The organism is Spirosoma liriopis (assembly GCF_023196085.1).
GTDB classification, from domain to species: Bacteria; Bacteroidota; Bacteroidia; order Cytophagales; family Spirosomataceae; genus Spirosoma; species Spirosoma oryzicola.
Map to the genome: position 1 here is coordinate 1,441,378 of NZ_JALPRF010000001.1, position 57,671 is coordinate 1,499,048.

At 51.7% G+C, this 57,671-nt stretch carries 50 protein-coding genes (2 of these 50 only partly in view); 31 read left to right on the plus strand and 19 right to left on the minus strand.

Translation table 11 applies throughout. The annotated features are described in order from the left end of the window. The 3 genes from M0L20_RS05945 to M0L20_RS05955 form a co-directional block, all read left to right on the plus strand. Positions 1-610, plus strand: the 3' portion of a protein-coding gene (locus M0L20_RS05945; protein WP_248476089.1) for an N-acetylmuramoyl-L-alanine amidase family protein. 239 nt of this gene lie to the left of the window's left edge; the window shows 610 of its 849 coding nt (coding positions 240-849); its start codon lies beyond the left edge, outside the window; its stop codon occupies positions 608-610. Positions 611-779: 169 nt separating this feature from the next. After that, the gene (locus tag M0L20_RS05950; RefSeq protein ID WP_248476091.1) at positions 780-1,781 is read left to right on the plus strand and encodes an MlaD family protein; all 1,002 of its coding nucleotides are present in this window, start codon (positions 780-782) and stop codon (positions 1,779-1,781) included. Between the two features lie 27 nt (positions 1,782-1,808). Continuing rightward, on the plus strand, positions 1,809-3,434 hold the full coding sequence (locus M0L20_RS05955) for an acyl-CoA carboxylase subunit beta (RefSeq protein WP_248476092.1): 1,626 nt from the start codon (positions 1,809-1,811) through the stop codon (positions 3,432-3,434). A gap of 89 nt (positions 3,435-3,523) precedes the next feature. On the opposite strand, the gene M0L20_RS05960 is transcribed toward M0L20_RS05955, so the two are convergent. From M0L20_RS05960 to M0L20_RS05990, 7 genes are all read right to left on the minus strand, one after another. After that, positions 3,524-3,952, minus strand: a complete 429-nt coding sequence (locus M0L20_RS05960) for a c-type cytochrome (RefSeq protein ID WP_248476093.1) — start codon at positions 3,950-3,952, stop codon at positions 3,524-3,526. Positions 3,953-3,968: 16 nt separating this feature from the next. Continuing rightward, positions 3,969-4,529 (minus strand): gliding motility lipoprotein GldD, encoded by a 561-nt coding sequence (gene gldD, locus M0L20_RS05965; RefSeq protein ID WP_248476094.1) that lies wholly within the window; start codon positions 4,527-4,529, stop codon positions 3,969-3,971. 143 nt (positions 4,530-4,672) lie between these two features. Continuing rightward, positions 4,673-4,963 carry a hypothetical protein gene (locus M0L20_RS05970; protein WP_232559943.1) on the minus strand — a complete coding sequence of 97 codons (291 nt, stop codon included), beginning with the start codon at positions 4,961-4,963 and terminating at the stop codon, positions 4,673-4,675. A gap of 93 nt (positions 4,964-5,056) precedes the next feature. Then, positions 5,057-5,836, minus strand: a complete 780-nt coding sequence (locus M0L20_RS05975; RefSeq protein ID WP_232559944.1) for a TIGR00266 family protein — start codon at positions 5,834-5,836, stop codon at positions 5,057-5,059. A 154-nt stretch (positions 5,837-5,990) separates the two neighbouring features. Further along, entirely contained in the window at positions 5,991-6,281 is a 291-nt protein-coding gene (locus M0L20_RS05980; RefSeq protein WP_248476095.1) for a hypothetical protein, read from the minus strand. Positions 6,282-6,335: 54 nt separating this feature from the next. Beyond that, entirely contained in the window at positions 6,336-7,892 is a 1,557-nt protein-coding gene (gltX, locus tag M0L20_RS05985) for a glutamate--tRNA ligase (RefSeq protein ID WP_248476096.1), read from the minus strand. A gap of 79 nt (positions 7,893-7,971) precedes the next feature. Beyond that, a complete protein-coding gene (locus M0L20_RS05990) occupies positions 7,972-8,352 on the minus strand; it encodes a Rid family detoxifying hydrolase (RefSeq protein ID WP_232559947.1) in 381 nt (126 codons plus the stop codon). A gap of 202 nt (positions 8,353-8,554) precedes the next feature. On the opposite strand from M0L20_RS05990, the gene M0L20_RS05995 reads away from it, so the two are divergent. Further along, positions 8,555-9,682, plus strand: a complete 1,128-nt coding sequence (locus M0L20_RS05995; RefSeq protein WP_232559948.1) for an App1 family protein phosphatidate phosphatase — start codon at positions 8,555-8,557, stop codon at positions 9,680-9,682. Here the strand turns inward: M0L20_RS05995 and M0L20_RS06000 are convergent, their stop codons facing one another. From M0L20_RS06000 to M0L20_RS06010, 3 genes are all read right to left on the minus strand, one after another. Further along, complete coding sequence (locus M0L20_RS06000) at positions 9,683-10,645, minus strand: sugar phosphate isomerase/epimerase family protein (protein WP_248476097.1); 963 nt, start codon at positions 10,643-10,645, stop codon at positions 9,683-9,685. It abuts the gene before it with no gap. Between the two features lie 82 nt (positions 10,646-10,727). Then, a complete protein-coding gene (locus tag M0L20_RS06005; protein ID WP_248476098.1) occupies positions 10,728-12,425 on the minus strand; it encodes a DUF8832 domain-containing protein in 1,698 nt (565 codons plus the stop codon). Positions 12,426-12,453: 28 nt separating this feature from the next. Beyond that, positions 12,454-13,704, minus strand: a complete 1,251-nt coding sequence (locus M0L20_RS06010; protein WP_248476099.1) for a hypothetical protein — start codon at positions 13,702-13,704, stop codon at positions 12,454-12,456. Between the two features lie 265 nt (positions 13,705-13,969). Between M0L20_RS06010 and M0L20_RS06015 the strand changes: the two genes are divergently transcribed. The 6 genes from M0L20_RS06015 to M0L20_RS06040 all read left to right on the plus strand — a co-directional run bounded on the left by M0L20_RS06015 (position 13,970) and on the right by M0L20_RS06040 (position 18,857). Next, a complete protein-coding gene (locus M0L20_RS06015) occupies positions 13,970-14,590 on the plus strand; it encodes a hypothetical protein (protein ID WP_232559952.1) in 621 nt (206 codons plus the stop codon). Positions 14,591-14,596: 6 nt separating this feature from the next. Further along, positions 14,597-15,748: a helix-turn-helix domain-containing protein gene (locus tag M0L20_RS06020; RefSeq protein WP_248476102.1), complete on the plus strand. Its 1,152-nt coding sequence runs from the start codon at positions 14,597-14,599 to the stop codon at positions 15,746-15,748. 50 nt (positions 15,749-15,798) lie between these two features. Continuing rightward, positions 15,799-17,322 carry a S41 family peptidase gene (locus tag M0L20_RS06025; protein ID WP_248476103.1) on the plus strand — a complete coding sequence of 508 codons (1,524 nt, stop codon included), beginning with the start codon at positions 15,799-15,801 and terminating at the stop codon, positions 17,320-17,322. Positions 17,323-17,376: 54 nt separating this feature from the next. Continuing rightward, on the plus strand, positions 17,377-17,598 hold the full coding sequence (locus tag M0L20_RS06030; protein ID WP_232559955.1) for a DUF8507 family protein: 222 nt from the start codon (positions 17,377-17,379) through the stop codon (positions 17,596-17,598). Then, the gene (locus M0L20_RS06035; protein WP_248476105.1) at positions 17,595-18,011 is read left to right on the plus strand and encodes a putative toxin-antitoxin system toxin component, PIN family; all 417 of its coding nucleotides are present in this window, start codon (positions 17,595-17,597) and stop codon (positions 18,009-18,011) included. The genes M0L20_RS06030 and M0L20_RS06035 overlap by 4 nt, the downstream gene beginning before the upstream one ends. A 120-nt stretch (positions 18,012-18,131) precedes the next feature. Beyond that, positions 18,132-18,857: an endonuclease V gene (locus tag M0L20_RS06040; RefSeq protein WP_248476106.1), complete on the plus strand. Its 726-nt coding sequence runs from the start codon at positions 18,132-18,134 to the stop codon at positions 18,855-18,857. A gap of 171 nt (positions 18,858-19,028) precedes the next feature. On the opposite strand, the gene cydB is transcribed toward M0L20_RS06040, so the two are convergent. Together cydB and M0L20_RS06050 are read right to left on the minus strand one after the other, a co-directional pair. Beyond that, entirely contained in the window at positions 19,029-20,063 is a 1,035-nt protein-coding gene (gene cydB, locus M0L20_RS06045; protein ID WP_232559958.1) for a cytochrome d ubiquinol oxidase subunit II, read from the minus strand. A gap of 112 nt (positions 20,064-20,175) precedes the next feature. Next, on the minus strand, positions 20,176-21,546 hold the full coding sequence (locus M0L20_RS06050) for a cytochrome ubiquinol oxidase subunit I (protein ID WP_248476108.1): 1,371 nt from the start codon (positions 21,544-21,546) through the stop codon (positions 20,176-20,178). A gap of 215 nt (positions 21,547-21,761) precedes the next feature. Between M0L20_RS06050 and M0L20_RS06055 the strand changes: the two genes are divergently transcribed. From M0L20_RS06055 to M0L20_RS06065, 3 genes are all read left to right on the plus strand, one after another. After that, positions 21,762-23,780 (plus strand): hypothetical protein, encoded by a 2,019-nt coding sequence (locus M0L20_RS06055; RefSeq protein WP_248476109.1) that lies wholly within the window; start codon positions 21,762-21,764, stop codon positions 23,778-23,780. 359 nt (positions 23,781-24,139) lie between these two features. Then, a complete protein-coding gene (locus tag M0L20_RS06060; protein ID WP_232559961.1) occupies positions 24,140-24,487 on the plus strand; it encodes a winged helix-turn-helix domain-containing protein in 348 nt (115 codons plus the stop codon). Between the two features lie 104 nt (positions 24,488-24,591). After that, entirely contained in the window at positions 24,592-27,162 is a 2,571-nt protein-coding gene (locus M0L20_RS06065; protein ID WP_248476111.1) for a TonB-dependent receptor, read from the plus strand. Between the two features lie 76 nt (positions 27,163-27,238). On the opposite strand, the gene M0L20_RS06070 is transcribed toward M0L20_RS06065, so the two are convergent. After that, positions 27,239-28,600 (minus strand): PQQ-dependent sugar dehydrogenase, encoded by a 1,362-nt coding sequence (locus M0L20_RS06070; protein ID WP_248476113.1) that lies wholly within the window; start codon positions 28,598-28,600, stop codon positions 27,239-27,241. Positions 28,601-28,699: 99 nt separating this feature from the next. Between M0L20_RS06070 and M0L20_RS06075 the strand changes: the two genes are divergently transcribed. From M0L20_RS06075 to M0L20_RS06085, 3 genes are all read left to right on the plus strand, one after another. After that, complete coding sequence (locus tag M0L20_RS06075; RefSeq protein WP_248476114.1) at positions 28,700-29,041, plus strand: tRNA-binding protein; 342 nt, start codon at positions 28,700-28,702, stop codon at positions 29,039-29,041. A 77-nt stretch (positions 29,042-29,118) separates the two neighbouring features. Beyond that, the gene (locus tag M0L20_RS06080; RefSeq protein ID WP_232559965.1) at positions 29,119-29,643 is read left to right on the plus strand and encodes a hypothetical protein; all 525 of its coding nucleotides are present in this window, start codon (positions 29,119-29,121) and stop codon (positions 29,641-29,643) included. Between the two features lie 93 nt (positions 29,644-29,736). Then, positions 29,737-31,041 (plus strand): adenylate/guanylate cyclase domain-containing protein, encoded by a 1,305-nt coding sequence (locus M0L20_RS06085; protein WP_232559966.1) that lies wholly within the window; start codon positions 29,737-29,739, stop codon positions 31,039-31,041. Between the two features lie 68 nt (positions 31,042-31,109). On the opposite strand, the gene M0L20_RS06090 is transcribed toward M0L20_RS06085, so the two are convergent. Next, entirely contained in the window at positions 31,110-34,769 is a 3,660-nt protein-coding gene (locus tag M0L20_RS06090; protein ID WP_248476116.1) for a BamA/TamA family outer membrane protein, read from the minus strand. Positions 34,770-34,964: 195 nt separating this feature from the next. Between M0L20_RS06090 and M0L20_RS06095 the strand changes: the two genes are divergently transcribed. The 12 genes from M0L20_RS06095 (at position 34,965) to M0L20_RS06150 (ending at position 51,404) form a co-directional block, all read left to right on the plus strand. Next, positions 34,965-36,209 carry a Pycsar system effector family protein gene (locus tag M0L20_RS06095; RefSeq protein ID WP_248476117.1) on the plus strand — a complete coding sequence of 415 codons (1,245 nt, stop codon included), beginning with the start codon at positions 34,965-34,967 and terminating at the stop codon, positions 36,207-36,209. 125 nt (positions 36,210-36,334) lie between these two features. Continuing rightward, positions 36,335-37,720, plus strand: coding sequence for a M28 family metallopeptidase (locus M0L20_RS06100; RefSeq protein WP_248476118.1), 1,386 nt, complete (start codon positions 36,335-36,337; stop codon positions 37,718-37,720). 374 nt (positions 37,721-38,094) lie between these two features. Then, on the plus strand, positions 38,095-39,363 hold the full coding sequence (locus tag M0L20_RS06105) for an aminotransferase class V-fold PLP-dependent enzyme (protein WP_248476119.1): 1,269 nt from the start codon (positions 38,095-38,097) through the stop codon (positions 39,361-39,363). A gap of 166 nt (positions 39,364-39,529) precedes the next feature. Beyond that, positions 39,530-39,994 (plus strand): lipocalin family protein, encoded by a 465-nt coding sequence (locus M0L20_RS06110; RefSeq protein WP_248476126.1) that lies wholly within the window; start codon positions 39,530-39,532, stop codon positions 39,992-39,994. 104 nt (positions 39,995-40,098) lie between these two features. Then, the gene (locus M0L20_RS06115) at positions 40,099-42,096 is read left to right on the plus strand and encodes an alpha/beta hydrolase family protein (protein WP_248476128.1); all 1,998 of its coding nucleotides are present in this window, start codon (positions 40,099-40,101) and stop codon (positions 42,094-42,096) included. 537 nt (positions 42,097-42,633) lie between these two features. Continuing rightward, entirely contained in the window at positions 42,634-43,803 is a 1,170-nt protein-coding gene (locus tag M0L20_RS06120; RefSeq protein ID WP_232559973.1) for a pyridoxal phosphate-dependent aminotransferase, read from the plus strand. Positions 43,804-43,898: 95 nt separating this feature from the next. Then, on the plus strand, positions 43,899-45,470 hold the full coding sequence (locus tag M0L20_RS06125; protein WP_248476130.1) for a flavin monoamine oxidase family protein: 1,572 nt from the start codon (positions 43,899-43,901) through the stop codon (positions 45,468-45,470). 53 nt (positions 45,471-45,523) lie between these two features. Beyond that, positions 45,524-46,525, plus strand: coding sequence for a Hint domain-containing protein (locus M0L20_RS06130; RefSeq protein WP_248476615.1), 1,002 nt, complete (start codon positions 45,524-45,526; stop codon positions 46,523-46,525). A 330-nt stretch (positions 46,526-46,855) separates the two neighbouring features. Further along, on the plus strand, positions 46,856-47,560 hold the full coding sequence (locus tag M0L20_RS06135; protein WP_248476132.1) for a DUF3078 domain-containing protein: 705 nt from the start codon (positions 46,856-46,858) through the stop codon (positions 47,558-47,560). Positions 47,561-47,686: 126 nt separating this feature from the next. Continuing rightward, on the plus strand, positions 47,687-47,830 hold the full coding sequence (locus tag M0L20_RS06140; RefSeq protein WP_248476134.1) for a hypothetical protein: 144 nt from the start codon (positions 47,687-47,689) through the stop codon (positions 47,828-47,830). A 152-nt stretch (positions 47,831-47,982) separates the two neighbouring features. Further along, positions 47,983-49,191 carry an acetyl-CoA C-acetyltransferase gene (locus M0L20_RS06145; protein WP_248476143.1) on the plus strand — a complete coding sequence of 403 codons (1,209 nt, stop codon included), beginning with the start codon at positions 47,983-47,985 and terminating at the stop codon, positions 49,189-49,191. Between the two features lie 44 nt (positions 49,192-49,235). Further along, on the plus strand, positions 49,236-51,404 hold the full coding sequence (locus M0L20_RS06150; RefSeq protein ID WP_248476145.1) for a 3-hydroxyacyl-CoA dehydrogenase NAD-binding domain-containing protein: 2,169 nt from the start codon (positions 49,236-49,238) through the stop codon (positions 51,402-51,404). 116 nt (positions 51,405-51,520) lie between these two features. Here M0L20_RS06150 and M0L20_RS06155 read toward each other — a convergent pair whose 3' ends face one another. The 5 genes from M0L20_RS06155 to M0L20_RS06175 form a co-directional block, all read right to left on the minus strand. After that, positions 51,521-51,763: a hypothetical protein gene (locus M0L20_RS06155; RefSeq protein ID WP_232559978.1), complete on the minus strand. Its 243-nt coding sequence runs from the start codon at positions 51,761-51,763 to the stop codon at positions 51,521-51,523. A 219-nt stretch (positions 51,764-51,982) separates the two neighbouring features. Beyond that, positions 51,983-52,558, minus strand: a complete 576-nt coding sequence (rnhB, locus tag M0L20_RS06160) for a ribonuclease HII (RefSeq protein WP_232559979.1) — start codon at positions 52,556-52,558, stop codon at positions 51,983-51,985. A 23-nt stretch (positions 52,559-52,581) separates the two neighbouring features. Next, positions 52,582-53,655, minus strand: a complete 1,074-nt coding sequence (locus M0L20_RS06165) for a VWA domain-containing protein (RefSeq protein WP_232559980.1) — start codon at positions 53,653-53,655, stop codon at positions 52,582-52,584. Between the two features lies 1 nt (position 53,656). Next, entirely contained in the window at positions 53,657-54,643 is a 987-nt protein-coding gene (locus M0L20_RS06170) for a hypothetical protein (RefSeq protein WP_248476153.1), read from the minus strand. Between the two features lie 17 nt (positions 54,644-54,660). Then, positions 54,661-55,527 (minus strand): DUF58 domain-containing protein, encoded by an 867-nt coding sequence (locus M0L20_RS06175; protein WP_248476160.1) that lies wholly within the window; start codon positions 55,525-55,527, stop codon positions 54,661-54,663. 84 nt (positions 55,528-55,611) lie between these two features. Between M0L20_RS06175 and M0L20_RS06180 the strand changes: the two genes are divergently transcribed. From M0L20_RS06180 to M0L20_RS06190, 3 genes are all read left to right on the plus strand, one after another. Then, the gene (locus M0L20_RS06180; protein ID WP_248476161.1) at positions 55,612-55,992 is read left to right on the plus strand and encodes a DUF4296 domain-containing protein; all 381 of its coding nucleotides are present in this window, start codon (positions 55,612-55,614) and stop codon (positions 55,990-55,992) included. Further along, a complete protein-coding gene (gene hemG, locus M0L20_RS06185; RefSeq protein ID WP_248476162.1) occupies positions 55,989-57,335 on the plus strand; it encodes a protoporphyrinogen oxidase in 1,347 nt (448 codons plus the stop codon). Before M0L20_RS06180 ends, hemG begins: the two co-directional genes overlap by 4 nt. A gap of 81 nt (positions 57,336-57,416) precedes the next feature. Further along, a protein-coding gene (locus tag M0L20_RS06190; protein ID WP_232559985.1) for a polyprenol monophosphomannose synthase crosses the window boundary here: on the plus strand, positions 57,417-57,671 show its start. Its footprint extends 546 nt past the window's final position; 255 of the gene's 801 nt are visible here — the first part of the coding sequence; its start codon is at positions 57,417-57,419; the stop codon falls past the right edge of the window.

The window sequence follows — 57,671 nt, forward strand, 5'->3', positions numbered from 1 at the left end:
CGTTCTGGAACTGGGACGTAAAATTAAGCAAGAGATGCCGAAGATACGGGTTATTTATACGCGTTCTTCGGACCATTTCGTCGAATTAGCCGAACGGTCAGCTATCGCGAACCGCAACCGGGCCGATCTGTTCATTTCGATTCATTGCAACGCCAGCCCGTCATCGAGCCGGGTGTATGGTACCGAAACGTACACGATGGGTCTTCACAAAACCCAGGGCAATCTGGACGTTGCCAAACGCGAAAACTCGGTTATTCTGAAAGAGGACAATTACCAGCAGACTTACAAAGGATTTAATCCGAATTCTCCGCTGGCGCATATCATGCTCGCAAACTACCAACATGCCTTCATGGGGAGCAGCATCAACTTCGCTGAAAAGGTCGAACGTAGTTTCCGCAGCAGTGCCGACCGGAAAAGTAACGGTGTAAAGCAGGCAGGTTTCGTTGTGCTCTGGCGTACTACCATGCCCAGCGTTTTGATCGAAGCGGGTTATCTGACGAATCCAACGGAAGAAGTTTATTTGATGTCGGAAGAAGGACAGGAAGAAATTGCCAGTGCTATCTACAAAGCCTTTGCACAGTATAAGCAGGAGATTGAAGCGGGTGGTTAGCGAGCACAGGATGCCTGATTAATTTACGGAGAGCAACCGTTTACTAACTGTCCGCTAGGTACCGTTCAGCGAAAATCCCATCTTCGCGGGACAAACGGATGCCGAAATTGGTTATATCCTTAATCAATTGATTGGCGAGGCCCGTTGGGTTGTTCACCTTCACACACGCATGAAAATTTCTCAGGAAGTAAAAGTTGGTTTGCTTGCCGTCATCTCCTTGATGATGTTGTATTTCGGGTTCGAATTTTTGAAAGGTTCAGACTTTTTTTCCTCGACACGCAAGTACCAGGTTGTCTACGATAACATTGATGGTTTGACAGCCTCCAATCCAGTGCGCATTAATGGCTTATCCGTCGGACAGGTCAAAGGCATTGAGATCTTACAGGATCAGGGCAACAAATTACTCGTTACGCTGGAACTCCGTAACGATCTTCTTATCACCCAAGGAACGAAAGCGGTTTTAGCCGACGATGGCCTGCTGGGTGGAAAAACCATTCTCCTGACGATCAACCCTGGTGCGCCTGCTCTGGAAGACGGTGGCAAACTGGTTGCGGCCAAAGAATCCGGCCTGTCCGCCTTGATTCGGGAAAAAACGCTGCCCGTTTTGAACAACGTCGATTCATTGACCTTTCAGCTAAACCGCATCGTCGCCCAGTTTGATCAGACGGGTGTCGTGCTCAATCAAACCCTCAAAAGCGCCAATGCTGCCGTTGGTGCGCTTGGGACGACAGTTGCTGAGAACCGCGCGGGGTTGCAGGCAACGCTGGCCAACGTCAATAAGCTATCGGCGTCGCTCATCGAAACCGAAAAGCAGCTCAAACCGATTCTGGCTAAGGCCGATACCTTCGCCGATTCGCTACAAGGTCTTCAACTGAAACAAACACTCGGTAGCGTCAACAAAACCGTCGATAATCTGCAACGTCTTTTGGCCGATATCAACCAGGGTCGCGGCTCATTGGGTAAGCTGGCGTCGGACGGAGCGCTGTACAGTAATGTCAACAAAACCACGGCCAGCCTCGAAAAGCTGTTGACCGATCTGCGCGAGAACCCAAAACGGTACGTACACTTCTCGCTTTTTGGTCGGAAAGACAAAGGCAAACCGGATCAACCTGCCAGTACGACGGTAACTACGTCTATCGCTGTTCCCGCACCAGCCGATTCGACCCGGTAGAGACGGCCCTCTACAACTGACTATTCCATGCAATCCTTCATCGACGAACTCAATCAGCGCACGGCTCAGACGCAGTTGGGCGGTGGTCCAAAAAAAATTGACGATCAGCACCGCAAAGGTAAGCTGACCGCCCGCGAACGCATCGCGTACCTCACCGACATCGACCGTCGTTTTGTGGAGATCGGTTTGTTTACGGGCGAAGGTATGTACGCTGACCACGGCGGTTGCCCGTCAGGTGGCGTCGTTGTTGGCGTCGGCTATGTGTCGGGGCGACAATGCGTTATCGTCGCGAACGATGCGACCGTAAAAGCCGGGGCATGGTTTCCAATCACGGCGAAAAAGAACCTCCGGGCGCAGGAGATCGCGATGGAAAACCACCTGCCGATTATTTATCTGGTCGATAGCGCGGGCGTGTATCTGCCTTTACAGGACGAAGTCTTTGCCGACAAAGAGCATTTTGGCCGGACCTTCCGGAATAATGCCCAGCTTTCGGCGATGGGGATTTTGCAGGTAGCAGCCATCATGGGAAGCTGCGTAGCGGGTGGCGCTTATCTACCCATCATGTCCGACGAAGCACTCATTGTTGAAGGAACGGGCTCCATTTTCCTAGCGGGTCCTTACCTTGTCAAAGCGTCCATCGGTGAAGATGTCGATGCCGAAACACTCGGCGGAGCGACTACCCATACCGACATTTCGGGCGTTGTGGATAACAAATATCCGGATGACCAAAGCTGTCTGGATGCAATCAAACGCATTTTCGACAAAATCGGCCATCGGGAAACGGCTGGTTTCGACCGCGTAACTCCCGCCCTTCCGACCAAGAATCCCGAAGAAATCTACCAGATCCTGCCTACCGACCGGGTCAAACCGTACGACATGCAGGAAATTGTGGATAGACTTGTGGATAACTCGGTGTTTGATGCGTATAAACCTGGTTATGGACAGTCGCTGATCTGCGGTTACGCCCGTATTGATGGTTGGGCGGTAGGCATTGTCGCCAACCAACGCAAGGTCGTCAAAGCCAAAGGGCGCACCGGCCCCGGAATGTCGGATCGGGCTACTGAAATGCAGATGGGTGGCGTCATCTACGGCGATGCTGCCGACAAAGCCGCCCGCTTCATCATGAACTGCAACCAGAAACGAATTCCGCTGGTGTTCTTGCAGGATGTTTCGGGCTTTATGGTGGGCAGTCGGGCCGAGCAGGGCGGCATCATCAAAGACGGGGCTAAAATGGTCAGTGCGATGGCGAACTCGGTGGTACCAAAATTCACGGTCGTCGTTGGCAACTCCTACGGCGCGGGCAACTACGCCATGTGCGGGAAAGCCTACGATCCCCGCCTGATGCTGGCCTGGCCAACGGCGCAAATGGCGGTGATGAGCGGGGCTTCGGCGGCCAAAACCCTCCTGCAAATTCAGGTAGCGGCTCAGAAAGCAAAAGGCCAACCCATGACACCCGAGGAGGAAAAGGCACAGTTGACCAAGATCACGGATCAGTACAACGCTCAGCTTTCGCCGTATTACGCAGCAGCCCGGCTGTGGGTCGATGCGGTCATCGACCCGCTCCAAACCCGGCAGATTCTATCTGAAGGCATTGCAGCCGCTAACCACGCTCCCATTACCAAACCGTTTTCGGTTGGTGTGATTCAAACGTAAAAACTTAGCGGGGTGTATTTTATTGCACACGCCATATCTTGGAGATATGGCGTGTGCAATAAAATACACCCCGCTAATCACCTTCCTACTCACTTACCGGAGCGAACGGCCTTTACTTCGTCGGCGGTGACGGCACTGGCTTTGTTGCCGAAGTTGCTCCGCACGTACGTCAGCACATCGGCAATCTGCTGATCGTTCAGAAAATCATGCGCGGGCATGGCATTGTCGTACATATCCCCTTCGATTTCCTGACCCTGCAATCCTTTCAGCAACACATTGATCAGTCGAGTTTTGTCGCCCAAAACCCAATCCGTTTCGCGCAGGGGCGGGTTCAGATTCGGTACGCCGGAACCGTTGCTCTGGTGGCAGGTCAGGCAGTTTTGTTCGTAGATCACCTGACCCGGCAGTTTGGCCGTTGCCGTAGCGGACTTAGGGGCAGCTTTAGCCGCTGGCTTCTTGTTTTGCGCAACCGCGATGGATGCTGACAGACAAGCGAAAAGAATAAACAGTTGTTTCATGCTGTTGATAAAAGAGTTATTTACGCCATTTCAGAGTATTCAGCAAATGGATTATATCCTTGCGAATGTACTGAATAACGGGCTGTAGCGAATCGTTTTCTGTGGCGGTGTTGAAGTACAATGCACCACGCAGGAAATGCCTTGTCGAATCGGTCGTTATGAACTGAACCTGGCTCGGTACGTCGCCGGACAAATCGATGATGCTGGCTTCCAGACCCGATTTGAGCCGGACTTTTTTTTCCTCGATGGCGTACGCCTTGATATTATGACGGGCAGCCAACTTGTAGGAATCTTCCAGCATCGCTCTCAACCGACTGATATTATTGTTGACGGGTTTATAAGTCAATTGAACGCTGGCATGGTAAGCCGGATAGTTGATAAAAATCCAGTCTGGCTCCGAGCGAGCAAAGGTATCGGGCAGGATACGGGCAACTTTGTTGTATTCAAACTGATACGGGTGCGTCGGCTCCAGAAGCGTATACTGCGTCGCGGGCAAATCAAAGCGCGGGTACCCTTTCGGTTTGGGTGTATAATTCTCGGAATCCTTGCTACCACAGGCCGCAGCAAGCAGACCCATAAGCCCTATTAAAAGATATCTAGCCAACGTATAAATCAGGTAAACCGGACACCGACATCCGAGTTGAAACTATGCGTACGCAAACAACGAAAAAGCCCGGCTGTTTGGTGCAGGGCTTTCCGACTATGTATGCTAACGCGCAATCAGGCATTTGCGTTTTCCAATTCTTCCTGCCGCACAGGTTGCCCCAGCAGCGTAGCAAAACGGTTGATGTTGAACGTAGGCTCAAACCACACTTCGCCCATGACGGGATGCTTGACGGGCACATCGGGGTTCTGGATTTCGTTCAGCAATACACCGGTTTCACCCGTTGTGTGGCGCTTAACCTGCCGAATCGTATACAGTTGGTCCCGCTTTGGGGTCTGAACGCCAAATTCAGCGTAGAAAGCCAGTACAGGCGCGGGAAAATTGTCGTTTGTGCAGATGACTTCCATAAAACTTTGAACGATAATCGGTCTGATTTTAGTGATAACGCTGGCAATTAAGCAAGGTTTATCAGCCAATTTGTATCACAACTCAAAGACAAATTAATCTTCAAACAAATTCCCTAACTGACCCAACACGGAGCCGCTTTCTTTATTGGCCAGTCCGCCATTCGGTGCTAACCGTTGTACCAGTTTAGAAATCGGCATTGACTGAATCCACACTTTACCCGTACCACGGAGCGTGGCCAGAAATAACCCTTCGCCCCCGAAGATCATGCTTTTCAAACCACCCGCCCGCTGAATATCGAAGCTGATGCTCGGTTCAAAACCAACGACGCAACCTGTATCAACACGCAGCGTTTCGTTGTTCAGCGTCCGCTCAACGACTACCCCACCGGCATGAATAAAAGCCAAGCCATCACCCTGGATTTTTTGCAGAATAAAGCCTTCTCCCCCAAAAAAACCGGCTCCCAGCCGTTGGTTAAACTGAACACTTAAGCGGGTTCCTAACGCGGCACAGAGAAACGAATCTTTCTGAACGATCAGCGTATTGCCGAACGCATTGGCCAGATTGATCGGCATAACCGTACCCGGATAAGGAGCCGAGAAAGCCACTTTTCGTTTGCCCACGCCCCGGTTGGTGAAGTGCGTCATGAACAACGACTCCCCGGTAACCATGCGCGATCCGGCTTGCATCAGCCTGCCCAGAAAACCTTGGTCTGGCTGCGAGCCGTCGCCCATTTTTGTTTCGAACGTAATACCGTCTTCCATGAACAGCATGGAACCGGCTTCGGCGATAACGGTTTCGTTTGGATCTAACTCGATTTCAACGATCTGAATGTCTTCCCCAATAATTTTGTAATCAATCTCGTGAGAGTTCATGCGACGAGTGGTTCGTGGTTAATCTGACGGGTACGTCAGTGGGTTATTGATAGGCGAAAACTACAAAAAGAGCCGGATTCTACGGACGGTTATTCGTACAAACGGCATAAAAAAAGCCCGACCGGGCTTTTTGGCGGGTCGGGCTCGTTGGCTTTTAGCGTTGATTTATATCATCCGGCAGATCGTTGTCGGTTTCGTCGAAGAGCCGCTCCTCATCCGAATCCTCATCCTTTTCGTCAGGTCCTTTATCCCCTTTGAGGTTCAGATCCGTCCGATGGCGCAGCTTCTTGTCGTCAACCGTCTTATTCAGAAACTGGTTGATCTTGTCGATATCAAAACTCGTCGTGATTTCGCCAAACGAGTTAATCTGAATATCAAACCCTTCGAGTTCTTTATGAACGCGTGGTTTATCATTTTCGTCAGGATTGGTTTTCTTCTTTGCCATGAGCGTCTGTAATGAGCGTGCTATTCGTTTACAACTCGAAAACACTATCGACGGTTAACGAGTGGACGTATTCAATGTACCAAGCGCTTGCTCCAGTCGTTTTACCGTTTCGTCCTTGCCGATAATTTCCATCGTCAACATGAGGTCCGGTCCTGCACCCAGTCCGGTCAGGGCTAAGCGCATAGCCTGCATAATTTTTCCTTGTTTGATGCCAGCCTGCTGCATAGCGTCGCCCAGCTTGTGCTTGATGGCATCCGCCACAAACGCACCGTCGAATGTCTGTAACGCATCCCGAAAAGCAGTCACGGCCCGAACGGCATCGTCGTTCCATTTGGCAGTAGCAATTGCTTCGTCGTAGGTCGTTGGTGCGTTGAAGATGGTTCCCGCTTCGTCAAAGATCTCGCGCGCAAAATTGACCCGCCCCTTCAGGAGTGCCACAATTTTTTCGGCTTTCTCCAACGAGCAGTCAAAACCAGCGGCTTCGGCCTGTTGCTGAACGGTTGGAGCCAGTTCCGCGTCGGGGCGCTGACGAACGTATTGGTGATTGAACCACTGCGCTTTCTGAATGTCGAAACGCGCTCCGGCTTTATGCACCTGTGTCAGATCGAAGCTGGCAATCAGTTCGTCCATCGTAAACAACTCCTGCTCGGTACCGGGGTTCCATCCCAGCAAAGCCAGGAAATTGACCGTCGCTTCGGGCAGATAGCCATCCTCCCGGAACCCGCGTGCCACCTGTCCTGTGAACGGATCGGTCCATTGCAGCGGAAAAATCGGGAAACCGCCCAGATCGGCATCGCGCTTGCTGAGCTTACCATTTCCTTCGGGCTTGAGCAGCAACGGCAAATGGGCAAATTGCGGCATGGTGTCTTCCCAGCCCAGATAGCGGTACAACAAAACGTGCAACGGTGCCGACGGTAGCCACTCTTCACCCCGAATGACGTGCGTAATTCCCATCAGGTGATCGTCTACAATGTTAGCGAGGTGATAGGTCGGCAGACCATCTGACTTGAGCAGTACTTTATCGTCAATAGCCGACGAATGTACGTTGACCCATCCCCGAATCAAATCATTCAGACGCACTTCTTCCTTGCGCGGGGTTTTCAACCGGATTACATACGGCTCTCCGGCGTCCATCCGCGCCCGAACGTCGTCGGGTTTCATGGTCAGCGAATTTCGCATCTGCATCCGGGTAATGGCATTGTATTGCGCAGCAGGTGCGTTGGCTTCTTCCAGCCGTTTCCGCATAGCGTCCAGTTCTTCCGCCGTATCGAACGCGTAATAGGCTTTCCCTTCGTCAACCAGCCGCTGCGCTTCTTTCTGGTAAATGTCGCGTCGTTCCGACTGCCGGTATGGCGCGTGTGGTCCCGGTCCGTCGCCGTGGTCGACACCCTGGCCTTCGTCGATCTCGATACCCACCCACCGAAGCGATTCGAGAATGTAATCTTCAGCGCCGGGCACAAAGCGATTCTGGTCGGTATCTTCGATACGAAGAAGCATTTTTCCGCCCATTTTTCGGGCGAACAAGTAATTATAAAGTGCCGTTCGTACCCCACCAATGTGCAGGGGGCCAGTCGGACTTGGTGCGAAACGAACGCGGACAGGTGTTTGCATTTTGTATAGTGAGCGAATGCGTGATTGAGTGATGCTTCTTAAACTAATCGGCTCAACCACCCGCTTCCTCGGTCAGTCGTTAAATAGCGATTACTGAAATTTCAACATTCACGTCTTTGGGCAACCGGGCCACTTCGACGGTTTCGCGGGCGGGCGGTTCGCTGGTGAAATAGCGGCCATACACTTCATTGATAGCCGCAAAATTGTTCATGTCTTTTACGAAAATGCTCGACTTGACAATGTTGGTGTAATCTTTACCAGCCGCTTTCAGGATGGCTCCGATATTTTCCATGACCTGCTTCGTCTCGGCCTGAATGTCGCCCAGCGGAGCCAATTCAATAGCTACCTGACCTGAAACGAACAGCATGCTCGCTGCCGAAGCCAAATCAACTTTTACCGCCTGACTATAAGGCCCGATGGGTGCTGGAGCCTGCTCCGTATAAACAATTTGTTTGCTCATAGTTTTATCAATAATGAGCGACGTTGGATCGGGGCGTGTTAAACGCATCCCGTATTGCGAATCGCTCTTTTGGTCCGCAAGTTACCACCAAACCAGCGGATGGCCGAAAAACCGCTCACGATCTTCGATAAAAACCCTATCGTGGATGGTGATGCGATCAGCCTGATGCGAACCTGTAGAAAAATTACCAACCAACTTCTCGATGACTACCTGGAAAGATTTTTTTACGAGTGTATCGGACGATACAGAAACCCAGTTCGACCGGCTCAAGAACCGACTTTTCGGACGGTTGGACGCAAAAAAGCCGTACAAAATCGTCTACTACCGAGGCTTTGGCAGTCCAACAGCCGTTTGGCTTAAAGGGCGCGTACTGCGCGAACGGGATCTAAGTACACCAAGCGACAACGATACGTTCTGGCAAAATCTTTTAGCGACCTACCAGCGTTTTAATAGCGATGAAGTTCCCGGCGTAACGGTGCGGATTGACGCCTTCGATCAGTCATACACCACCACTACGGACAAAGAAGGGTATTTCGACATAACGATCAACCCGCCCGATGATTTACCGCCGGGCCGGGCCTGGTTTCCGGTTCGGTATTCGCTGGACGGCGTCACGCAACCGACCGGAGAAGCGGTAGAGAAGGATGGCTACCTGATGATTTCACCGTTATACAGTCAGTTTGGCGTTATCTCCGACATTGACGACACCGTACTCGTAACGGGGGCAACGAGTCTTTTACAAACGGCCCGGCTGACGTTTCTAGGCAATGCGTATACCCGCCTTCCCTTCGCCGGAGTAGCGGCTTTTTACCGGGCGTTGCAGAGCGGTCCGGTCACGACCTTGTTTAACCCAATTTATTTTGTGTCGAGCAGCCCGTGGAATTTGTACGATCTGCTGGTGGATTTCTTCCGTATTCAGGGCGTACCTAAAGGACCGATTTTGCTCCGCGATCTGGGCTTCAACCCCGAGCTGTTGTCGTCTCAATCGCATCACACGCACAAGCTGGCGATGATCAAAAAGATTCTTGATGTCAATCCGCAGCTTCCGTTCGTGCTGATTGGCGACAGCGGCCAGCAGGACCCCGAAATCTATGCGCAGGTTGTCCGCGACAATCCGGGGCGGATTCGGGCCATTTATATTCGCGACGTTTCCGTCGATATGCGCGATGAAGCAGTCCGCGAGCTAATCCGAACGACCGAAGCCTATCAGGTGCCGATGCTTCTGGTTCCCGACACGGTCGAAGCTGCCGAACACGCAGCTTCGTTGGGTCTGATCGACCCGGATACCATTCCGGAAATCCGGGCCGACCGACGCGCCGACGAAGAATAGTTAAACGCCAGCGATCATTTTTTTCATCTTTTCCATCGACGTTTTCGCCACCGTCATGGCGTCCTGCGCGTAGTAGTTTTTGTTGAAAACTTCTAATGACAAAATAATCGACTTGCTGGGATCTTTGATTTTGGTCAGTGTTTCCTTGATGGGGGCTACCCCATCGCCGGGGTACACCCGATCCGCATCGACAATAGCCTGCCGGGTCATGTTGGCCGGGTAATCGTTGACGTGAAAAACCTCGATGCCGGGTTTACCGATCAACGGCAAACTGTCGATGCTGGAACCGCCTTTGAAGATGTGGTAAATATCGAGCAGAAGCCGTGCTGACGGGTGACCGCTTTCGATGGCTACGTACATTACGTCGCTCAGACGGCTCAGGTTTTTGGAAAAACCCCACATCTCCAGCTGCGGTACTACGCCCGTTTGGTCACCCAGCTCCAGGATAGCGCGGTACCGTTCGGCGGCTTTACGCAGATCGATAACCGGCGCGTCGGGTGCTTGTGCACCAACCGACGGGGTAGCTACGCGTTTGCAGCCAACCTGCGCTAACAGTTCCATCTCGCGCTTCATCTGGTCGACTCCTTTAGCCCGAACCGTTTCGTCATCGACAATCCAGGGCGCGAAGCCAATGGCATTTTCGATGCGAATACCCAGATCAGACAGGCGCTTGCGAGCGTCGGCTACGGTTCCGCCCGATTTAACGTATTCCTGTAAGCTATCGATCCAGACCTCAACGGAGCGAAAACCGGCTTTGGAAGCTGTTTCCAGCTCCTTGACAAAACCTAGCTTGTGCCCCCGCAGGGTACTCATATTCAGGCAAGGTGTAAACGGTGGCGGACCAGCCATTGGAGCCGTTTGTGAAAAGGCAGACTGCGTGGTTGCCGAAGCAGGTGTAACCGATGCGCCAACGGCAGCAGTCAACGTCGTCAGTAGTTGGCGACGAGTCACGGATTGGGCCATAAACGTAAGATCGTGCAGGTTGTTTTGGATTATGATACCGAATTCTAGTAATCCAAAACAGAAAACCCGCCTAACCTACTGTTTACAGCAGCGGTTCGTTCACCTGCGTATCAAATACACCCGTCAGAACCCGACCGTTCCGCTTGACCTGCACCCAGATGCGGTAGTGACCCGCTCGCGGGAATGCATACGGAAACTCGACCATGTTGTTGGTCTTCATGGTATGATTCATCGCAGGTATACCGGCCATCAGCAACTTGTTTTTTTCGGCTTCAGGCAAAGTTTTCAACTTGGCAATGTAGGTATCAATGCTGTCCCGAAATTTCACCGCGTCTGGGTACTGGAACGTGCGGGCAGTATCGCTAATCCGTCCGACCAGTGATCCTTCGGCAGCCATCGAGTACGTTCCAACCGGATGTAAGTGGATGTACACCGTTCCGTCCGAACGCAGAATAGCGGCATGTCCGCCCATACCGAGGTAAGGTTCCAGCGGAGCCGCTTTTCCCTGCGCATCCGCAACGGCAAATTTCAGGTTGTACAACTTACCAGCCTCCAACACCTGGCTCTTCTTATCCATCCAGACAATACTTGAACCGTCTTCGAGTTTTGTGCTGGCACCGGGCTTGCCACAAACGACCATATCGTTGTCCAGATGCGGCACATTCACGGAAGCGGCTTTTACACCCATTGGCTCCGTTACCAGCCAGCTATCATCCGGGTCGGACGGTTTGACTGCGGCAGCCGCTTCGGCGCTGATTTTTAAAGACGGTACATCGACGGTGTCGGTCAGGGTTTCGGCAAAACCATTTCGATAGACGACATCGGCGTAAAGCAGGTATTTACCGCCCGGCAGCGCTGGCAAAGCCGCATCGTAGTGCAGCGTATCGCGTCGGTTCGGATGCAGGTGGGCGAAAGCATCCAGATTCGGTGTCCGGATCAGAAACAAATGCATTAGTTTCCCGTGATCAGGCAATACGTAGCTTAGGTTACGCCGTTTTTGCCAGTCGTTTGCAAAACCGGTTGTATCCACCTGGATCGTCAATTGCCGCTGTGCGTCAGCAACACGCACCGAGGCATTAATTGGTAAAGCCCGGTAAAGCTGCTCCGTTCGATAAGCCTCGGCGGTACTGTTCCACCACGAGCGCCAGCCTGTCAGCATCAACGCAACGACAACCAGCCCAACGCCCATACCCGTCACCCGACGTCGACGAAGACCGGCTACAGCGGATTGACCGGGCACAACGACACCATCGGCATTGCTGGCTCCAATAATGGTAATCAGCATAACAATGAGCAACAAGCCCATAGCCGCCAGCCCCCAACCCGTCCCGGCAGGCATCTCACGCAACGCTGTAGCTACAGCCGCTACCGGAACAACGACTTGCTGTTTGCCATCGGGACCATCGATGCTAATTTCTACACTCGATGAACCGGAACTCATCAGCCACACGTCGGCCTCGTACTGATTCGTACCTACCGGTACAAGTACATCATGCGTGGGTGCTCCTTTGTCACCGGAGTTGAAATAAATAGGCCGCGCTCCCAGGCTGCTAACGCGCCCCTGCTCGACGAATACCGTTACTTTGGCCGTTCCGGGCACTACATCGGGCGGGTTTACCTGAATCAGCAATTGGTATTTGCCCGCTTTTTTCTGCACGATCACCCCCGAACTACCGACGTGGGCGTTGGCTGTAATCGTTAAACAGACCAATAAAAAGATTGTGTATAGTTGTATGATCCAGCCTGATCTGCTTTTCTGCTGGCGTTGATTACGCTTCATAATGATTGGTTTCGTCTGTCTGACTTCTCTACCGTACCACTCGTTTCATCCAATTTCCCCAAAGCAGACCGACACGGGCCGAAAGCGTAGCATAGAGCAAAGCCTTGCCGAAACCCATCCAGAAAGCAGCGGACGACTGCATGTTCCAGGGAGCATAATCGTAGCGGTATTTCCAGTCAGGAGAATTATCATAACTCCAGGAATACGACAGAAAGAAGCCATTACGAGCGTACGGCGACTTCAACAAAAATTCTCCAAAGGGCCACTGAACCGCTAGCAATACAAGTAGAAACACTACAGCATACAAGGCGGCCAGCACCCAATCATTAAGTTTACGTTTCCCGTTGTTGACTGTATCGAAGCGATGCATTAGCCAGTCGAGTACCAGGGCGGGTACAACTAGCAGTACCGGAAAGATAAACGGCTGGTAATGCGTAATGGGGTTGTTGATCGGTCCCAGCCGGGGAGTGGCCGAAAAATTCTGTAGCACCCAGCTGGGCGCTAGCATACCTAGGGTGTAAATCGCGGTGATGATCGTGAGCGGCCAGCGCAAGAGCGACGCCCGCGCAACAGCCAGCAAAAAGAACGGGAAAATAATCGCCCCCGTGACGTAGTACCCTGACGAATGAGTCTCGTGCCTCCCCATCGATTCAGTCGTGAGTGTATTGAGCATCATCAGCAACAGACCTGCCGAAATCGCGAACAACCATTTCAGGCGTGTAGCCTGCCGTTCACTATCCGAATTATGGATTAGGGATTTACCCCGATACTGATTCTGCAAAGACAGCACCCCAACCAGTGCGCCAAACTGAACGGTCATAATACCGATGGCTAAAATCGTGTGGGGCGGGGTCAGAATCTGAACGTCGAGTCCGTAGGCGTTATGCCACCAGTCGTCGAAAGGAGCCGATGTCAGCATAGCCAGCGCTCCCCATACGCTGAACATAGCCCCCAGCGGTCCGTAGAAAACACCCCAGAAGGGAACAGCAGCCGAACGACCGGGATGGTTTTTGGTCAGCGTAAGGTTAAGAATCTGGTAGGCCGAAAACAGCCCTGACACAATCGCTCCAACGTAGATAACTACGTGCGGAGGAGCCAGCAGGCCATCACGCCCGATGCTCATGTGCCACATAATGTCCCACAGCAGTCCCATTACGACGCAGAAGGACGAAAAAACAACCGCGTAAATGTAAACGGGTATGCCTAGCCGCCAACCCGCAAGCCGGGTTGATGAAGACGCCCGCACAGATGGTATTGATGACGATATTGCGGATTCCATAAAAGGATTCGTAAAGGTTTGGCTAACAAGGCTGAAAATTACGAAAACGTCGTCAGCTAGCCTAAAAATAATCCTACCAATTGCTAAGTCTCAGGGGCACTAGCAATCTTGTCTTTCAGGTAAGTAACGATCAGCAACCGATCGGCCACGCCTGCTAATCTTACTTTCTTCATAATACCCCTTTTGACTAGACTGAGTGAATGGGATACAGATCCGTTTATTTATGACGTTATTTGCACAACCGTACGCATTCCTCTTCATCCCTATGCTTCGCTTCCCTTCACCGGTACGTTCGTCAGCGCTTGTCGCAAAAGCCTTTTTTGTCCTGCTTAGTCTGTGCATGAGTGCTTGTGTACCTGATTTTCTGCTGTCCAATCCCGATTGGGTGGTTATCGAAGAGGGCGAACACGAGCCTATGCCGAAGCGAAAGGTAGGGTTGTTGATAAGCCCCGGCCAGATAACCGCCGAAGTGACCTTCGACAGTAGCTGTGTGTACGATATTGGCGCGGTCGATGCCGACGACTGGAACAAAGTAATTGGATTAGGTTTCGTGGGATCGAAAGATCAGCCGCTGGACGGTGTTCCTCCGCATCAGGTCGACGGCGCACGGGTCGGCTGGCGTTATAATCCAAAGACCAAACGTATCGACCTGGGAGCCTATGCCTATGTAGCGGGCAAACGCGTTGACTTCAAAGTAGCCGAAACAGCTATCAATCAGCCCACTCGGCTGACAATAAAAATCGACTATGACCGCAAAGTATACCAGATATTGGGTGGTCAGCCAATTGCATTCACGCACGATAAATCGTTTGCTTACGCCACCGGGCTTTACTTCGGCGGTAGCCAGCCAGCACCACACCGGATCAAGGTAAAAATTGTGGATTAGGGCCGTATGACAATCGCTCCCTTTGACCTGCTTCTGCTGCTGGGTACGTTGCAAGGATTCATTCTGGCTACGCTGCTGTGGGTCAACGGCAAAGGGAACCGATTATCGAACCGACTCTTGGCTACGCTTATTGGGTTGCTGGCCATGATGAGTCTGGCCGTGGGCGTTCCCATACCGAACCCGTGGGTAGGGCTTCTACTGGATTTGCTGCCACTCTTCGTCATCATGCCGCTCGGCCCCCTGATGTACTTCTACAGCAAATCTATGCTGGATCCAGCGTTTCAACTAGGGCGGCAAGAACGACGTCATTTTTACCCGGCAGTGCTGGATCTGGGGTCTCCACTAATCATCTGGACATTTTTCATCGGAAAGTTTCTGGGATTGGTTGACGGAAAAAGCGGTCCTGCCTGGGGGCACGCCATGCAGGAGTACAACACCTACGCCGACATTCCGCGCTGGATTTCGCTGACGGTTTATCTCGTATTGACGGGTCGCTTGCTCAACAGTTATCGAGCCACCCGGACCAAACAGCCGGACGAAAAAAACCTTCGCTTGCTCCGACAGTTTTTCACCGCATTTCTGATTTTTCAGGTTATCTGGTTTATCCACTTGGTGCCGTACATCATCCCGGCTACCCGTGGACCGCTACTGGATCGCGTTGGCTGGTATCCGATCTACGTTCCTATTGCCGTGCTAATTTATTGGCTGGGATTGAAAGGTTATCTGCACGCCCGATCAACAACCCCTGTCGTCCAGTCTCTCAAACCTGCGGGTGCCGAACTACCCGAAGCAACCGTGAAGCCGGTTGTCGATGCGCTCTTGAACGCTATGTCGGCGAAGCAGTTGTTTTTAGATCCTGAACTGACGGTTGAAAAACTAGGTCAGCATACGCAATTAAGTCCTAAACTGATCTCCGCCGTTCTGAACCAGCACGTACGCAAAAACTTCAATGGCTTCGTCAACGAATACCGCGTTGATGCGGTGAAGCAGCGGCTAACTGATCCTGCTTACGGGTACCTAACCCTAACGGGCATTGCCTTCGACTGTGGCTTCAACTCACAGGCTACTTTTCAGCGAACATTCAAGCAGCTGACAGGCGTGTCGCCGGGCGAATACCAGGCGCAACAAAAGAAAAACACTGCTCAAATCCGGATTTGAGCGGATCCGCTCATTGGTTTTAGCCTGTTTTGGGCCAAAATCAGCGAATTATGAGCAACCTCTACCGTCTTCTCTTTTTTCTTCTATCCTGCTCCCTACACGCCCAATCGGTTCGTGACACCTTGCAAACCACTATGCTGCAACCCGCCGATATGCAGGCTGACTTTCGGTATTTCCGCCGTTTGCTGGAAGAAACCCATCCCGGTCTGTACCGCTACACACCCAAAGCAATCATGCAGGCCAAGCTGGACAGTATCGACGGTACGTTGACGAAATTAATGCCGTTCTATGCCTTTTACCAAACCATTGAAGCCCTTATCATTGACATTCGCTGTGCGCACACCCACGCATTCCCGACTAAAGAATGGCGACGGGGTTTCGACACCTGGAAAACGTTTCCGCTGTTTATCCTGCCCATTCAGAACCGTTCGTATGTTCTCTTCAACGGCACTGCCAACCCGCTTATCAAGCCGGGCTTCGAACTACTGCGTATCAACGGGCGGGATATGGCCAGTATTCAACAGATTCTGTATCGCTACCACTGGTCCGATGGCTACATCCAGACCTCGAAGGAGGCTAGCATGAAAGGCGCACTTTTCGCCTTGTTCTACTATTGGTTCGTCGAGCAACCGGATACGTTTCAACTATCGTTCAGGACGCTGGCGGGTGATACAATTCAGGTCGATGTGCCGGCTCAGCCTTTCCCTACGTCGCTAAAGGGGTACATCAAGAATTCCGTCAACAAGCAAATGATCGCGTGGTATTATCAAAAGAACCAGAAGCATCCCTGGCGGCTCTCCTTTCCGAAAGACGTTGCCCAAACGGCCTACCTGCGCATCGACGGCTTCAGTGGCGAAGGGGCTACCAGCAACGAAACTGCCGTGGCCCGCTTCCGGGTATTCATGGATAAGACGATGGCGAAGATTGAGAAACAAAAAGCCCGTAACCTAATTATTGACCTCCGGGATAATCCGGGCGGCTGGGATAGCCAGGGCATCGAACTGTTCACGTACCTGATGAAGTCCGATTCTGCGGCTCCATATTATGCCCGGCAACATAGTGTTACGGATAGTTCGGAATTTATCCAGTTTTCGGATTTGTCGGAGGCTGATCGGAAGAACATAAAAAACGAACTAATACCCGAACCGGATGGAACGTTTACGCTCAGACAGGGCGACAGTGGTCGGGGTCCCAAACGGTACTCACCCAAACCAAACCGATTCAGGGGAAAAGTTTATGTACTCATGAATGGCCAGAGTGCGTCGACCACATCTGAGTTTCTAGCCGTTGCGCACGCCAACAAGGTAGGTGTGTTTATCGGTGAAGAATCCGGTGGTGCTTACGAAGGGGGAAATGGCGGAAGCTTTATTACGTTGGAACTGCCTCACTCCAAGATTCAGGTGGGTACGCCACTCGTCTACTACAACATGGCGGTCGGAAAAACAGACGCCAGAGGACGCGGAACCCTACCCGATTACACCGTCCCGATCAGCCTGAAAAACATCCTTGAGCACACCGACGACCAACTGGACTTTGTAAAGAAATTGATCAGAACGCACTTAAGCTCAAACTGAAGCTCCTTCGTATGCATTTAGAAATTAATTATTTTTGTTCAAACGCTATGAACTATGGCCGCGCTTAGTAACCTCCAAATTGAGCTTCTAAAGACTTTTTCAAGACCAATCTCTGAAAAGCAGCTACACGAAATTCGTCAGCTATTGGCTGATTATTTTGCCCAGAAAATAGATAACGAAGTCGATCAGCTTTTTGAGCAAAATAATTGGGACGCCACAAAAGTTGACGAGTGGCTGGGGGAACACTCACGCACTCCCTACCGGATTCAGCAATGAGAATTGTGCTAGATACCAATTGTTTACTGGCGATTACCCCCAAGATTTCACCTTTCCGACCCATCTTCGACGCATTCAGATCCGGCAAGTTTGAATTGGCAGTTTCCAGCGAAATCTTGACAGAGTATCATGAAATCGCTGGTCAGAAAATGACTCCTCAGATTGCAGAAAACATCATCGAGTTGATTCTGAAACAGGACAATACGGTACAAACAGAAATTTTTTATCGTTGGCAACTAATTACTATTGACCCTGATGATAATAAATTTGTTGACACTGCAATTTCTTCTGGAGCTGACTATATTGTTACCAACGATGCTCATTTCCGTGCGCTTCGGGATATTCCATTTCCCAAAGTGGTCGTCATTTCTATTCAGGATTTTTTATCACTTCTACAGACGGCTGACAGCTAGTGCAAGCACTTTGTTCGCATGGAGAAACCGGTTGTCCATACCGTCTAACTAACTATAAGCTAGCTTTTCAAACCACGACCCGTTCTCGTTCGTTAGGTGAAAGCCCGTTTTCTTGTTCATATGGCCACTTACCAACCCCTCCACGACTGGAACGTTTCACCCGCTGAGGCCGTCGCGCTGCAAAAACAGTTGCGTTCGCAGATTCGGATCGAGCCGCTGACAACTCCGCCAAAGACGATTGCGGGCTGCGATATTTCGTTCAACAAGTTTGAGGAAACGGTCTACGCCGGAATTGTCGTACTAGATCTGGAAACGCTCGAAACCATCGAAGAAGCGGGGGTAATCAGCACGGCTCCGTTTCCGTACATTCCGGGTCTGCTGTCGTTCCGTGAGATTCCGTCGCTGTTGCAGGCGTGGGCCAAACTAAAGACCGAACCCGACGTGGTAATGTTCGACGGTCACGGTACGGCTCATCCGCGCCGGATCGGGATTGCTTCCCACGCTGGTTTATTCCTGAACCGGCCAACGTTTGGCTGCGGCAAATCAGTGCTGGTGGGTAAGTACGAAGAGCCTGCTCCCGAACGAGGTTCCTGGTCGCCGATGATGCATTACGGCGATGTGGTAGGCGCGGCTTTGCGGACCAAAAACAAAGTCAATCCGGTTTACGTCTCTCCCGGTCATTTGATCGATCTGGAAACCGCTATATCGCTTACATTAGCCTGCGACGGTGGCCGCTTCCACGGCGGCTACCGTGGAGTCGGCTACCGGATTCCCGAGCCGACGCGCCGGACGCATAATCTGGTAAACGTCTTACGTAAAGGCGAACGACCTGATCTGACGGATTAAGTACTCAAACAAAAATAGTTTAAAGTATTTTATAATGGCGTTTTTGTCATACTGACAGAGGAAGCATCTTCGGATGAGTGAATCAACCCAGCTATCGAAGATGCTTCCTTCCGCTCCGGCGGGCCGGTCAGCATGACAAAAAACAATCTAAATTATTATCAGTAGACCTGCTTAGTAGCTGTGATCTTCGATTTTCACTTTTCCCCGGAAGGTCCAAAACATAAATACGGTATACGTAGCCACCAGCGGCATCCCGATAACGGCAAATAACAGCATCGTGCGCAGGGAAGCATCCGACGAAGCCGCTTCGTAGATGCTGATATGGCCTCTGGGATCAACGTTCGACAAGACCAGATTTGGGTACAGCCCCATCGCAAATAGAATCAACAGCAGCGCGGTCGTGATCGACGACGAGATAAACCCCCGTTGATATTGCCGTTTTTCGATGCTCCGACGAATGTTTAAAACGATTAGCACGGCGGCAATGGCAATACCGAACAAAGCCGGATGCTGCTTAAAAATAGCCGTCATGTGGGGCACGTAGATAAGCGTTGCCATCGACGTAGCGACGAAACACAGAATAAAAAACTTGCTGGTATTATTGGCAATGATGGTCAGCCGGGTAAAAATGCGGTCTTCCGTTTTCATGATCAGGTACATCGACCCGTGCATCATAAACAGCGCCAGCACCGTAACAGCAACCAGCAGCGCGTACGGATTGAAAAAATCGCGCAGCCGTCCCACAAATTCGTGATTTGCATTGAGCGGGAGTCCCTGAATGAGATTCCCTAAAATCAGTCCCAGCAACAACGAGATAACGATACTGGACGCGCAAAAGCTGACATCCCACAGTTTTCGCCACCACTTCATGTCTTCCTTCCCCCGAAACTCAATCGAGATCGCCCGGAAAATAATGGCGACCAGAAACAGAATAAACGGCAAATACAGGACCGACAGGATCGTGCCGTACACCAGCGGAAAAGCCGCAAACAAAGCCCCCGCCCCGATAACGAGCCATACTTCGTTCCCGTCCCAGACTGGCCCAATAGCATTGAGTGCAATCCGGCGACTTTCTTCTTTCCGAAAAAACAAATGCACCGCGCCCGCACCCAGATCAAATCCATCTAAAATTCCGTAACCGCTGATCAGCGCGCCAATCAGCAAAAACCACCACGTGGGTAGATCAATTCCAAGAATGGTATCCATAAAGAAGTGAATGAGTGATTGAACGAATGGCGAACGAGTGATTGGTCGAATGGCGATTAATTCGGTGAGTTATTTCACTCTTTCGCTCAATCACTCATTCGCTCTTTGGTCATTAGTTGAGTACTGGATTCATGCGCGACGACGTTTCTTCCTGTTCCGTATCCACGTCGGGGCCGTGCTGAATTTTTTTGTTTAGCAGGTACAAAAACAAGGCAAACAGCATTACGTAAATAAACGTGAACAGAATCAGCGACGCCAGTACGTGCTCGGCTTTGACCGCCTGCGAGAGGGCATTGGAGGTGCGGAGCAACCCGTACACGACCCACGGCTGACGACCGACCTCTGCCGTATACCAACCCACCTGATTAGCAATCTGCGGCAAGAACACCGCGAAAACGAAAACGCTCATCAGCCAGCGCGTTTCGAACAGTTTTTTTCGGTAAAGCAGGTACAAACTAAACAAGGTCAGCGCAATAAGCGTCATCCCGATGGCGACCATGAGGTGATACGTCTGAAACACGAAATTGACCGCAGTCGGGCGATTTTCGGGTTTGATGCTGTTCAGACCGGGAATGGGCTGGTTGAAATCCTGATGCACCAGAAACGATAAGCCACCCGGAATTTTCAGGCCCATCGTCTTTTGTTCTTTCGCATTGACCCAACCCATCAAATACATATCCGCAGGAGCCGATTTCTCGAAGTGACCTTCCATCGCGGCCAGTTTCGCGGGTTGGTACTTAGTGACGACTTCGGCGGATTTATGCCCCGTAACCAACTGACCCAGGGCCGAAACAGCCGCTACCCAAAGCGCAATTTTGAAGGCGGCCTGTGCGTGACCAACGTGTTGCTTTTTGAGAATGTACCACGCGCTCACGCTCAACACCAGAAACGAACCAGCCAGCAACGCACCGATCAGTACGTGCGAATACCGCTCAACCGACGACGGGTTGAAAACCATCGCCCAGAAATCCGTGACGATAGCGCGGGCCTGCATGCCTTGTCCTTCGATCCGATAACCCGATGGCGTTTGTTGCCAGGAGTTGGCAACGACGATCCAGAGCGCCGAAAAAATAGAGCCCAGTGCTACCAGAACAGTCGCCATGAAATGCACGCGTGGGCTGACCTTGTTCCAGCCGAACAGCAGAATACCGAGAAAAGCCGACTCCAAGGCGAACGCGAAAATGCCTTCTGCCGCCAGCGCCGACCCGAAGATATCGCCCACGTAACGCGAGTAGGTAGCCCAGTTGGTGCCAAACTCAAACTCCATGACGATCCCCGTAGCTACGCCAATCCCGAAGATTAGCGCAAAAATCCGGACCCAGAACCGGGTCAGCTCTTCGTAAAGTTTGTTTTTTGTTTTGAGATACAGCCCTTCCATCACTACCAGACAAACGCCCAGACCAATGCTCAGGGGCGGGTAGATGTAATGAAACGCGATGGTGAAAGCGAACTGAATTCGGGAGAGTAATTCGACATTGTCCATAACCATACGATAGCAGGGACGAATCGCCGAGGTCGCAGACAGACGGTGCGATTATAGGCGAACAAGGCGAGAAAACTATCACCCGAAAGGTACAACCGGAACGCACACGGCGGACCGAATTTGCCGGGATTTTCGCTAAAAAAATACGGTCGTCTTATCCCTCGGTAACCCGCAAAGCTTTACATTCAACAAATTGATGAATCAATCCAATTACCGTGCAACCTGCCCGACCGCACTCGTTTCAGCAACAGGCTAGAAACTACATTACCGCCTTCTACCAGACGCAGCGAAATGCGTTCGTCGTTATCGTTACGCTGCTTATTTCGTTTTACATCCTGACCGTTCCCGACCAGGCCGCCGACATGATCAATGCCGTGATCGACAGCGGTGTGTTCAGTCAGTTGTTTCAGTTTATTCTGCTCAGCACGTTTATCTGGAGCTGGACCGTGTATGGCAGCACCCGCATGATTCTGCATATTTCGCCGGTTGGGATTCGGCTCAATCAGGAAGCAGACAGGCTGTTGCGCTGGCTCCCCAAACTCGGCGGCATGATTCCGGCGCTGATCTTGGCCTATGCCTTCTGGGAGCCTAACCGCTGGCAGCCGTATTTGCTGGTGCTGGAAAGTGGTCTGATGTTGGTGCTCTTTCTCCGGGTCGAGCAGCGAATTCCGGTTTTCGAACTGCCGGCACACTGGCGCTTTTCGGATCGGTACACCAGTTTCCGGCAGGACATCCGGGAGCTTTGGCGGCATCCCTTAGGCCGATTGGTCGTTTCGGGTGGCTTGCTGTTGACGGCTTTTCTGATCGTCTTGTTTAGCCTGCCCGTCGAATGGGAACTAGCTCGTCGGTTACGGCCTACGGCCATTATCATTTTCGGTATTTCGATGTACACCTTCTGGGGTAGTCTGGTGGTGTATTTCAACGACTACCGCTACCGTCCGCTGGTTCTGCTGGTCTTTCTGTACATGATCGTAATCAGTGCGTTCAACGACAACACCAGCATTCGACAGGCGACCGACGCTGCCGTACCCCCGATTGCCCAACGCCCAACGGTGGCCGCTCATTTTACACAGTGGGTGGCCGCTCGTCGGCAGGAAGATGGCGACACCATTCCGCTAGTACTTGTCGCAGCAGAGGGTGGTGGCATTCGGGCGTTGAACTGGACCGCCGAAACCCTGATTCGACTCGATTCCATCATTCCCGGTTTTAGTCGGCATGTGTACGCGCTCAGTGGCGTATCGGGCGGGGGCGTCGGAACGGTTTTCTATACGGCTTTCCTGCGTGACTTCGCCAAAAACGAACGCAGTAAACGATTCGAACAATTCCGAAAAGCCATTCGGGATGATTACTTATCGGCGGTATCAGCGACACTACTATTTCCCGAATCCGTGCAACGCTTGCTGCCAGTTCCCGTATCGGCCCTGGAACGAGCTAAGTGGTTGGAAGACTCCTGGTCAGGTTCGTATTACGACAATCTGGGTTTGAAAACGCTTGATTCGTCGCTGACCCAGTTGTATCAAACCCCTACTGGCTACAATTTTGACCTGCCTTCGCTGCTGCTGAACGGAACCCTCGCCGAATCGGGTCAGAAAGTAATCACCTCGAATCTGCAACTAGACACCCGCTATTTTAAGAATGTCCTCTCGACGCTGGATGTCATTCAGGCTGATGTTCCACTAAAAACGGCGGCTTCGTTATGTAGTCGATTTCCGGTTGTCACCAACGGCGGTTTAATCCAAAAAGATACCCTGGTGAACAACAGACGCCAACAACTGTACGGCGGACACGTAGTGGACGGCGGTTATTTCGATAATTCCGGCGTTGAAACCTGCATTCAGTTGTTGAACAATCTCGTGCCTTTCATCCGGCGACTGGACACGCTCGAACGCGTGACGGTTGTTCCGTACATTCTTTTTATACAAAACAGCAACACGGTCGGTAAGCTACCGAAGAAGCGCTCGGTGTTGCAGGAAGTGCAGATTCCGCTGCTGGCTTTTTTCAACGCCTGGGACAATGGGTCCATCACCCGCGACAACATGTTCAACTCTTTCATCGACCGCTTTGCCAACCCTAAAACGAACTACCTGACGCTCCGGCTAGCCTACAACGCCAAATATCCGCTGGGCTGGTTTATGTCCGACAGCGTCGCTAACAGCATCAGTCGGCAGGCAACCGATTCGATCAGCCTGAAGAATAAAGAACTGGTGCGCTTGAAAAAGGCATTCACTCGATAGCTAGGGGCTGGCCAGGACGCTATGTTTTATACCTACGTGGTGTCGGTTTCTCAAAACCGACACAGGTTACTGACGCCAAGTGTCGGTTTTGAGAAACCGACACCTCTCCCGAAACCGACACCTTTCCCGAAACCGACACCTCTCCCAAAACCGACACCTCTCCCAAACGATTATGCGTACAACGATCCGCGAAATGATATAGATCTAGTGGAAGTAATCGATTGGTGATTCGTATGCCGTATCTTGGAGATACGGCATACGAATCACCAATCGATTACTCCTGAAAACCACGATCACCCATCGTTGAGAAAAGCCCGCTCTATCGTACTTTAGCGGCTGAATTAACTTCTGTTTCGGACATGAACCTTCGCATTAACGGGCGTATCTGGCTTGAAACGGTCTCTGCCGACGGCGCAGAACGGTTTATCGGTATTGGTCGGCTCGAGTTACTCGGTCACATTCAGCGAACTGGCTCGATCAATCAGGCGGCCAAAGCCATGAACATGTCGTACAAGCGGGCGTGGGAAATGGTGCACTCCATGAATACCCAGGCCGCAACCCCACTGGTGACTACACAAACCGGGGGCGAAAAAGGGGGCGGCACCGTCGTAACCGCCGAAGGTGAAAAATACCTCGCCCACTACCGCGCCCTGCACGAGCGATTCCAAAAATTTATGGCCGACGAACTGGCAAACCTTCCGGCTTAACCCCTCCGAATGTCTTCGAACGGTACCATAGGATACGAAAACAAAGCGTTATTTCCCAACAAACAGAACGAAGCGTTATATTTCGCCGGCAATAACGCTTATTCATGAAACACATCTTCCTCTTTCTTTTTTTTACCAGTCAGACGGTGGCGGCTACAATGCTGCCTGATAGTACGGTCAACCCTAAAGATTCTCTTCGCAAAATTGAACTGAACGAGATTGTTGTCACCGCTTCCCGCATCTCCGAAAGCGTCCTGAAATCGCCGGTGAGTATTGAGGTACTCGACGCGCGGCAGATTCGGATGGCGGCCCAACTTTCTTACTTCGACGCGATCGAAAACCTGAAAGGGGTCCAACTCATGACCGCCAGTCTGGGCTTCAAAGTGTACAACACGCGGGGATTTGCCAATCCGACAAACGTACGGTTTGTGCAGCTTGTTGATGGTATGGACAATCAAGCTCCTCACATCGGAGCACCCATTGCCAACGCGCTGGCTCCCTCCGATCTGGACATTCAGCGGGTCGAGATTGTACCGGGCGCGGCTTCGGCGCTGTACGGCATGAATGCATTAAATGGCCTGGCGCAACTCATTACAAAAGATCCGTTTACGTCGCGCGGATTAAGCATCAGTCAGAAAACAGGCGTGAACCACATCAACGATCCGCTCTCGTCGGCGAAAGTATTCAGCGAAACCAGTCTGCGCTACGCGAATACCATCGGTTCGCGGCTGGCCTTCAAAATAAATCTAACCTACCAACGGGGCTACGACTGGATTGCCCGCGACTTAACTGATTTGAACCCTAATGCCAATACAACCCTTGGACTAACCGGCCCGGAAAACCCCGGTCGTGATCTGGTCAACAACTACGGCGATGAATCAGCGAACCGACGCACACTGACTATTGGCGGGAAGCGCTACGTGGTGTCTCGCACGGGGTATTTTGAAAACGAAACAACGGATTTGAGCCTGAATAACCTCCGGGGCGACGCGGCTATTTTCTGGCGTATTCTGCCGAAGTTAACGATCTCTTATCGCTACAAAGCAGCTACACTCGACAATGTCTACCAGCGTACAAACCGGTTCCGGCTCGACAATTACGTCCTCGACCAGCATGGCCTGACGCTCGAATCACCGTCGGTGCAGATCCGGGCGTACCGGACCCGCGAGAACACCGGCGATTCGTACAATATCCGCTCGATGGCCGAAAACATCGACAAGTCGTTCAAATCCGATAATCAGTGGTTTACTGATTTTACGAATCAATTCACGGCTAGTACGGCGGCTGGTCAACCCATCGCCAATGCGCTGGCAACCGCCCGCACCTTCGCCGATGCAGGCCGCCCACAGCCGGGTTCAGAAACGTTCGACAGCCAGATCGCCAGACTACGCAATATCAACAACTGGGACATTGGCGCGGCTCTGCGCGTAAAATCGTGGATGTACCATGTGGAAGGCCAGGTAGAACCAACACGTGTTTTGTGGGCTGGTTTCCGCCAAAAAACGGGCATTGATCTGCTGGCGGGTTTCGATTACCGACGGTATGTTGTTTTCCCCGATGGTAATTATTTTATCAATCCTGACCGTACCGATCACAATCTGATTTACGGTAAAACCGGCGGCTTCGTTCAGGCGTCGCGGTCGTTTTTCGGTGATCGGTTGAGCCTGCGTGGATCGGTACGGGTTGATAAAAACCGCTATTTCGACCCTAAAATCAATCCACGCGTTTCGCTCGTCTTCTCCCCCACCGAGAACCACAATTTTCGCGCTTCTTACCAGACCGGTTACCGGTTTCCGTCGCTTTTCGAAGCGTTCTCGAACGTCAATTCGGGAGGGGTCAAGCGCGTTGGCGGGCTAAAAATCATGTCGCAGGGTATTTTCGAGAACTCGTACTTCCGCACTTCCATTGACGCCTTCCAGAACGCGATTACCACCGACGTCAATACGAATAAGTTAACCACCGAGCAGGCTATTCAGAAAAACAAAGGGCTGCTTCGACCCAATACGTATACATACCTAAAACCAGAGCAGGTCAATAGCCTTGAGGTTGGGTACAAAGGGCTATTTTTCACGAAGAAACTATACGTAGACGTCGATTTTTACTACAACGTTTACCGCAATTTCATTGCTCAGGTCGAAGCTAACATTCCGAAACGAAGTAACCCGGATTCGATTCCCTACTACCTGGCTGACCGTAACCAGCAGGACCGCTACCGGCTCTGGACCAATTCCAAAACGACGGTGTACAACTACGGTTCCAGTCTGGGCCTACGGTACTCGGCAGGTCATAATTGGGTATTTTCCGGCAACGCGTCACTGGCCCGACTCGACCGTACGGACCAAGGCGACGGCCTGGAAGAAGCCTTTAACACACCTCAATGGATAACGAATCTAAGCGTCTCGAACCCCGACTTAGGCAATGGTTTTGGTTTTTCTATCAATTACAAATACCAGAGTTCGTTTCTGTGGCAATCGTCGCTGGCGACGGGTATGGTTCCCGCGATCAATACCTTCGACGCACAGATCAGCTACGCGCTACCAGCCCGAACGTTCGGCCCACTCTCCTTCAAATTGGGCGCTACCAATCTGCTGAATCGTTCGTACACGACCTTCACCGCCGGACCAAGCGTAGGCGGGTTTTATTATGCAACAGTGACACTAAACATCCCACAGTAAATTAGGGAACAAGCTAAAAAGCCCTGATTTTGTGTAGCAAGACACGAAATCAGGGCTTTTTATTTTTAGGTTAGTACTACTTTTTAGCGGTATACATAACCCGCCAAACTTTACCTTTTACTGAATCGGTGATGTACAGCGAACCGTCGGGACCTTGCGCCAATCCCATTGGACGCGCTTTCGCATCACCCGGACTCGCCAGATCGAGCTTACCTGCGTTGACGTTCGTGCCGGGTTTACCCTGCTCGGCTACACCCGCGAAATTTTCCGCAAACACTTCGTACTTGCCCGACGGACGACCGTCTTTCCCGAATGGAATAAACGCTACAAAGTAACCGCCCTGTTTCAGCGGAGCCCGGTTCCATGAGCCGTGGAAGCAAACAAACGCGCCATTTTTGTATTTCGCAGGAAATAGGTTACCGGTGTAAAACAGCAGGTCGTTGGGTGCCCAATGGCCGGGAAACGCCATAATCGGCTTTTCTTTTCCGGAGCAGCGGTCTTCTTTCGTGCCGTCTCCACCGTATTCAGGAGCCAGTATTTTTTTGTTTTTGTTATGGTCGTTGTAGCAGTAAGGCCAGCCAAAGTCAGCACCTTCTTTAATCATTAAAAACTCTTCCGAAGGCAGTTCCGCGCTTACTTCGTCGGTGAATACACCACCCCAGTTGTTGAGGTTATCGCGACCGTGTTGCAGCGCGTAGAGCGAATTTGTCGCCGTGTTCCAGTCGAGGGCGACGGCGTTACGGATACCCGTTGCGTACCGTTTTCCGTCCGACTGCTTCTGGTTTTGTTTGTTCGCGTCGAATACCCAGATACCGCCGTAATTTTCCAGAATCGGGCAAGGGTCCATCCCCTTCGAGCCTTTTTGCCGGTCTTTTTCCTGACAGGCGTTGGAGGGTGCTCCGAAATTGACGTACAATTTTCCATCCGGCGAGAGCGCCAGTGATTTACCCGCGTGCTGGCGTTGAAGCGTCAGACCAACGACAATCGGTTCGGCGGGGGTGGTTTCCATTACCTTACCGTTGGTCAGCTTGTAGCGGTACACCGATGTATCCGACGATGCGTACAGGTATCCATCGTAGATGCCCATACCTGTACCGGTGTAGTTGCCGAACGTCACGGTCTGATCGGCCCGACCATCGCCGTCGGTATCCAGCAGTTCAACGTTTCCTTTACCGTCTTTGAGTTTGTCCAATTTGACAAACACCGTACCCGCCTTATCGACAACGATGTGCCGAGCTTTGCCGACATTGTCAGCGAATACCAACGCCTGAAAACCCGTAGTTAGCTTGATGCCACCATTGTCGGGATCGGGCGCAATCGCGTTTCGTTTTGTGGTAATCCGGTGGTCAGTTGATGAATGAATTCTAGCTGACTTGACGGGCGGCTCAGCGACGGCGACCGTCGTAGTCATGGCCAGCAACAGTAACGTTGATTTCATGATTGAGTTTAAGTTGTAAGGATTGTTAACAGGCGTGTAACGATTGCTCGCTCACAAAAGTTTTTGGCTGTACTAGTCATTCCGTGACTAATTTGCGGCATGAGCAATGAACCCTTATCCTGGTCCGATTTTGAGAAAGTAGAAATCCGTACGGGTACGATCCTTTCCGTAGACGCTTTCCCGGAAGCCCGCAAACCAGCGTACAAACTAACGATTGATTTTGGTGATTTTGGCATTAAGCGCACCTCCGCGCAGATCACCAAACTGTACTCAATGGATGAACTGGTTGGCAAGCAGGTCGTAGCGGTCATTAACTTTCCGCCGAAACAGATCGCTACGTTTATGAGCGAATGCCTGGTTCTGGGTGCTGTCGCCGACGATGGCACCGTTACGCTTCTGCAAACCGAACGTCCGACGGTTAATGGCCTGCGCATTGGCTGATCGTCCGTTGTAAACCAGTGCGTATGACCGTATAAAAAATCATTGTCGTATTCCGACGCCGTTTTCGTTTTACACGTATGAAAACCCTTTTAGTAGCCTGCTTACTAGTTTTATCCATCGCTGCACGTACGTACGCCCAACGTGCCGATGACACATCGCATTACCGAACGGTTCCGGTTCCGGCTCACCTAATGCCCATCGAACGGACGGCGGCTTCGCTGGGGACCGTCTATTTTTACGGCGGCAAACGGCTTTCTTCACCGTTTGCGCTCGAAGTACCTTTCTACGAACTCAACGATCCGACCGTCAACCATCATTTTCGAACGTTTCGCACCTTGACGACGCTCAGCCGGTTGACGTCGCTGGCGACGCTGGCCTACGTTCTCTTCAGCAAAAACGGCAGCAACAGTACCTATTGGATCGTGTACGGATCATCGATCGGTGCGTCGCTTACGCTGGCATTTATTGGAAACGGGCACGTCAACAAAGCCGTTACGCGCTACAACGAAATGCTCCGACAGCCCCGTCTGGGCATGTCCGTTGCGCCCATACCCTTAACCGGAAGCCAGGCGATTGGTGTGGGTATTGCCTGTAAGTTCTGAAAGCAGAATCATCCGGAATCAATCCAGGACGGTCGGTGTTGATTTCAAACGAATCATCCTCTTGACTATGTAATGACATTTACGTTTCGCTCCATGCAGAAGCCACCGATCGAGTCTTACTTTCGGGAGCACTTCTCCGATGAAAGTCTGAAACGGGAAGCGCAACGGGCAGGCGTCTTATCGGCCATGTTTCTGTTCGCTACGGTAGTGCTGGCGATTTTACACCCTCTGCTGCGTAATGACAACCTGATATCCATTCCCAGCCCCGTTATGCTCACGGTTATACCCTATCTGGTGGGCATGGGCGGGTACGAATGGGGCATCCGACGCTTGTTTACGCAACAGTTGAAGCGCCATCAGGACATCCCGACGTTCTTTAAGTTTGCCAATGCTACCTTCGAGATCAGCTCTATTTCGTTTATCATCCTGATTGTATCCCGTCATCTGAGCGACCGGTTGCTGGCACTCGACAGTCCGCTGACGTACATCTACCTATTTTTCATCATTCTTTCCACTCTTCGGCTCAACTTCTGGCTATCGGTCTACACGGGTGCTATCGCCGGGGCTGAGTATATCGGTCTTTATTTTCTAATCGCTGGTTCCGTCAGCGAACCGTACCGGGAGATCGACTTGTTTGTACACCTGCCCCTGATGTTTATCATCAAAGGGGGGCTGCTGATTATGGCTGGTCTGGCAGCGGGTTATGTATCCCGGCAGATTCGGCTTAGTATTACGGATACCATTCGGGCTACTGAAACGGAGCAAAATGCCGTAACGCTGTTTGGTCAGCAGGTGTCGCCCCAGATTGCCCGCGCCGTACTGGAGCAAAAAGGAAACTATCAGAGTCACCGCATGCGTGTGGCTGTTATGTTTCTCGACATCCGCGATTTTACGAACTACGCCACTCACCAGGCTCCCGAAGACGTTATGGCGTATCAGAACACGTTCTTCGGTATCATTATCCGCATTGTCGAACAGTACGGTGGTGTTGTAAACCAGTTTCTCGGCGATGGCTGTATGATCACCTTCGGAGCGCCCGTAGAGGTGGAGAACCCCGCCGAAGTAGCCGTTGAAGCGGGGTTTACCATTCTCCGAGAAATACGCAAAGCTGTTACGGACGAGTTGATGATTCCTACGGCAATAGGCATTGGTATTCACCTCGGCGACGCGGTGGTTGGCAATATTGGCACCGAAACGCGGCAACAATATTCTGTGACGGGCAACGTCGTGATACTGGCCGCCCGCATTGAGCAGCTCAACAAACCGTTTAAAACGCAGTTTCTGGTGTCGCGGGAGGTGTACGAATCGCTGACTATGCCGCCCGAAACGGCCCGCGCCCTCGGCCCAACCGTCATCAAAGGCGTTGACGAAGAGATTGAGCTATACCAATTGTTTTAGCCTCACACCCTCTCCTGTTTGCGGGAGAAGAACTCTTCACGCGTGTCAACAGCCTTACGAAGAGCGTCTTAAAAGAAGAAACCGACGCGCAGCATGGGAATCCGATCTTCGCGGGAAAGAGCGTACAGCACAGAAATCACCGCTGTGTTGTAGGGCGACAGCCAGATACCACCGCCATAGCCGTGATGCCATACGCTTGACTTTTCGCCATCAACCCATACGCGTCCCACGTCATTAAATCCGACAATTCCGGCATACGCCGGAAAAAGATAGGTACGAATGGTCAATAAACGCAAGCGCAAATCCAGGTTATGGAAGAAAGCGCTTTCACCCGCAAAACGGGTCCGCCGGAAACCCCGGAGGTTGGTCAGTCCGCCGAGTGTGCTCGCCTGAAAAAATTCGAAGTTATCGCTTAGATTCAAACTGGTACCGACGCGAGTGGCAATGGTGAGCAGCGCAGGCAGACGGATGCTGGCATAAAACGAAAGATCAGATTGCAACTGCGTAAACGGACGCGTCTGGCTGTTTAGTCCTTTGTAAGCCGTTAATGCGGTGCGCCACAGAACACCACGGGTTGTCAAGAGAGCGTTGTTGCGGGTATCGACAGTGAAGCCTGCTTTCAGCCCACCGTACCAGAACGATTCGAATAGTCGCTCGCCGTTGGGGATGCTTTGCGCGTACTCCTGAATAAATTTTCGCTGCTCATCGTCCACTTCAACCCGCTCAACGGCAGGGCCGTAAAAAAAGGTAGCCTTCCCTACCCGATTCTGCAACAAAGCATTCAGACTCCAATTGTCGAACCGGACCCGGTAGTAGTTGACCCCGCGCTCTTTGTTGAATACGGTTTCGTTGCCGATGCCGAAGAAGTTCTGAACAAAATTTGGTGCTTTGATATCCGCATTGACAACCAGATCGGTTTTGCCAAGCAAGTCGGTAAAGGTTCCGTCGTAGTGAAAGCTAAACGCGTCCGTAGCAAAGGCATGGCTGGCCAACAGGCGATGCTGCTGCGAAAAAGGTTCCTTCCGAAAACCCTGCGTCCGGTGCAAAACACCCGCGCCCAGAAACAACCCATCGTCGGGATTCAACTGCACCGACGCCAGCGGCATGGTCAGATCGTAGCGAAAAGCCATCCGGTCATAGCGATTAACCGCTTTGTTGTCGGACAACCGACTGCGCGTTTCTGACCCTCCGGTTATCGTTGTGTTTTTACGAAGATCATACACCCACGTTTTGCGAGACAAGCCCCGCACCGACGAACTATCAACGATTACATCGTCGCCTTTACCACCGATAATGCGTACCAAACTTCCTTCCGGCGAGGCACCATGCAGTGTAAACCGGTCGTCCCCGCCTAGTCCGTATAACCGAACTTCCTCCGTTTCCTTGGCGTCGAATCGCCGTTTGTAAAGCACCTGCGTTGCTTTTTCGGCTTTATTGAGTTTGTATACAACCACATCGGTTTGCCCGTCCGGGCGTCGGGTCACGTCGAAAAGCTCGTCTTTATCGCTGCCTACCACGTCCACCGCCTTAGCCAGAAAACGGTACTGCTCATCGGCATAACGCGCAAGATCGGTCCGACGCTGACGTAACTTGGCGGCAATTGTCTCGGCCGTTAATCCGCGTGATGGCTCCGGCAGTTGGCGTAAGGCGCTGTTTATTTTCTCGTCTGTGAGGCTTTCACGCAGTGAATCAGCCATCGCCAGCCAATCGGCGCGGCCAGGCTCCGTCAGAAACGAACGGTCGAAAAAGCGGGCGTTGGTGTTGAAACCGGGGGCATACCGGAGTTTGTAATCGAATCCCTGAATTTTTGGCATCAGCCAACGCCGGCTGGCGATCTTCGGTAATATGCCTTCGTTGATAAAAAAAGCCTGATCGCGGTCGCGGGGAACCGGCTCAAACCGCAGTCCTTTTCCCGATTTGAAACTCGCCCACCGCCACTGGTCATCGTGGCGATCCCAGTCGCCAACCCACATATCGAACAGCCGCGCCCGCAGCACCGCCCGCTGATCGACGCGGTTATCGTTATCATCCTGTAGTTTTTCGAGCAGCTTGGGTGTGCTATACAGCTTGGTCGTGTTGCCAAACAAGCCGGTTCCTTTGTAATTCCCATCGGCTCGTTCTTCAAGCAGCATCAGGGTATTAGCAAACACTTGCTGGTAATCGCGAATGCTCGTGTCGTCGGGCGTTACCACCACGCGTGGGTTGGTATGATAAACACCAGCAGCTTCGGCCAGCGGAGCCACTGCTAACGCGCCAAACGGATGGGAGGCTGAAATCTGATCCTGCACGATGTCATTGGCCAGACCGCTTCGCAACTCGGTTGGGATTGCTTTTTCGGGATACTTTTCGATGGATCGAATCGCATATTCGCGCTTTTTCGGATCAACCAGCCGCAACGATAGGGTCTGCATACCACCACCCCGCTCGGTAGGGACAAGTTGTTCTTTTTTTAGATCTAATACAGGCACAGTGAGTGGGCTGGTCCATACATCCCGGTAGTTGTCCCCGAACCAAAAGCGCTTTACTGGACCGGCAGCGTAGCGCGCGCCCGGCACTACTCGTGCGTTATCGGGTTCTTTCTGAACGCTACCCGTCGAATTAGACCGGACATTAGGACGAAGCTGAATGACTTTCTGGTACAACAGTTCGCCCGTCGGACTTTCGGCACTGGGTGCGAAAAACGAAATAGTCATCTGGTCGCCGGGACCAAAATCCAGGCGAGCAAATCCTTTCTGTTCACGAGCGAATAGGGATTCTCTGGCTTTTTTGACCGCTTCTTCTTTGGAGCCACTGCCGCTGGTGAGATAGTACAGACTGTCACGCTGAATCAGTTGCAGGTTATGGTCGTGCCCGTTGGTATAGATCAGGTTGCGGTATTTATTGAACACAGCGACCATGCCGTTTCGCAACTCCCGGTATACCGGATTGGGCAAGTCTTGCAAGCTCCCGAAAACCGACCGATAAACGGGGTAAATCGAGCCAATGACCGGCAGCGGAATATACAGCCATTTGCGGAGACTCGTTAGGGGAAACAGATGATCTTTAAGCGTGTAATAACCGCCGTGCTGACCGTGACTGTACATGGGATGGTGTCCGGCAACCACCACGCGCCGATGGCGATTCCGGTACAGAATATCATCCAGTTGGGTCAGAAAATCGGGTAACGTTTTTACCCCACAGTCGGAGTTTTCGCCGGGCTTATCCCACGGATGCAGCCAGTACTGCGTATCCATCAGCACAAGCGTAAGCGAATCCGACAACGGTATCTCCACCGGACCGGGGCAGCCATCGTTCGGAAAAAACACATCGTCGCGACCCGTATACTGCCGCACAAAATCCTGCTGATTTTTAATGCGCTGCCAACCCTCACGCCCGCTTCTGTCCCAATCGTGGTTACCCGGAATGGCAAAAATTCGGCCCGGAAAGGCGGTACGCAGGTCAAGCTGCTGGCTCATTCGCCGTTCGCCATCCGCACGGTCGGGGTGATCGGCATCAGGCAAGCCATGCTGATAGATATTATCGCCCAGTAAAATCAGCGAACTGTTTGGTCCGGCCGTTTGTAGCTGAGCACGCAGTGTATTCAGGACAGGATCTTTACCATCGGGAACGGGTGCTCCGGCATCACCCAACAGAAAAATCCGATAGGCTGTCTGCGCCCGGACAGCGGTCGTCTGCCCAACGAGCCAGCCAGTAATCGACAGAAAAACCAGCGAGTAAAAAAACTTCATACGAGCAATAAGTTGAAAATAGAGGATCAATTTTGCGGAGACTTCCATCACTACATTGTACCTGGTCAACGCGTTAGCCAGAAAATCGTGCCGATCAGGCAATACATCGTATGAAATTAACCTCGGCTACGTAACGGAATCCATCTGTAATTCGTTACCTTGTAGTCTACCGGCAAGTTTAGTAAAACCAACCGTATGATCGCTCAGGAAACCACGCTGCTTCATCAAACCCGGATTTACGCCGAATCGTTGCTCAAGCAGCTTCCATTAGATTATACCTACCATAACCTGAGCCATACGCAGGATGTGGTAGCCTTTGCCAACGACATTGCCGACCAGGAAGGGATATCCGATCATGACCGGGAAACGGTACTTATTGCGGCATGGCTGCATGATGTTGGCTATCGACAAGGCTGCGTCAACCACGAAGATACAGGTATTGATCTGGCGCGCCCCTTTCTGATTAAGCTGGGTATGCCCGCCCAACGCGTTGAGGAAGTAGCCACCTGCATTGAAGCGACCAAGATGCCGCAGTCGCCCAACGGAAATCGGCTGGCAGAAATCCTGTGCGATGCGGACCTCGGCCATTTGTCAACGCCCGATTTTCTGGAACGCAGTGAGCAGCTACGGCAGGAGTTGAAACGGATGGGCAACAAAATCAGCAAGAAAAAATGGCGTAAAAAGACGGCTGGGTTTCTGGAAAATCACCATTACTTTACCCACTACGGCCAAAGCGTATTGGCCCCTCGTCAGGCGGCTAATTTAGAGACGCTTCGCCAGCAGGTCGAAGAAGACGGTGACGAGGAAGACGATGATACCAAGCCTGATAAGCCGGGCAAACACGCAAAGAAAAGCAACCGGATCGACCAGCCGTCCGGCAATTCACCAGCGGATGGGCCTCCCAAAGCGCGTAAACCGGAACGGGGCATTGAAACGATGTTTCGTCTGACGTCCCAGAATCATTTTCAGTTGAGTGCGATGGCCGACACCAAAGCCAACATCATGATATCGATCAACACCATCGTTATCTCCTTGGTGCTCAGCATCCTAATCCGAAAGCTAGAGGATTGGCCCACCCTGACCATTCCGACCGTTATGTTTACCATAACGAGCGTCATCGCTACGGTACTGGCCGTATTGGCTACGCGTCCTAACGTAACGAGCGGAACGTTCTCGCGCGAGGATATCGAACACAAAACGGCCAACCTGCTTTTCTTTGGCAACTTCCACCAGATGGACCTTACCGACTATGAGTGGGGAATGCGCCGAATGATGGACGATGCTGACTTTCTGTATTCCAGCATGATTCGCGATATCTATTTTCTGGGTAAAGTGCTGGGCAAAAAATACAAGCTTCTTCGCTGGTCCTACTCGGTATTTATGTTTGGCCTGGTTGCGTCGGTGCTGGCCTTCGGCGTCGCTGCGTACGTAAGCCGTTAATTTTCGTTCGTGTTTGGCTACAGGGCCAGGTTGTAAAATAGAATTCTGTGATTTAGTCAAGCAGAAGCGCAAACTAGGCTGGTTTGCGCTTTTTTGTTAGCTTCGCTTACTGAATCATCAAACCTATGCAACCCAAAGTACTACTACCTCTTTTTTTAGCTTCTTTTCTTTCTTCCTCCCTATCCAATGCCCAAACGATCCTAAATCGCGACGCGCAGATAGCTGATCTGGTCGGTCAGGTTTCCGCAGACAGCTTGCGGGCGCACATCGACGGACTGGTTAGTTTTGGCACGCGTCATACGCTTAGTGTTCCTATGAATGCCAACGAGCAGGCTGGCAAGCGAGGACTTGGTGCCGCCCGCCAGTGGATTCTGGGTAAGTTCAACCAGTACGCCAAGCAGTCCGGTGGTCGGTTGACCGCTACACTTGATACCTGGACGCTCCAGCCCGATGGTCGCCGGGTCGATAAGCCCGCCAACATGGGAAACGTGATGGCAACGCTTAAAGGGACCGATCCCAACGATGACCGCATTTTCATTGTGCAGGGTCATATGGACAGCCGCGTCACAAATGTTATGAACCGGGAATCTGACGCACCGGGTGCCAACGACGACGGTTCGGGTACGGCTGCGGTGATTGAACTGTGCCGCGTGATGAGCAAATCATCGTTTCCGGCTACCGTCATTTTTGTAACGCTGACGGGTGAAGAACAGGGCCTTTTAGGCGCTGAACACCTTTCTGAGCGGGCGATTAAAGAAAAATGGAACGTTGAGGGTGTGCTCAACAACGACATCATGGGCAGCAATAACAGTTCTGATACGCGCATTGTCGACAACACCCGGCTACGCGTGTTCAGCGAAGGACTCCCCGGTTCGCTCCTGAAAGATACCACCGGTCGTATTGGGCAGATTCGGCAGTTTGGTAACGAAAACGACGGAAAAGCCCGGACACTGGCCCGCTACCTGAAAGAAGTTGGCGAACGTTACGTCGAAAATATGGAAGTGGTTATGGTGTACCGCAACGACCGCTACCTGCGTGGGGGCGATCATACGCCGTACGTGCAGCGGGGGATTGCAGCCGTTCGCCTGACGGAGATGAACGAAAACTACGAGCACCAGCATCAGGATTTACGGACCCAGAACGGCATCGAGTACGGCGACTACGCTAAATTTATGGACTTCGAATATCTCCGTAAAAATACGGCAGTAAATCTGGCGACACTGGCGAATCTGGCCAAATCGCCGTCGGTACCGCAGCAGGTTACGGTTGACGTTCGGAATCTGACCAACGCAACGGTCCTGTATTGGCAAGCACCGAAGACGGGCAAGGTGAAAGGCTACTACGTGCTGATGCGCGAAACCTACTGGCCTTTCTGGCAAAAGAAATTATTCACGACCAAGCTGGGAATGACCCTACCTTACTCGAAAGACAATTATTACTTCGCCGTGCAGTCGGTCAGCGAAGACGGCAACGAAAGTTTACCTGTACTGCCTGTTCCGAATTTGCGGTAATATAAATTAACCACAGAGGCACAAAGACTATATTCTTTAGCCTGATTAAAGTCTGTCTAAAAATTTGTGTTTGATCCGTTTTTGTCATCCCGAGGCACGAGGGATCTTCGCTAAAAAAAATTGGGTCGGTTAGCGAAGATCCCTCGTGCCTCGGGATGACAAAACCACTTGTATCAGTTCGTCAGGACAAAACTTAGACAACGCTTAAACTTTCTAGAAGTTAGTCTAAATCGGTGTTTTTGTCATGGCTCTGGCCACCCGGCCCGAGGAACAGAAGTTTAAACAGGTCCATTAAAAGCAGCTCTGTGTTCTTTTCCCTCTGTGGTTACTAGTCTTTGTTTAACTACGATTGCTACAAGTAGACCGTGCCACCTATGTCTTCCCTCTCCAAGCGCCAGTTTCTAAAATCTCTCGCCGGTACAGCCGCTTTGTCAACCTGGTCAGGTCTGGATAAGGCATTTGCCAGCGCAGCCGCAACACCAGCTCCCCTTCTGGCCGAGCAGGAAGATTTTTGGGCTAAGATTCGGACGTTGTATCCGGTCACAAACGACTTTATTCAACTCGAAAACGGCTACTATTCACTGGCCGCACAACCGGTGCTGGACCGTTATGTACAACACATTCAGCAGGTCAACGCTGTTTCGTCGTATTACATGCGGACGCGCCAGTTCGATGATAAACGGGCTTCGAAAACCCAACTAGCAACATTGCTGGGCTGCTCCCCCGACGAGTTGATCATTACCCGCAACACCACTGAATCGCTGGATACGGTGATCGCCGGAATAAACTGGAAAGCAGGTGACGAAGCCGTGATGGCCGAACAGGATTATGGCGCGATGCTCGATATGTTTCGGCTTCAGGCCCGGCGATATGGTACCGTGAACCGTCTTGTATCCCTGCCTAACCATCCGCAATCCGACGACGAAATTGTAAGCCTGTACGAGAAAGCGATCACGCCAAAAACGCGTCTGCTGATGGTGTGTCACATGGTGAATATTACGGGTCAGATTATGCCGATCCGCCAGATTGTCGAGATGGCGCACCGGCATGGCGTTGAGGTATTGGTTGATGGTGCTCACGCGTTCGCGCAACTGGCATTTACGATGCCCGATCTGGGCGGTTGCGATTATTACGCCAGCAGTCTCCACAAATGGCTGGGCACACCGCTAGGCGCGGGTATTCTGTACGTGAGGAAAGACAAAATTTCGTCGCTCTGGCCTTTGTTTGCCGACAGTAGCATGCCCGACGATGATATTCGCAAACTGAACCATACCGGAACCCACCCCGTTGCCACCGATCTGGCCATTCAGGACGCGATTCGCTTCCACGAACGTATTGGTATTGAACGAAAGGAAGCGCGGCTTCGCTACCTGCAACGCTACTGGACCGACCAGATTCGTCACCATCCGAACATTGTACTAAACACGCCCGAATCGCCAACCCGCTCCTGTGCCATCGCCAACGTGGGTATAGCCACCATAAAACCAGCCGACCTATCGAAACGCCTGTTCGAGAACTACAAAATCTTTACCGTAGCCATCGACAACGCCAACGTGCGTGGCGTACGCGTTACCCCCCATCTGTACACCACCACCGCCGAACTGGACAGCTTTGTGAAAGCGTTGAAGGAACTGGCAGCCTAAACTGACAGACGCAGAATAGGGCACAAACTAACTTTTTTATCCTATTCGCTGGCACCAGAGCAACAATAACCCGTATTTGGGCGTAGTGTACGTATATAGTTTGTTCTTTTTTGTAGTTTACACCCACATACTCCGGTCAAAGCTCTGACTCCAAAATCAAATTACTATGAAGCGTTACATCTATTTACTCTGCCTGTCGGTTTCTCTTATTGGGCTAAGCTCCTGTAGCAAAAACAATGATCCTGCGCCCGTTTCACCTGTAGTTGGCCGTTGGGAATTGAACCGGGGATTATTGAGCGGATTTGTTGCCCCTTATACAAATTTGAATAGTCTCGGCCTTGATCTCTACAACTATGATTTGGGTTCGCTCAGTTCTCGAATTGATATTCGCGCTGATAAATCATTCACAGATAATATCAAGTCAGGTGGAATAGTAGACGATGCTACTGGTACATGGGATTACACAAACACACAGCTAACACTAACATATGATGCTGGTGGTCAAGATACGTACACTTATTCATCAAACGGAGGTATTGAGGAGCTGACGTCAGCTACCGAGACGATAAATTTTCCAGTGAGTAGCACCGCAACAGCTCCCGGTAGACTACAGTATGTATACCGTAAATAGTCCTTTCTCCTTCTTGTGCAAAAAAGCCGGTGGGTTTCCTACCGGCTTTTTTGCGTATTTTGGGTGCTTCTTTTACGTACTCCTCTATCTTATCGAACGCTGTTATGACCAATCGTTCTTTACTTCTCGCTCTCGCTACGCTGACCAGTTTAAGCGGTCTTGCGCAGACACCCATTAAAAAACGGCCCATCAATTCGACAGATATCTACCGGCTTCACACGCTGAGCGATCCGCAGGTCTCGCCCGATGGCAAATGGATCGTCTACGGCTTATCGACCGTTGATACCACGAAAGACAAACGCAACGCCGACCTCTGGATGACCAGCTGGGACGGAAAAGAGTCGGTCCAGATTACGAACGGGCCGGATAGCGAGTCAAAAGCGCGCTTTAGTCCCGATGGTAAATACATTTCGTTTGTGTCGGCGCGGCAGGGTGCTACCAAAGGCCAGATCTGGCTCATGGACCGCCGGGGTGGCGAAGCAAAGAAACTTACCGATCTGAAAACGGATCTAGACGAGTACGTGTGGTCGCCGGATGGCAAGAAGCTGGCCCTCGTTCTGCAAGACCCCGATTATGCTGATTCGGCCAAGACCAAGGTTCGTAAGCCGTACGTCCTCGACCGGTATCATTTCAAAGCTGATATGAAAGGCTATCTGGAAAAAGGCTCAACGCATCTGTACGTCTACGACATTGCCACGAAGAAACTGGATACGCTGACGACCGGTGCGCATGATGAAACATCGCCCGTTTGGTCGCCGGATGGCTCGCAGTTGGCGTTCGTCAGCAACCGAACCGATGACCCTGACCGGAATCAGAATACCGATATTTACGTCATCGACGCCCGCAAAGGAGCGACGATGAAGCAACTGACAACCTGGGCGGGCTCCGATAATAGTCCGGTCTGGAGTCCCGACGGCAAACGGATCGCTTATGTACGCTCCACGGCTTCGGGCAATTTTCTGATGTACGATCAGCCGGTACTGGCCGTCATCAACCAAGACGGTGGCGAACCAAAATTGCTGTCGAAAACGCTGGATCGTCCCGTCCGTAATCCAAAATGGTCCAAAGACGGGCAGACAATCGGGGTGCTGGTACTGGATGACCGCCAAACCTACGTTGGTCAATACGCGCTTGCCGATGGAAAATTCACCAAACTAATTGGCGGCAATCGGTCGTTCAGCGATCTGGAAGCCATCTCCGCTGGCAACTGGATGACGGTATCGAGCGATCCGCAGACACCATCTGAATTATACGCCCTTGAAAACGGAAACCTGCGTCGGCTCACGCACGTGCATGATGCATTCCTGGCTCCGCTTGAACTAGCCACGGTCGAAGGCTTCACGTCGAAAAGCAAAGATGGCGCGCAGGTATCGAACATCCTGTTTAAACCCGCCAATACGCCTGCCAACAAGAAACTGCCTACCATTTTTTACATCCACGGCGGACCCGTTTCGCAGGATGAGTTTTCGTTTGACCTGACCCGGCAGTTGTTGTCGGCGGGCGGTTATGCGGTGGTAGCCGTCAACTATCGCGGCAGCAATGGCCGGGGTATCGACTATACCAAAGCGATTTACTCGGATTGGGGAAACAAAGAGGTGCTGGACATTCTGGGCGCTACCGATTACGTAGTCGAAAAAGGCATTGCGGACCCTGACCGGCTGGGCATAGGTGGATGGAGTTACGGCGGTATTCTGACCAACTACACCATCGCTACTGATACGCGTTTCAAAGCAGCCGCGAGTGGGGCCGGTAGCTCGCTTCAACTATCGATGTACGGCGTTGACCAGTACACCAACCAGTACGAAAGCGAGTTGGGCGCTCCCTGGAAAAACACCGATAAATGGTTAAAACTATCATACCCCTTCCTGAAAGCCGACCGGATTAAAACGCCTACGTTATTTATGGCGGGCGAAAAAGATTTCAACGTACCGTCGTCGGGGAGTGAGCAGATGTTCCAGGCGCTTCGGTCGTTGGGCATCCCGACGCAGCTGATTATTTATCCGGGCCAGTTTCACGGGATCACGATTCCCAGCTACCAGAAAGACCGGGTTGACCGGTATCTGCAATGGTTCGATAAGTACCTGAAGCCGAAAACACTGTAATCGCTATTCAATTAATAAAGGGTTCGGTGTCGATGGCTCGTGCAATTTGAAAACCAGTATTGTCCGAAACGTTGAACTTATCCTGATTCAGTGTCATTCGAGGGTGGAGCCGGCGGGGCTGTAGTGTCGGCGGGGCCGCCCGCGCGGTTTCTCAAAACCGACACTTCGCGTCAGCAATCTGTGTCGGTTTTGAGAAACCGACACCACGGCATTCTGACAATCAAAAAAGGGTTCGGTGTTGATGGTTCGTGCAAATTAAGAACCGCACGAACCATCGACACCGAACCCTTCTGTTTTCGCAAGAGTACTCACAAAAGGTCACCACGAACAACAAATACTATTTCTTCTGCCCATATAAGAATAACCAATGTAAATTCCGAAAAATAGACTATTCTTAAAATTAAATTATTATCAATTCTAGTTAGAAAACGCTTTTGTTCGAATTAATTCGTACTTTCACAACACCCTATCTACTAAGGAATTACTATTTGGTTTACTTTTATTTTATCGCAGATAAATACAAAAAAGCCTATACTCATGTCTTCACAACTAACTCGTCGGGATTGGCTTCGGGCCAGCGGTCTGATGACAGCCGGCCTTTCGCTCAGCCAATTTAATACTGCCGAAGCGGCTTCATCGGTTAAACGGATTCAGTCCGAATTCACCAACGAATTTGCCTTTACAACCGCTCCACCGGACATGCCTAAGCTACGGGCACGGCTGCTTGCCAACGAGAATCCGCTTGGCATCGCACCCAGTGCTAAAGAAGCATTGGTGAAGGCCGCTGACCTGGGCAATCGTTACGCCTGGATGGAGTTTGGTCAACTGAAAGAGCTGATCGCTACCGACGAAGGCGTAAAGGCTACGAACATTATGATGTCGCCCGGCTCGTCGGATATTCTGATGGCCGCAGCGGATCATTTCGCCAAAGCCGGAGGCACCATCCTGACTAGTGCGTTTACCTACGATGACCTGCTCCGGCGCGCCGAGAAAATGGGTGCTAAAATCAAGGCAATACCGATGACGAAGGATTACAAGTACGACCTTCCTGCCATCAAGGCGAGCCTGACACCCGATGTGAAACTAGTGTATATTGTCAATCCGAATAACCCGACTGGAACCATCGTCCCGACTGCGGAGCTTGAAGCGTTCTGCCGTGAGGTAGCTCCCAAAGTGCCCGTGTTTCTTGACGAAGCTTACATCGATTTCTACGAACCGGCTGACCGGCCAAAACTAGGAAAACTGGTCGCCGACGGTCAGAACGTAATTCTGGCGCGTACGTTCTCAAAAATTCACGGGTTTGCGGGCTTGCGTCTCGGCTATGCGATTGCCCAACCTGAGATGCTGAAAACGCTGCATGCCTATACCAACGGTGATTTTGCGGTGAGCATTACAACACTAATGGCCGGTATTGCCAGCTACAAGGACAAAGAATGGCAGAACCATTGCCGCGCCGAGAACGCCAAAGCACGCACGTACACCACCAAAGCCCTGGCCGATATGGGTTACGAGGTAATTCCATCAGCGGCCAATTTTATTCTCTTTCCGATCCGCATGAAGCCGAAGACGTTTGAAAATCAAATGTTTGCCAACGGCATCGGCATCCAGACACGCGAGCTAAACGGTCAGCCGTTCTGCCGGGTAAGCGTCGGGACCTCGGAAGAGATGGTCATGTTCGTTGATAGCTTTAAGAAAGTAGTCGGTTAACCAATAGGCGTCTGGAGCAGGGAATCAGGAGCGAAAGTCGGCCTCACAGGCATGGCTTTCTATCCTTGCTTCCAGCTTTTCGTTCCTAAAAAAATATGACGCGAAGAGATTTCATTCATTCAACAAGTGCCAGTTACGCCAGTCTGTTGGCCTGGGGGATGTTGCCGCCAGCACCTGCATCGGCGCTCGATCTACCTGCTAATGGCCAGGATAGCGACGGTAAAGGTCGAAAAATCATTATCCTTGGGGCCGGTCTGGCGGGTATGACGGCTGCCTACGAACTAGGCAAGCTCGGCTACGATTGTACCATCCTGGAAGCCCGCTCTCGTTCGGGCGGACGCGTCTGGACCGTTCGGGGCGGCACCAAAGAAACGGAACTGAACGGACCGTCGCAGACCTGTTCGTTTGAGGACGGGCAGTATTTCAACGGGGGTGCCGCCCGCATTCCGCACCACCATCAGCTAACGCTTCAGTACTGCCGCGAGTTGGGCGTTCCCTTGCAGATTTTCAACGGAGCCAACGAGTCGGCCTTCCTTTACAACGACGGTGGAACGGGCGATCTGGCGAATAGACGTATGCGGATCAGCGATTACCACAACGACATGCGGGGCTACACCTCCGAGTTGCTAGCCAAAGCCCTTGATCAATCGTCGCTCGATCAGCAGTTGACCAAGGAAGATGTCGAAAAACTAATCGACTTTCTGAAAAACGAAGGCGATCTGAACACGGCCCATTTGTACAAGGGTACAAACCGACGAGGTTATAAAAGCAAAAGCGACCCTGGTGCTGGTAACATGCCCGGTACCCTCACCGATCCGTTTGGCCTAACCGACTTACTCCGATCGGGATTTATGCAACCGGTTTTTTACAACGTAGGGGATTACGCCTACGAGCAGCAAACCACGCTGTTACAACCGGTTGGGGGCATGGATGCCATTCCGAAAGCGTTCGAAAAGAAACTAGCCGGTAAAATCATTTTCAACGCCCCCGTAACGGAACTTCGCAAAACCGAAAATGGTGTTCGGGTCGTCTACAAAAAAGACGGTAAGCCAGTCGAAGTAACCGGCGAGTTCTGCATCTGTACGCTTCCTTTGCCAATGTTGAAAACCATCGAATCGGACCTGTCGGGAACGGTAAAGCGAGCCGCTGATTTTGTTCCGTACATGAAGACCGGCAAAATTGGCTTACAGTTCAAGCGTCGGTTCTGGGAAGAGGATGACGGTATTTATGGCGGCATTTCGCGGACCAACATGGACATTAACCAGATCTGGTATCCGTCGTTCAGCTTACAGGGCCAGAAAGGCGTTCTGATCGGTTACTATAATTTCTACAGTCGTGCCGAAGCCGTAGGTGCCTTGTCCGTAGCCGAACGCGAGAAGATGGCGCTGGCTCAGGGCGGTAAAATTCACCCACAGTATCCAGCAGAATTCGAAAATTCGTTTTCGCTTGCCTGGCACCGGATTCCGTACAGTGGCGGAGGTTGGGCCGTTTACGACGACGCTACCCGAAAAAAATATTATCCCGCGTTACTCGAACCCGATGACAGCATTTACTTCGCGGGTGAGCATACCACGTATCTAACCGCCTGGATGGCCGGGGCTTTTACTTCCGCCCGTCGGACCGTCGAAGCGATCCATGCACGCGTGGGCGGATACACGAAAAAGTAATTTGTACACAAACAAGTAGAGGCTGAACATCAGCGCTCATCTACCCAGAAATGATGAAGAACAACCTGCTATCGATCCTTATTTTTCTTTGTTGCGCCATCACGACGCAGTTGTTGAGCCAGCGCGTTTTGGCGCAGACAGCCTCTGCGTCGATGACCCTCGAGCAACTCAAAGCGGTTAAAGCGATTAAAGTAGCCAACCTCGACAAAGACACGTATTTCAAATCGGGCGGCTTTATTCTGGACCGCTACGAAGAGCGTCCGGCCTATGTGTTTACCTACAGCGACGGTATCACGCGGAAAATTTACCTCTACAAAGTCTTTACCGCCGAGGACACCAAAGAACTTGGCTTGCTGGCGATTTACAAAAACGAGAAATCGGGCGAAATAAAACCCTTCGTTATTCCAGGGGCATCCGCCGACCGCAAAGCGTGGGACGCTTACATCGACGACCTGAAATACGTTGGTGAAAAAGAACCGGGTCTGATGTCGACGCTTACGTTTGTTTTGTCGCGCGAAATGGCCGGATTACTTTCGGGTGGTGGCGGAAAATCGGAAGATGGTGGCGGCAAGAAAAAAGAAGAGTATAACTTCTGCTTCGCTCCTGATGCCCCGGTAACCCTGGCCGACGGTTCGGCCAAGTCGATCAATGCACTGAATGCGGGTGATGTTGTGCTGGGCTACGATGCGACAACGAAAAGCCTTGCTCCTACCCGCGTAACGAAAGTAGACACCCACGAAGGCAACTTTACGCTGGCGGGCGTGTGGCTTACGCCGATCAGTGAACTCACTGCTGATAATCGTAACGCTTTAACCGCTCCCGTACTACTCGAAGCAACGGCTAACCACCCCGTTCTGACAGCCAGCGGCCGTAAAGCGTTGGGTGACGTAAAAGCCGGTGAAGTACTGTATCGCTATGATGCAGCCGCTAACAGCGTTTCGGCTTATCACGTCGTCCGCGCCGAAAAAGCGATTCGGGCAGTGAAGAACGTGTACAATCTGGTTACCGAATCGGGCGCGTATCTGGTTGGCGAAACAATCGTACTAGATAAATAAGCCTTTAGTTTATTTGAAAATTTATCGGATGCCCTAAGCGGCATTCTTAACAGGTCAGGTTCGTCGGCGATGAACCTGACCTGTTGCATTTTACCCCGGCTCATACTGCGGTTTTATAGTCATCAACCGGATGATAACGGAGCGCTAAATGCTCAGTGGGTTAAACGTAATCAGCCAGGGCGGGTTAGTCTTTCAGATACTGCCCGTCTTTTTTACGCCCAAAAGCCAGTTTTTTCTCCGTAAACACAAGTCCTGGCAGTTATCGCAATATGGATTTAAGAGAGTGATCACCGCTTTTGCGAAGAGTCAGAGCGGCTCATTCGATGTAGTATGATGAGAAAATATTGTTTATTGGTCTTTCTCACGCTGGTAGGTACGGCTGTCCGCGCTCAGGATTCAACTCGAACCGATTCCGTCGTTATCCGTCGAGATACCATCGTTGTGATCAAAGATTCTGTCGTTACCGTAAAGGATACCACGTACTGGCAAAAGTCATTCAACGGAAGCATCAACTTTAACCAAACCTCCTTCAGCAACTGGGCGGGTGGCGGCACGAACTCGATTTCACTGGGTACGCTGGTGAACACCAGAGCCTTGTACCTGAAAGACAAATGGTCGTGGGACAATACCGCCGACATGCAATTAGGTTATCTTATTCAACTGAACGATACCCGGAAATCGGCGGACGTGTTTATGCTTAACTCGGTCGTTGGCTACAAATTTAGCCCTAAGTGGAGTTTCTCCGGGTCGGCGGCTTTCAACACCTTTTTTGCGCCCGGCTTCCGCTACGATTCAACCGACCGAAATCGCCTTCGCGTATCCAATTTTTTCTCACCCGCTTTGCTGACGCTAGCGCTGGGCGTGTCGTTTACGCCCACAAACTGGTTTTCCCTGCAAATGAACCCCTTCGCGCCCCGCCTGACGACCTTAACAGACAATCGAGTGCGCATTGCCCAGGTAGACGGCGTTTACGTACCCGATCCAACGGCCACCGTCTACGGCGTACCGCCCGGTCGATCAATCCGACTGGAGTAGCTGGCTTTTCAACTGCATTCGGTTATCGACCGCAACCTGACCAAGAACATCAAATTTAACGCGCGTTATCAACTGTACGCCAATTATTTAGCCTTAAACGCAATCGACCACCGGCTCGATTTGACGATGACCGCCAAGCTGATCAAGTTTTTAAGCGTTACGTTTAATTTTATCGGCTTTTATGACCGGGATTTCAGTACCCGCTTGCAAGTTCAGCAGACCATAGCGTTGAGCTTAGCGTACAATTTCAGCACATTCCGCAAAAAGTAAAGTACCGTAGTCGCTGACGTCTTGCCCGGTTTGTATTCTCACGGACAAATAAAATATCAATTTAATCCAAAATCGTTGCCCTGTTGAGCCTTTGATGCTACTTTTGTTGAAACATAACCGTATGCTTGCATACTAATTTTTCGGATAGACTTATGGCTGAAGCATTCATTTATGATGCCGTCCGAACGCCACGCGGACGCGGGAAGAGTGACGGTGCGCTGCATGATGTGCAACCCATTCAGCTCCTGACGAGCGTCCTGCGCGAACTCCGCGACCGGAATCAACTCGACACGTCGCTGGTCGATGACGTGATCATGGGTTGCGTAACACCAATTGGTGAACAGGGCGCTGACATTGCACGCACGGCTGCGCTCGAAGCGAATTACGCTGAATCGGTAGCCGGGGTTCAGCTCAACCGGTTTTGCTCGTCAGGTCTCGAAGCGATCAACATGGCCGGGGCTTACGTGATGTCGGGGCAGGTCGATGCCATCATCGCGGGTGGTGTAGAATCCATGTCGCGGGTGCCGATGGGTTCCGACGGTGGCGCTTTATTTATGAATCCGCAGATCGTTGCCCGTCACAACATTGTTCCGCAGGGTATTTCTGCCGATCTGATTGCGACGAAGTACGGGTATTCGCGGAATGATGTGGATCGCTTTGCTGCCGAATCGTACCGCAGGGCCGTTGCCGCGCAAGCCGATAACCGTTTCCAGAAAACACTCGTACCCATCAAGGACGAATTAGGTCTGACACTCCTCGACCGCGACGAAGGTGTACGACCTGACACAACCGCCGAGAGTTTAGGCAAGCTCAAACCCGCTTTTGAAGGCATGGGCAAGATGGGGCTGGATGCGCTGGCGCTGCTTAAATACGCCCAATTCGATAAAATAAACCACGTTCACCACGCCGGTAACTCCTCACAGATTGTTGACGGAGCCGCAGCCGTGTTGATCGGCAGCAAGGCATTTGGCGAACAATCGGGATTGAAACCTCGGGCCCGCATCAAAGCGTTTGCGGTTGTGGGTTCTGAACCAACCATTATGCTCACGGGTCCGATTCCGGCCACGCGCAAACTACTGAAACGGGCGGGCATGCGCATTAGCGACATTGATCTATTTGAGGTTAACGAAGCGTTTGCAGCCATACCAATGCTGTTTATGGACGAATTAGGCGTTGACCATAGCCAACTTAACGTCAACGGCGGGGCTATCGCGTTGGGTCATCCGTTGGGCGCAACTGGCGCGATCATTTCGGCGACCCTGATTGACGAACTGGAACGCACCAGTAAACAGTTCGGGCTTTCGACGCTCTGCATTGGTGGCGGCATGGGTATTGCCACCCTTTTCGAACGAGTTAATTAGCCGTCATTTATTGGCATTCACCGTATTCGTTGACAGTATTGACAATGATAAACTACAGCGTTGACCAAAACGTAGCCCTTATTTCGTGGGCAATGACATCGGCTCCGATGAACGTCCTCAATGATGAATCCATCCCCCAGTTTGAAGCGGCTCTCCAGCGTGCCTTTTCTGACGAATCGGTGAAGGGAATCATCATCACCTCGGCCAAGCCGGAGTTCGTCGCGGGAGCCGATCTAAAAATGATTCTGCGCAATAACGACAAAGAACCCGCTGAGATGCTAAAGGTATCGTCGGAGCTGAACCGGATTTTTCGCAGCATCGAAACGTCGGGAAAACCAACTGTGGCCGCGATCAATGGTACGGCGCTCGGGGGCGGTTACGAAATCTGTTTAGCCTGCCATCATCGTATTGCCTTAAGTAACGGAACGTCCGCCCGGTCCAAAACGTTGATTGGGCTGGTCGAAGTAACCATCGGTTTGTTGCCGGGCGCGGGTGGTACGCAACGGCTACCGCGTATGTTAGGTATTCAAACAGCGTTGCCGCTGATGCTGGAAGGCAAAAAAGTAGGCGTTCAGGAAGCCAAAAGTCTGGGTATGGTCGATGACACAGCCGATACACCCGACGAGATGCTAGCCAAGGCACGTGCCTGGATTGACGCGAATCCCAACCCGATCAAGCCCTGGGACGAAGTTGACCGCAAAACGGGTAAAATCGTCGGAAAAGATAATTTCAAGGTGCCGGGCGGCAACGTGCAGAGTGTGGTCGGGGCTCAAACGTTCAGCGCCGGAACGGCTATGCTGCTAGAGAAGACCAAGGGCAACTACCCCGCCCCGCTTGAAATTATGGCCTGCGTGTACGAAGGGTTGCAGGTTAACATGGATCGGGCCCTCGTCATCGAAGGCAGGCATTTTGTAAAGGTCGCTACGTCTAAAGTAGCAAAGAATCTGATCCAGACGATGTTTCTGGGCATGAACGAAGCCAACAAGGGAGCCAGCCGCCCCAAGGACGTTCCAAAAACAGACATTAAGAAACTGGGCGTTCTGGGCGCTGGCATGATGGGATCCGGTATCGCCTACGTATCGGCACAGGCGGGTATGGACGTTGTCCTCAAGGATGTTTCGATTGAAGCCGCCGAAGCGGGTAAAAATCAAATCCGCAAACTGCTACAGAAAGGCGTCGAACGGGGCAAAGTCGATCCGGGTAGGGTAGACGGTATTCTCGACCTGATCAAACCCACTGCCTCCGCCGACGATCTGCAAGGCTGCGACCTGATCATTGAAGCGGTATTCGAAAATCGCGATCTGAAAGCGCAGGTTACGCAGGAAGCGGAGCCGATGCTAGCCGAAAATGGCCTTCGTGTGTTTGGCTCCAACACCTCTACCCTGCCCATCAGCAGTCTGGCGCAGGCATCGGACAGACCCGAAAACTTCATCGGCATTCACTTCTTCTCTCCCGTAGACAAGATGATGCTCGTTGAGCTAATCATGGGCAAGCAAACCTCCGATTATGCGCTGGCCGTTGCCATTGATTACGTGCGTAAAATTCGAAAAACGCCCATCGTAGTGAATGATTCACGCGGCTTTTACACCTCGCGCTGCTTTGGCACCTATTCCTCGGAAGGAATGGAGTTACTGAAAGATGGCGTTAACCCGGTATTGATCGAAAATGCTGGGAAAGATGCGGGTATGCCCGTCGGCCCGCTAGCCGTTACGGACGAAGTGGCGCTTGATCTGGTTTATAAAATTGCGAGCCAGGGTATCAAGGACGGTGCTTTGAACGAGGATGACACCAGCTACCAGGTTGCCGGACAGTTTGTCCAACGAGGCCGGTCGGGTAAGAAAGCCAAAGCCGGTTTTTACGATTACCCCGATAACGAAGCGAAACGTTTGTGGCCGGGACTGGCGGATTTGTTTCCACTAGCCGACCAACAGCCCACACTCGACGAAGTAAAAACCCGTTTGCTGTATCGACAGGCGATTGAAGCGGTACGCTGCTTTGAAGAAAACGTCGTTCGCACAAAGCTGGACGGTGACCTGGGATCAATTCTAGCCTGGGGATTTCCGGCCTATACGGGCGGAGCGTTGTCATTTGTCGATTTCGTCGGTATTGATACCTTCGTTACAACCTGCGATCGGCTGGCCGACCAGTACGGCGAACGCTTCCGGCCCACTGAGAAATTACGCCAACAGGCCGAACAGCCCACGCTGGCCTAACGCTTTTCAGCATTATCTGAAACTAAATAGACTGATGCATTCCTCTTGAGCCCTTAAACGACAAAACCGCCGTGAATGGCGGTTTTGTCGTTTGAAATTCGTCAGTGATTGCGATCCTACCGGCTGGAAGCGGTAATCAACAGATCGTGCCCTTTGGTATTCAATTCCCAATCGTTTTTTTCCTGATTCCATTTGAATAGCAGCTGCCGTTCGCTGGCGTTGCCATAATCGTTGGGTACAGAAAACTTGACGGTATAATGCTCGTTGCCCTCCGGCTGGGCTGGTAATCCCTTGAAAGCGCTTACCAGCTCCTCAAGGCTTACTTCCAGATTCTGGATGGGCTGGGTGTTCATCTTCATAGCAATCAGTAAATTAGACGTGTTTGTGAATAAACTCAAGAAAGTCAATAGGGTTTACACAAAGAAGATGATAAGACAGATTCTTTAATTCTGCAAAGGGTAACTGCCGGGACGGGCAGTTGGTTTACGCCCATCATCAACTTCGCTACCAATTAAACAATGCTGGTCGAGGGGCGAAACAGGCTAATGGGTACTTCGCGGGTAAGCGACGGGGTGGTGTTAGATTAACCGAAAACTCATCCGGTGGTATTTTGTCGGTCCAAACTTCCGAATGGCTTCCCGATGAATGGGGGTTGGGTAACCAACATTTCTGGCCCAGCCGTAATCGGGAAACTCCTGCCCCAACTGCTCCATCAATTCATCACGGTACGTCTTGGCTAGTATTGAAGCGGCTGCGATGGACAGAAAATGCGCGTCACCTTTCACAATACAAGTGTGTGGAATCATGGGGTACGGCACAAACCGGTTTCCGTCAACCAACAAATGTTCTGGCCGGACGGCGAGCGAATCAACAGCACGGTGCATGGCCAGAAAACTCGCCTTCGAGATATTGATCCGGTCAATATCTTCGTGCGACACCTCCGCAACGGCCCACGCCAAAGCGTCCCGTTTTATATCTATTCGCAGCATCTCGCGTTGAATACGAGTCAGTTGCTTCGAATCATTGAGAATGGGATGCGTATAGTGTTTGGGTAAGATAACCGCAGCAGCGACCACCGGTCCGGCCAAACACCCCCGGCCTACTTCATCTAAGCCCGCTTCGATGACCTCTGCGTTGTAATAAGATTTAAGCATGGCAAATAATAGCAGGTATCCGGTTAATCTTGTAATACATTTCCAACAATGGTATTTTTCAGAAACAGCGCGAAGAGTAAGAAAGAAATTGCCCAGTACAAATACACGCGATACTGATCCTGCACATCTTCGTACACCAACGTCCGAACGGGCGCTTTTTCTAGTTGGTCAATCTGCGTAAAAACGGCTCGGAGCCTACCGGCGTCAGCAGCCCGGAAGAAACTGCCATTACCGATTCCGGCAATCGTTTTCAGGATACCCTCATCTACGGTTGAAGCGGACGCACTCGAACGGATGGCCCGGCCTACCGCAATGGTATAGATCCGGATGTTGAACGCCTTGGCCAGACGGGCTGCCGTGACCGGGTCCAGATTACCAGCGGTGTTGTCGCCGTCGCTGAGCAGAATAATTACTTTACTACGCTTTTTCCCCGACTCCGTTGAATCCTGGGTAGCATTCATGGGTTCCCGCATCCGGTTGATACAGCGCGCCAGCGCATCGCCAATGGCCGTACCCGACGCGGGAATCATCTGCTCGTTCAGCTCGCTTAAATACTGCTTCAGCAACGCGTAATCCGTAGTCAGTGGGCAAAGCGAAAACGCTTCACCTGCAAAAATTACGAGGCCAATCCGGTCATTCTTACGACCGTTGATGAACGTCTGCGCTACTCGTTTAGCCGCAGCCAGGCGCGTGGGTGGCAGGTCGGCCTCGGTCATGGACGACGACACGTCCATAGCCAGCATGATATCGATTCCCTCCGACTGCTCTTCGCGATGCGTTTGTACAAGCTGGGGCCGGGCCAGGGCCACCAGTAAGAGTGTCATGGCAATGAACAGGCTTCCCGGCAATAGAAACCGTAACAGGCTTACCAATCGTTGATTTACCAGAACGGGATCTTCCTGAATCCGGTCGCTCTGACTGCCCCGCCCTGTTCCCAACGACATATTTAACCGCTGTTGCGAATCATGCTGCAAGTAGTAGCGCAGCGCAAACAGAAACCCAATCGTTGGGATGAGGTAAAGGGCGAGCGGATTGGCGAAACGAAACTGTTCCCAAAGCGCCCGGTCGAACCAATGTAGCGAATACCAAGGCTCCATATTACGAACGGGTTGACGGGTTAGCTTCGTCGGACATGACGACTGGTACCGGTGGCTCCGCCGGAGCTTGCAGTACATTCCGTTGCCGATGATACGCCTGGACAGCCACTTTAAGCAGTACCTGCAAGGCGTCCTGCGACTGAGCCGAAAATGTTCCGCCGTAAATCATCCGGTCGGCTTCCCGCAAAGCGTCAGCTACGCGTTCATCACCCGTTCGCTCGGCGATTTCGGGGGTGGTCAGGGAAGCATAAGGCTGTTTTTCAAGGCTTTCCAGGTACGTTTTCCAGATCACAATCGCCTGATTAGCCATGTCCGGTGCTGTATCGGCGCTCAACAGTTGACTCAACCGATTGTATTCTTGTAGAAACCGTTTGTGTTGCTGGTAAAGCTGATAAATCTGCCACTGGTGACGGATCGATCGACCAAACAGCAAATTAATAAGTGTTAACAAAGCGCCCGCTACCAGCAGTGCTTCAACCAGAACCGGATAGTTAAACTGTTGCTGTAAGCGAGCTAGTTGCGTTTCCGAGGCCAGTGTCAGACTCTGCGTAGGTGCCGTACCTGAACGGGGTAACGTCAGCTTTGATCGTAAGAATACCGTGTCAATCTGCGTCATCAGGCTGGTACAATCGTTGGCATTGACCAGCCGAATAGGAACCTGCAATAACTGAGCGGAATCCGTCTCGAACGAAACCAGTGTATACACGGCGCTATCCCGACTAACCGCCAATGGGCCCTGGCCGGTTGTCTGCGTGGGAAAAACGCTTATTTCCTTGACGCGGAAAGGCAGAAAATGAACCGCTGTATCCGGAAAAAGAACTTCAGCCGTTGGTACATGGCGGTAGGTGACGGCATACCGAAAGGGCCGACCGATTTCAATACTATCGTCGAGAAATTGCCCGTTCAGTGTTCGTTTCGCGGGTGGTTGCGCCCAAACCGAAACGGCAAACAGGCATAAGCTACTAATCAATTGAAGCGTATGAGTCACTAATCGACCTGTCAAAATCACTGATATCTTCTTACCCGAAACAACTCAATAAGCTTCGGCACAAAATCTTCCTGCGAATCGAGCGCCAGGTAATTGGCGTTGAACTGCTTGCAAAGCCGCTCCAGCCGAGCCTGATTCTGCTGGAAGGTTTCCCGCAACCGGTGCCGAAACGAAGCCGACGACGTATTGAGCCACACCGTCCGACCGCTTTCCGTATCGTGCACCGGAATGATGCCAAGGCGGGGCAGATTTACTTCGCGCTGATCGTAAAAGTGAATAACAACCAAATCGTGTTTTCGTGCCAGAGCCTTGAGATTATGCTCATACCCCTGATCGATAAAATCCGACAGCAGAATCACGACACTCCGGCGTTTCAGACAGTTCAGCGTAAACAAAAGCGCATCCGCCAGGTTTGTCCGGGCCGATTCGGGTTGCAGCTTAAACAGACTCATGATCAGCTGATAACCCGTTTTCATGCTGTTGGATGGTTTGATGTACCGCTCTTTCTGATCCGAAAAACAATACAAGCCTACGTGGCTGGCTTCGCGAATAGCCGACATCGCCAGTACCCCGCATACTTCTTTTGTTGCATCCAGCTTCGCCCGGTGCTGCGGACCAACCTGCTGCGACGCACTCACGTCAACGACAAAAAAAACGGTTTGATCTTTCTCTTCGCGGAATACCTTTACGAACGTACCATGTCCTTTCGACGACACGTTCCAGTCAATAGCCCGCACATCGTCACCGTATTGGTAAATGCGCAAATCACTAAATTCCAGCCCGGACCCTTTAAAAACCGAGCGAAAGCTACCCCGCATCTGTGAATTGACCGCTTTTCGAATCTGAATATCGAAATTACGCAGCCGGGCCAAGAACTCGTCCATACCCAATAGGCGTTATGTTATTTTAACAGCCAATCCCGAACTTTGCCTGACCGGATTAGCTTACAAAATTAACGCTTAAAAACTATGCGTTGGCATCTGATGAAACAAACCATCTGGATGGGGCTAGCGATGCTTTACCTGAGCCTCCTGCAAGGTTGCCAGCCGCCAGAAGACAAACGCCCGGACAATTTGATTCCGGAGGAGCGTATGGTAGCCATTCTGACCGAAGTACACATACTCGAAGCGCGGGTCGGGCGTATGGGCCTGCGATCGACAGACTCGTCTAATGTGGCTTATCACCATTTGGAAAAACAGATTTTCCGAAAGTTCAAGGTCGATACAGCGGCCTATTCGAAAAGTTACGCGTATTACGCAGCGCACCCACGAGCGATGGAAACGATATACCAGCAGGTCGTTGACAACCTGAAAAAGAAAACTGAGCCCCAAAAACCAGCCCGTTCATGACTATTGGCATTATCGGAGCGGGCATTTCGGGACTCACGCTGGCTTACGAGCTACAGGAACGTGGGGTTGATTATCATCTTTGGGAGGCCAGTGATCGAACCGGTGGCTACATCGGATCAGAACGGGCTACGGGCCCCGACGGACAACACTACCTGCGCGAACTAGGACCTAATTCGCTGCTTGGTGACGCCGATCTGCTGCTCTGGCTCGACAAGTTGGGTCTTACGCCCGCCCTCACTTTCAGCAAACCCGTTAGTAAAGCTCGTTTTATCTTTCGCGATGGGCAGTACCGACAGCTTCCATCGGGTCCGCCCTCGTTATTGTTTGGTACTTTCTTTAGCTGGAAAACCAAGCTGGCAATTTTTCGCGAACGGAATAACAAAACCAAATCACCCGAAGGGGAAACGCTGGGACAATTTTTTCGACGCCGTTTCTCGAACGAGATTGTCGATTACGCATTGGCACCGTTCGTAGCCGGAATTTACGCGGGCGATCCCGATCAGCTGCTTGTCTCCGAGACATTTCCCGTTCTACTCGACTACGAAAACGAGTATGGCTCGGTACTTCGGGGGCTGATAAAAAATCAATCGTCCGCCGGTCGTCGGCAGTCGTTTAGCTTTCGGGAGGGTATGCAGATGCTGACCGATGCGCTGGCCGCCCGGCTGACCAACCTCTCGTTGAGCGATCCGGTTAAGCGCATTAGCCGAACCAGCGATGGCTGGCAAATCGAAGCCCAAAGTGGTACTAAACCGGTTGACAAACTGATTCTGGCCGTTGGAACTGACGCAGCCGCCCGATTGGTAGCCGCTGATTATCCTGCGTTTGCCGATGCGCTTCACGCCGTTCAATACCCACCAATGACTGCCGTTCATTCCGTTTATAAACGCGCTGATGTTCGGCATCTGCTCAATGGTTTTGGTGGCCTGAATCCAAAGGTCGAGGATCGTTTTGCGGCTGGTCATATCTGGAGCAGTTCGATTTTTGAAGGCCGCTGCCCCGACGACGAAGTCCTGATTACGACCATGGTAGGTGGTCAGGCCGGAGCACAGAAAGCCCAGTTAGCCGATGATGTTCTGTTCGAGAACGTTCATCAGGAGTTAGTCAGCAGTTTTGGCATTACAGCAACCAAACCGGTTTTCCGAAAACTAACCCGCTGGAAACGAGCCATTCCGCAGTATAACGCCCAAATCGTTACCGTCAAACAACAGGTCGAAGCCGTTGAAAAAGACGATCTGCTGGTATGCGCAAACTGGTACAAAGGCGTTTCGTTGTCCGACCGCATTACTAGAGCGCGCCAACTCGCCAAGGAGTTAAGCCAACCATCTGCGATTAACAAATTTTAATAGTTATTTTGTACAAAAATCACCGGTACTGCTGTTGTATCAGTAGTAGTATTGGTCGCTTACAAACCCACTTCGTACGTCGTGAAAGAACGCCTGGTAGTTATTCCCACTTATAATGAAATTGAGAACATTGAGGCTATTGTCCGAAAAGTATTCTCGCTGCCGGAGCCGTTCGACATGCTGATCGTAGACGATGGTTCACCCGATGGTACCGCGCAACGGGTCCGTTACCTACAAGAAGAGTTTGCCGATAGTGGCTCTCCCGCCCGTTTGCATCTGCTCGAACGGCGAGGAAAATTAGGACTAGGCACCGCTTACATCGACGGTTTCAAGTGG

Coding starts and splice junctions, on each gene's coding strand:
- M0L20_RS06140 (WP_248476134.1), top strand. CDS start 47,687: ATGACCGCCAAGCTGATCAAGTTTTTAAGCGTTACGTTTAATTTTATC.
- gldD (WP_248476094.1), bottom strand. CDS start 4,529: ATGGGTCTGCTTGCTGCGGCCTGTGGTAGCAAGGATTCCGAGAATTAT.
- M0L20_RS05980 (WP_248476095.1), bottom strand. CDS start 6,281: ATGGCAAAGAAGAAAACCAATCCTGACGAAAATGATAAACCACGCGTT.
- M0L20_RS06075 (WP_248476114.1), top strand. CDS start 28,700: ATGAGCAATGAACCCTTATCCTGGTCCGATTTTGAGAAAGTAGAAATC.
- M0L20_RS06005 (WP_248476098.1), bottom strand. CDS start 12,425: ATGAAGCGTAATCAACGCCAGCAGAAAAGCAGATCAGGCTGGATCATA.
- M0L20_RS06125 (WP_248476130.1), top strand. CDS start 43,899: ATGACGCGAAGAGATTTCATTCATTCAACAAGTGCCAGTTACGCCAGT.
- M0L20_RS06030 (WP_232559955.1), top strand. CDS start 17,377: ATGGCCGCGCTTAGTAACCTCCAAATTGAGCTTCTAAAGACTTTTTCA.
- rnhB (WP_232559979.1), bottom strand. CDS start 52,558: ATGCTTAAATCTTATTACAACGCAGAGGTCATCGAAGCGGGCTTAGAT.
- M0L20_RS06135 (WP_248476132.1), top strand. CDS start 46,856: ATGATGAGAAAATATTGTTTATTGGTCTTTCTCACGCTGGTAGGTACG.
- M0L20_RS06165 (WP_232559980.1), bottom strand. CDS start 53,655: ATGGAGCCTTGGTATTCGCTACATTGGTTCGACCGGGCGCTTTGGGAA.
- M0L20_RS05955 (WP_248476092.1), top strand. CDS start 1,809: ATGCAATCCTTCATCGACGAACTCAATCAGCGCACGGCTCAGACGCAG.
- M0L20_RS06010 (WP_248476099.1), bottom strand. CDS start 13,704: ATGGAATCCGCAATATCGTCATCAATACCATCTGTGCGGGCGTCTTCA.
- M0L20_RS06080 (WP_232559965.1), top strand. CDS start 29,119: ATGAAAACCCTTTTAGTAGCCTGCTTACTAGTTTTATCCATCGCTGCA.
- M0L20_RS05970 (WP_232559943.1), bottom strand. CDS start 4,963: ATGGAAGTCATCTGCACAAACGACAATTTTCCCGCGCCTGTACTGGCT.
- M0L20_RS06175 (WP_248476160.1), bottom strand. CDS start 55,527: ATGGACGAGTTCTTGGCCCGGCTGCGTAATTTCGATATTCAGATTCGA.
- M0L20_RS06085 (WP_232559966.1), top strand. CDS start 29,737: ATGCAGAAGCCACCGATCGAGTCTTACTTTCGGGAGCACTTCTCCGAT.
- M0L20_RS06050 (WP_248476108.1), bottom strand. CDS start 21,546: ATGGACAATGTCGAATTACTCTCCCGAATTCAGTTCGCTTTCACCATC.
- M0L20_RS06090 (WP_248476116.1), bottom strand. CDS start 34,769: ATGAAGTTTTTTTACTCGCTGGTTTTTCTGTCGATTACTGGCTGGCTC.
- M0L20_RS06020 (WP_248476102.1), top strand. CDS start 14,597: ATGACAATCGCTCCCTTTGACCTGCTTCTGCTGCTGGGTACGTTGCAA.
- M0L20_RS05950 (WP_248476091.1), top strand. CDS start 780: ATGAAAATTTCTCAGGAAGTAAAAGTTGGTTTGCTTGCCGTCATCTCC.
- M0L20_RS05975 (WP_232559944.1), bottom strand. CDS start 5,836: ATGAACTCTCACGAGATTGATTACAAAATTATTGGGGAAGACATTCAG.
- M0L20_RS06155 (WP_232559978.1), bottom strand. CDS start 51,763: ATGAAGATGAACACCCAGCCCATCCAGAATCTGGAAGTAAGCCTTGAG.
- M0L20_RS06105 (WP_248476119.1), top strand. CDS start 38,095: ATGTCTTCCCTCTCCAAGCGCCAGTTTCTAAAATCTCTCGCCGGTACA.
- cydB (WP_232559958.1), bottom strand. CDS start 20,063: ATGGATACCATTCTTGGAATTGATCTACCCACGTGGTGGTTTTTGCTG.
- M0L20_RS06025 (WP_248476103.1), top strand. CDS start 15,799: ATGAGCAACCTCTACCGTCTTCTCTTTTTTCTTCTATCCTGCTCCCTA.
- M0L20_RS05995 (WP_232559948.1), top strand. CDS start 8,555: ATGACTACCTGGAAAGATTTTTTTACGAGTGTATCGGACGATACAGAA.
- M0L20_RS05960 (WP_248476093.1), bottom strand. CDS start 3,952: ATGAAACAACTGTTTATTCTTTTCGCTTGTCTGTCAGCATCCATCGCG.
- gltX (WP_248476096.1), bottom strand. CDS start 7,892: ATGCAAACACCTGTCCGCGTTCGTTTCGCACCAAGTCCGACTGGCCCC.
- M0L20_RS06180 (WP_248476161.1), top strand. CDS start 55,612: ATGCGTTGGCATCTGATGAAACAAACCATCTGGATGGGGCTAGCGATG.
- M0L20_RS06110 (WP_248476126.1), top strand. CDS start 39,530: ATGAAGCGTTACATCTATTTACTCTGCCTGTCGGTTTCTCTTATTGGG.
- M0L20_RS06130 (WP_248476615.1), top strand. CDS start 45,524: ATGAAGAACAACCTGCTATCGATCCTTATTTTTCTTTGTTGCGCCATC.
- M0L20_RS06040 (WP_248476106.1), top strand. CDS start 18,132: ATGGCCACTTACCAACCCCTCCACGACTGGAACGTTTCACCCGCTGAG.
- M0L20_RS06095 (WP_248476117.1), top strand. CDS start 34,965: ATGATCGCTCAGGAAACCACGCTGCTTCATCAAACCCGGATTTACGCC.
- M0L20_RS06000 (WP_248476097.1), bottom strand. CDS start 10,645: ATGGCCCAATCCGTGACTCGTCGCCAACTACTGACGACGTTGACTGCT.
- M0L20_RS06115 (WP_248476128.1), top strand. CDS start 40,099: ATGACCAATCGTTCTTTACTTCTCGCTCTCGCTACGCTGACCAGTTTA.
- M0L20_RS06015 (WP_232559952.1), top strand. CDS start 13,970: ATGCTTCGCTTCCCTTCACCGGTACGTTCGTCAGCGCTTGTCGCAAAA.
- M0L20_RS06065 (WP_248476111.1), top strand. CDS start 24,592: ATGAAACACATCTTCCTCTTTCTTTTTTTTACCAGTCAGACGGTGGCG.
- M0L20_RS06035 (WP_248476105.1), top strand. CDS start 17,595: ATGAGAATTGTGCTAGATACCAATTGTTTACTGGCGATTACCCCCAAG.
- M0L20_RS06145 (WP_248476143.1), top strand. CDS start 47,983: ATGGCTGAAGCATTCATTTATGATGCCGTCCGAACGCCACGCGGACGC.
- M0L20_RS06070 (WP_248476113.1), bottom strand. CDS start 28,600: ATGAAATCAACGTTACTGTTGCTGGCCATGACTACGACGGTCGCCGTC.
- M0L20_RS06060 (WP_232559961.1), top strand. CDS start 24,140: ATGAACCTTCGCATTAACGGGCGTATCTGGCTTGAAACGGTCTCTGCC.
- M0L20_RS06100 (WP_248476118.1), top strand. CDS start 36,335: ATGCAACCCAAAGTACTACTACCTCTTTTTTTAGCTTCTTTTCTTTCT.
- M0L20_RS06120 (WP_232559973.1), top strand. CDS start 42,634: ATGTCTTCACAACTAACTCGTCGGGATTGGCTTCGGGCCAGCGGTCTG.
- hemG (WP_248476162.1), top strand. CDS start 55,989: ATGACTATTGGCATTATCGGAGCGGGCATTTCGGGACTCACGCTGGCT.
- M0L20_RS06150 (WP_248476145.1), top strand. CDS start 49,236: ATGATAAACTACAGCGTTGACCAAAACGTAGCCCTTATTTCGTGGGCA.
- M0L20_RS05990 (WP_232559947.1), bottom strand. CDS start 8,352: ATGAGCAAACAAATTGTTTATACGGAGCAGGCTCCAGCACCCATCGGG.